The 57085-nt window shown below is 71.5% G+C and carries 51 protein-coding genes (1 of these 51 cut by a window edge); 21 read left to right on the top strand and 30 right to left on the bottom strand.

Annotation, left to right across the window (positions count from 1 at the left end; all coding sequences use genetic code 11):
* From glmU to BR70_RS0100415, 8 genes are all read right to left on the bottom strand, one after another.
* A protein-coding gene (glmU, locus tag BR70_RS0100450; protein ID WP_027464467.1) for a bifunctional UDP-N-acetylglucosamine diphosphorylase/glucosamine-1-phosphate N-acetyltransferase GlmU crosses the window boundary here: on the bottom strand, positions 1–951 show its 5' portion. Its footprint begins 477 nt before the window's first position; 951 of the gene's 1428 nt are visible here — the first part of the coding sequence; the start codon lies at positions 949–951; its stop codon lies off the left edge, out of view.
* 132 nt (positions 952–1083) lie between these two features.
* Positions 1084–2466, bottom strand: coding sequence for an MFS transporter (locus BR70_RS0100445; protein WP_027464466.1), 1383 nt, complete (start codon positions 2464–2466; stop codon positions 1084–1086).
* Positions 2467–2700: 234 nt separating this feature from the next.
* Positions 2701–3732, bottom strand: a complete 1032-nt coding sequence (locus BR70_RS0100440; protein ID WP_027464465.1) for an NAD(P)-dependent alcohol dehydrogenase — start codon at positions 3730–3732, stop codon at positions 2701–2703.
* The gene (locus BR70_RS0100435) at positions 3729–4997 is read right to left on the bottom strand and encodes an ROK family transcriptional regulator (RefSeq protein ID WP_027464464.1); all 1269 of its coding nucleotides are present in this window, start codon (positions 4995–4997) and stop codon (positions 3729–3731) included. The genes BR70_RS0100440 and BR70_RS0100435 overlap by 4 nt, the downstream gene beginning before the upstream one ends.
* A 141-nt stretch (positions 4998–5138) precedes the next feature.
* On the bottom strand, positions 5139–6188 hold the full coding sequence (locus tag BR70_RS0100430; protein WP_051596489.1) for a sugar phosphate isomerase/epimerase family protein: 1050 nt from the start codon (positions 6186–6188) through the stop codon (positions 5139–5141).
* 34 nt (positions 6189–6222) lie between these two features.
* Positions 6223–7359 (bottom strand): Gfo/Idh/MocA family protein, encoded by a 1137-nt coding sequence (locus BR70_RS0100425; protein WP_197019593.1) that lies wholly within the window; start codon positions 7357–7359, stop codon positions 6223–6225.
* On the bottom strand, positions 7344–8051 hold the full coding sequence (locus BR70_RS0100420; protein WP_027464461.1) for a ThuA domain-containing protein: 708 nt from the start codon (positions 8049–8051) through the stop codon (positions 7344–7346). The genes BR70_RS0100425 and BR70_RS0100420 overlap by 16 nt, the downstream gene beginning before the upstream one ends.
* Positions 8048–9244, bottom strand: coding sequence for a Gfo/Idh/MocA family protein (locus tag BR70_RS0100415; RefSeq protein WP_231495606.1), 1197 nt, complete (start codon positions 9242–9244; stop codon positions 8048–8050). The genes BR70_RS0100420 and BR70_RS0100415 overlap by 4 nt, the downstream gene beginning before the upstream one ends.
* Positions 9245–9341: 97 nt before the next feature.
* On the opposite strand from BR70_RS0100415, the gene xylA reads away from it, so the two are divergent.
* The 3 genes from xylA (at position 9342) to BR70_RS0100400 (ending at position 13145) form a co-directional block, all read left to right on the top strand.
* Positions 9342–10535, top strand: coding sequence for a xylose isomerase (gene xylA / locus BR70_RS0100410; protein ID WP_027464459.1), 1194 nt, complete (start codon positions 9342–9344; stop codon positions 10533–10535).
* A 53-nt stretch (positions 10536–10588) separates the two neighbouring features.
* Positions 10589–12073, top strand: a complete 1485-nt coding sequence (gene xylB, locus BR70_RS0100405) for a xylulokinase (protein WP_027464458.1) — start codon at positions 10589–10591, stop codon at positions 12071–12073.
* 82 nt (positions 12074–12155) lie between these two features.
* Complete coding sequence (locus tag BR70_RS0100400) at positions 12156–13145, top strand: acetylxylan esterase (RefSeq protein WP_027464457.1); 990 nt, start codon at positions 12156–12158, stop codon at positions 13143–13145.
* 20 nt (positions 13146–13165) lie between these two features.
* On the opposite strand, the gene BR70_RS21950 is transcribed toward BR70_RS0100400, so the two are convergent.
* Both BR70_RS21950 and BR70_RS23505 read right to left on the bottom strand, forming a co-directional pair.
* Positions 13166–14128, bottom strand: coding sequence for a helix-turn-helix transcriptional regulator (locus tag BR70_RS21950; protein ID WP_027464456.1), 963 nt, complete (start codon positions 14126–14128; stop codon positions 13166–13168).
* Positions 14125–14292 carry a hypothetical protein gene (locus BR70_RS23505; protein WP_196783359.1) on the bottom strand — a complete coding sequence of 56 codons (168 nt, stop codon included), beginning with the start codon at positions 14290–14292 and terminating at the stop codon, positions 14125–14127. The genes BR70_RS21950 and BR70_RS23505 overlap by 4 nt, the downstream gene beginning before the upstream one ends.
* A gap of 197 nt (positions 14293–14489) precedes the next feature.
* Between BR70_RS23505 and BR70_RS21945 the strand changes: the two genes are divergently transcribed.
* Both BR70_RS21945 and BR70_RS0100380 read left to right on the top strand, forming a co-directional pair.
* Positions 14490–15242, top strand: coding sequence for a helix-turn-helix domain-containing protein (locus BR70_RS21945; RefSeq protein ID WP_051596488.1), 753 nt, complete (start codon positions 14490–14492; stop codon positions 15240–15242).
* On the top strand, positions 15239–16279 hold the full coding sequence (locus tag BR70_RS0100380) for a glycosyl hydrolase family 18 protein (RefSeq protein WP_051596487.1): 1041 nt from the start codon (positions 15239–15241) through the stop codon (positions 16277–16279). The genes BR70_RS21945 and BR70_RS0100380 overlap by 4 nt, the downstream gene beginning before the upstream one ends.
* 80 nt (positions 16280–16359) lie before the next feature.
* On the opposite strand, the gene BR70_RS0100375 is transcribed toward BR70_RS0100380, so the two are convergent.
* On the bottom strand, positions 16360–16983 hold the full coding sequence (locus tag BR70_RS0100375; protein ID WP_051596486.1) for a CGNR zinc finger domain-containing protein: 624 nt from the start codon (positions 16981–16983) through the stop codon (positions 16360–16362).
* A gap of 64 nt (positions 16984–17047) precedes the next feature.
* Between BR70_RS0100375 and BR70_RS18785 the strand changes: the two genes are divergently transcribed.
* Positions 17048–18442 (top strand): MFS transporter, encoded by a 1395-nt coding sequence (locus tag BR70_RS18785; protein ID WP_081827162.1) that lies wholly within the window; start codon positions 17048–17050, stop codon positions 18440–18442.
* On the opposite strand, the gene BR70_RS0100365 is transcribed toward BR70_RS18785, so the two are convergent.
* The 4 genes from BR70_RS0100365 to BR70_RS0100350 form a co-directional block, all read right to left on the bottom strand.
* A complete protein-coding gene (locus BR70_RS0100365) occupies positions 18378–20747 on the bottom strand; it encodes a beta-xylosidase/alpha-l-arabinosidase (RefSeq protein WP_442854624.1) in 2370 nt (789 codons plus the stop codon). The two genes, BR70_RS18785 and BR70_RS0100365, sit on opposite strands and share 65 nt — an antisense overlap.
* 134 nt (positions 20748–20881) lie before the next feature.
* Entirely contained in the window at positions 20882–21763 is an 882-nt protein-coding gene (locus BR70_RS0100360) for a carbohydrate ABC transporter permease (protein ID WP_017886791.1), read from the bottom strand.
* Complete coding sequence (locus BR70_RS0100355; RefSeq protein WP_027464452.1) at positions 21763–22785, bottom strand: carbohydrate ABC transporter permease; 1023 nt, start codon at positions 22783–22785, stop codon at positions 21763–21765. The genes BR70_RS0100360 and BR70_RS0100355 overlap by 1 nt, the downstream gene beginning before the upstream one ends.
* Positions 22786–22787: 2 nt before the next feature.
* Entirely contained in the window at positions 22788–24083 is a 1296-nt protein-coding gene (locus BR70_RS0100350; RefSeq protein ID WP_027464451.1) for an ABC transporter substrate-binding protein, read from the bottom strand.
* 146 nt (positions 24084–24229) lie between these two features.
* Here BR70_RS0100350 and BR70_RS0100345 point away from each other — a divergent pair, with 146 nt between their 5' ends.
* Positions 24230–25273, top strand: coding sequence for a LacI family DNA-binding transcriptional regulator (locus BR70_RS0100345; RefSeq protein ID WP_027464450.1), 1044 nt, complete (start codon positions 24230–24232; stop codon positions 25271–25273).
* A gap of 13 nt (positions 25274–25286) precedes the next feature.
* Here BR70_RS0100345 and BR70_RS21940 read toward each other — a convergent pair whose 3' ends face one another.
* Complete coding sequence (locus BR70_RS21940) at positions 25287–26270, bottom strand: AraC family transcriptional regulator (protein ID WP_051596484.1); 984 nt, start codon at positions 26268–26270, stop codon at positions 25287–25289.
* Between the two features lie 121 nt (positions 26271–26391).
* Here BR70_RS21940 and BR70_RS0100335 point away from each other — a divergent pair, with 121 nt between their 5' ends.
* Positions 26392–26838 carry a MarR family winged helix-turn-helix transcriptional regulator gene (locus BR70_RS0100335; RefSeq protein WP_027464449.1) on the top strand — a complete coding sequence of 149 codons (447 nt, stop codon included), beginning with the start codon at positions 26392–26394 and terminating at the stop codon, positions 26836–26838.
* 95 nt (positions 26839–26933) lie between these two features.
* Here BR70_RS0100335 and BR70_RS0100330 read toward each other — a convergent pair whose 3' ends face one another.
* The 4 genes from BR70_RS0100330 to BR70_RS0100315 form a co-directional block, all read right to left on the bottom strand.
* A complete protein-coding gene (locus BR70_RS0100330; protein WP_027464448.1) occupies positions 26934–27782 on the bottom strand; it encodes a carbohydrate ABC transporter permease in 849 nt (282 codons plus the stop codon).
* Positions 27782–28750 (bottom strand): carbohydrate ABC transporter permease, encoded by a 969-nt coding sequence (locus BR70_RS0100325; protein ID WP_171907805.1) that lies wholly within the window; start codon positions 28748–28750, stop codon positions 27782–27784. Before BR70_RS0100325 ends, BR70_RS0100330 begins: the two co-directional genes overlap by 1 nt.
* Positions 28747–30066, bottom strand: coding sequence for an ABC transporter substrate-binding protein (locus BR70_RS0100320; protein ID WP_027464446.1), 1320 nt, complete (start codon positions 30064–30066; stop codon positions 28747–28749). The genes BR70_RS0100325 and BR70_RS0100320 overlap by 4 nt, the downstream gene beginning before the upstream one ends.
* Positions 30067–30306: 240 nt before the next feature.
* Positions 30307–31323, bottom strand: a complete 1017-nt coding sequence (locus tag BR70_RS0100315; RefSeq protein WP_027464445.1) for a LacI family DNA-binding transcriptional regulator — start codon at positions 31321–31323, stop codon at positions 30307–30309.
* 201 nt (positions 31324–31524) lie between these two features.
* Between BR70_RS0100315 and BR70_RS0100310 the strand changes: the two genes are divergently transcribed.
* The 5 genes from BR70_RS0100310 to BR70_RS0100290 are packed head-to-tail and all read left to right on the top strand — an operon-like array spanning position 31525 to position 36574.
* Positions 31525–32760: a sugar ABC transporter substrate-binding protein gene (locus tag BR70_RS0100310; protein WP_027464444.1), complete on the top strand. Its 1236-nt coding sequence runs from the start codon at positions 31525–31527 to the stop codon at positions 32758–32760.
* A gap of 2 nt (positions 32761–32762) precedes the next feature.
* Positions 32763–33728, top strand: coding sequence for a carbohydrate ABC transporter permease (locus BR70_RS0100305; RefSeq protein ID WP_027464443.1), 966 nt, complete (start codon positions 32763–32765; stop codon positions 33726–33728).
* Positions 33721–34608, top strand: coding sequence for a carbohydrate ABC transporter permease (locus BR70_RS0100300; RefSeq protein ID WP_027464442.1), 888 nt, complete (start codon positions 33721–33723; stop codon positions 34606–34608). The genes BR70_RS0100305 and BR70_RS0100300 overlap by 8 nt, the downstream gene beginning before the upstream one ends.
* A 32-nt stretch (positions 34609–34640) precedes the next feature.
* On the top strand, positions 34641–35474 hold the full coding sequence (locus BR70_RS0100295) for a ThuA domain-containing protein (RefSeq protein ID WP_027464441.1): 834 nt from the start codon (positions 34641–34643) through the stop codon (positions 35472–35474).
* Positions 35471–36574, top strand: coding sequence for a Gfo/Idh/MocA family protein (locus BR70_RS0100290; RefSeq protein WP_027464440.1), 1104 nt, complete (start codon positions 35471–35473; stop codon positions 36572–36574). Before BR70_RS0100295 ends, BR70_RS0100290 begins: the two co-directional genes overlap by 4 nt.
* A gap of 72 nt (positions 36575–36646) precedes the next feature.
* Here the strand turns inward: BR70_RS0100290 and opgC are convergent, their stop codons facing one another.
* The 4 genes from opgC to BR70_RS0100270 all read right to left on the bottom strand — a co-directional run bounded on the left by opgC (position 36647) and on the right by BR70_RS0100270 (position 42595).
* Positions 36647–39136, bottom strand: coding sequence for an OpgC domain-containing protein (opgC, locus tag BR70_RS0100285; protein WP_155896715.1), 2490 nt, complete (start codon positions 39134–39136; stop codon positions 36647–36649).
* Entirely contained in the window at positions 39133–39543 is a 411-nt protein-coding gene (locus BR70_RS18775; RefSeq protein ID WP_051596482.1) for an ATP-binding protein, read from the bottom strand. The genes opgC and BR70_RS18775 overlap by 4 nt, the downstream gene beginning before the upstream one ends.
* Complete coding sequence (locus tag BR70_RS0100275; protein ID WP_231495620.1) at positions 39540–41495, bottom strand: glycosyltransferase; 1956 nt, start codon at positions 41493–41495, stop codon at positions 39540–39542. The genes BR70_RS18775 and BR70_RS0100275 overlap by 4 nt, the downstream gene beginning before the upstream one ends.
* Positions 41496–41803: 308 nt before the next feature.
* A complete protein-coding gene (locus BR70_RS0100270) occupies positions 41804–42595 on the bottom strand; it encodes a TetR/AcrR family transcriptional regulator (RefSeq protein ID WP_027464437.1) in 792 nt (263 codons plus the stop codon).
* Positions 42596–42721: 126 nt separating this feature from the next.
* Here BR70_RS0100270 and BR70_RS0100265 point away from each other — a divergent pair, with 126 nt between their 5' ends.
* Positions 42722–43645 (top strand): NAD-dependent epimerase/dehydratase family protein, encoded by a 924-nt coding sequence (locus BR70_RS0100265; RefSeq protein ID WP_027464436.1) that lies wholly within the window; start codon positions 42722–42724, stop codon positions 43643–43645.
* Between the two features lie 159 nt (positions 43646–43804).
* Here BR70_RS0100265 and BR70_RS0100260 read toward each other — a convergent pair whose 3' ends face one another.
* From BR70_RS0100260 to BR70_RS23500, 3 genes are all read right to left on the bottom strand, one after another.
* A complete protein-coding gene (locus tag BR70_RS0100260; RefSeq protein WP_027464435.1) occupies positions 43805–45145 on the bottom strand; it encodes a fibronectin type III domain-containing protein in 1341 nt (446 codons plus the stop codon).
* A 319-nt stretch (positions 45146–45464) separates the two neighbouring features.
* Positions 45465–47282, bottom strand: coding sequence for a DEAD/DEAH box helicase (locus BR70_RS0100255; RefSeq protein WP_027464434.1), 1818 nt, complete (start codon positions 47280–47282; stop codon positions 45465–45467).
* Between the two features lie 91 nt (positions 47283–47373).
* Positions 47374–47838 (bottom strand): MarR family winged helix-turn-helix transcriptional regulator, encoded by a 465-nt coding sequence (locus BR70_RS23500; RefSeq protein WP_027464433.1) that lies wholly within the window; start codon positions 47836–47838, stop codon positions 47374–47376.
* A 96-nt stretch (positions 47839–47934) separates the two neighbouring features.
* Here BR70_RS23500 and BR70_RS18770 point away from each other — a divergent pair, with 96 nt between their 5' ends.
* Together BR70_RS18770 and BR70_RS21935 are read left to right on the top strand one after the other, a co-directional pair.
* A complete protein-coding gene (locus BR70_RS18770; RefSeq protein WP_051596481.1) occupies positions 47935–50139 on the top strand; it encodes an MDR family MFS transporter in 2205 nt (734 codons plus the stop codon).
* Between the two features lie 76 nt (positions 50140–50215).
* A complete protein-coding gene (locus BR70_RS21935; RefSeq protein WP_051596480.1) occupies positions 50216–50803 on the top strand; it encodes a TetR/AcrR family transcriptional regulator in 588 nt (195 codons plus the stop codon).
* A gap of 294 nt (positions 50804–51097) precedes the next feature.
* Here BR70_RS21935 and BR70_RS0100235 read toward each other — a convergent pair whose 3' ends face one another.
* Positions 51098–51856 carry an SDR family NAD(P)-dependent oxidoreductase gene (locus BR70_RS0100235; RefSeq protein ID WP_027464432.1) on the bottom strand — a complete coding sequence of 253 codons (759 nt, stop codon included), beginning with the start codon at positions 51854–51856 and terminating at the stop codon, positions 51098–51100.
* Between the two features lie 69 nt (positions 51857–51925).
* Here BR70_RS0100235 and BR70_RS0100230 point away from each other — a divergent pair, with 69 nt between their 5' ends.
* Positions 51926–52504, top strand: a complete 579-nt coding sequence (locus BR70_RS0100230) for a TetR family transcriptional regulator (protein ID WP_027464431.1) — start codon at positions 51926–51928, stop codon at positions 52502–52504.
* Positions 52505–52552: 48 nt separating this feature from the next.
* Positions 52553–52963 carry a VOC family protein gene (locus BR70_RS0100225; protein WP_027464430.1) on the top strand — a complete coding sequence of 137 codons (411 nt, stop codon included), beginning with the start codon at positions 52553–52555 and terminating at the stop codon, positions 52961–52963.
* Positions 52964–52996: 33 nt separating this feature from the next.
* Here the strand turns inward: BR70_RS0100225 and BR70_RS0100220 are convergent, their stop codons facing one another.
* Positions 52997–53266 carry a hypothetical protein gene (locus tag BR70_RS0100220; protein WP_027464429.1) on the bottom strand — a complete coding sequence of 90 codons (270 nt, stop codon included), beginning with the start codon at positions 53264–53266 and terminating at the stop codon, positions 52997–52999.
* 94 nt (positions 53267–53360) lie between these two features.
* Here BR70_RS0100220 and BR70_RS18760 point away from each other — a divergent pair, with 94 nt between their 5' ends.
* The 3 genes from BR70_RS18760 (at position 53361) to BR70_RS0100205 (ending at position 56173) form a co-directional block, all read left to right on the top strand.
* Positions 53361–54236, top strand: a complete 876-nt coding sequence (locus BR70_RS18760; protein WP_035807701.1) for a DUF808 domain-containing protein — start codon at positions 53361–53363, stop codon at positions 54234–54236.
* Between the two features lie 43 nt (positions 54237–54279).
* Entirely contained in the window at positions 54280–54714 is a 435-nt protein-coding gene (locus BR70_RS0100210; protein ID WP_027464428.1) for a VOC family protein, read from the top strand.
* Positions 54715–54775: 61 nt separating this feature from the next.
* Positions 54776–56173 carry an FAD-binding oxidoreductase gene (locus tag BR70_RS0100205; protein ID WP_051596479.1) on the top strand — a complete coding sequence of 466 codons (1398 nt, stop codon included), beginning with the start codon at positions 54776–54778 and terminating at the stop codon, positions 56171–56173.
* A 120-nt stretch (positions 56174–56293) separates the two neighbouring features.
* Here BR70_RS0100205 and BR70_RS21930 read toward each other — a convergent pair whose 3' ends face one another.
* Positions 56294–56689, bottom strand: coding sequence for a hypothetical protein (locus BR70_RS21930; protein WP_051596478.1), 396 nt, complete (start codon positions 56687–56689; stop codon positions 56294–56296).
* Positions 56690–57085 lie beyond the last annotated feature (396 nt).

Below are 57085 nucleotides of genomic sequence, written 5' to 3'. Positions count from 1 at the left end.
GTTCACGGTGGCGCGGGCCCCGACCTCGGTGTCGCGGAGTGTGGCGTCCGGCCCGACGACGGCGCCGGCGGCGATCGCGGTGGCGCCGATGAGCTGGGTGCCCGGCAGGACCTCGGTGTCGGGCTCGATGGTGACGTCGAGGTCGATCCAGGTGGTCGCCGGATCTTGCACGGTGACGCCGGCGAGCTGGTGGCGGCGGACGATGCGGGCGTTGAGTTCACGCGCGGCGTCGGAGAGCTGCGCACGGTCGTTGATGCCGGCGACGAGCCACGGATCGGTCAGGGTGACCACGTCGATGCGCCCGCCCCGCTCGCTGATCAGCGCGGGGGCGTCGGTGATGTACTTCTCGCCCTGGGCGTTCGCCGTGGTGAGCGACGGCAGGGCCGCGCGGAGGTGTGCCACGTCGAACGCGTAGATGCCCGCGTTCGCCTCGGTGATGGTCAGCTGTTCGGCCGTCGCGTCCTTGTGCTCGACGACGCTGACGAAGGCGCCGGAGGCATCCCGCACGATCCGTCCGAGGCCGGTCGGGTCCGGGGCGATCGCACTCACGAAGGTCGCCCCGTTGCCGCCGCCGACGTGGGCGTCGACGAGGAGCCGGAGCGATGCGGCGTCGAGCAGCGGGACGTCGCCGGACAGCACCACGACGGCGCCGTCGAAGTCGGCGGGCAGTGCTTCGACCGCCACCTCGACCGCGCGCCCGGTGCCGGGGACGTCGTCCTGGTCGACGACGATCGCGTCCGGGGCGCGCTCGACGACCTCGGCCGCGACGAGGTCCCGCTCGTGCCGCACGACGACGGCGACGTGCTCGGGGCTGAGCGACGACGCGGTGCGCAGGACGTGCCCGATGAGCGGCAGTCCGGCGAGCCGGTGCAGCACCTTGGGCGTGGACGACTTCATGCGCGTGCCCTGCCCGGCGGCGAGGACGACGACGGCGATGCGCTGGTCGGTCATGGACCCATCCTGGCGCACCGCAGCCCGGGCCGCCCGACGCGACCACGGCACTGTGCGGAACCGTGCGCAGAACCGCAGCCTGTGGACGGACCGGCACCGCGCCTCCAGGCCGCGCCGACGGCCCGCCGTGGATCAGGCCCGCGCGCCCTGCGGTTCCCGCTTGACGAACGCCATCAGCACCAGCCCGGCGATGAGCACGACGACCACGCCGAGGATCCCGAACCGGGTCGATCCACCGACGGTCACCGCCACGCCGAACAGCGCCGGCGCGAGGAACGACGCGGCCCGGCCGGTGGTGGCGTAGAGGCCGAAGAGCTCGCCCTCGCGGCCGGGGGTCGCCAGCCGCGCCAGGTAGGCGCGGGACGACGACTGCACCGGGCCGACGAACACGGCGAGGGTCAGCCCGAGCACCCAGAACCACTGCGTCTCGTTGCCGGCGGCGAAGACCCCGACCCCGCACACGGCGAGGCCGACGAGCGAGACCATGATGAGCGCACGCGACCCGAACCGGTCGTCGAGGCGCCCGGAGACGAACGTCGCGATGCCGGCCACGACGTTCGCGGCGATGGCGAACAGGATGACCTGCGACGGCGTGAACCCGAACACCTGCGCGGCGACGATCCCGCCGAACGTGAAGACGGCCCCGACGCCGTCGCGGAACACCGCGCTGGCGAGCAGGAAGGCGAGGACGTTGCGCCGCTCGCGCCAGAGCCGCGCGATGTCCCGGCCGAGGTCCGCGTAGGCACTGAACACGCCGCCGCCGCGGGTGCGGTCGGGCACGGCTTCGGGCACGGTGAGGAACAGCGGGATCGAGCTGACCGCCAGCCAGACGGCGGCGATGCCGATCGCGACGCGGACGTCCCACTGCCCCGTGGCGACGGTGGCCGGCAGCTGCAGGAGTCCGCCGACGACCCCGTCGCCCCGGAAGTCCTGGATGCAGAGCACGAGCAGCACCACGAGCAGCACGATCCCGCCGAAGTACCCGGCCGCCCACCCGATGGCGGAGACCCGGCCGGTGCGTTCCCCGGAGGCGACCTGCCCGATCATGGCGTTGTAGCCCACGCTCGCGATCTCGTAGGCGACGGTGCCGATGCCGAGCAGGGCTGCGCCGAGCAGCAGGTAGGGCTGGCTCGGCGCCACGAAGACCATGCCGCCGATCGACAGCGCGACGCCGATCGTGGCGATGAGGACCGACCGGCGGCGGTGTCCGGACGAGTCCGCGAGCCGCCCCATGGCCGGTGCCACCAGGGCCACGACGATGCCCGCGATGGTCAGTGCGGTGGACACGACGGCCGCGTTGTGCGCGAGCTCGCGCTCCACGATCGCCTTTCCTGCCGCGGACGTGTCGGCGACGAGCGCCGGGTCCACGAACGCCCGGCTGGCCAGGTACGTGCTGAACACGAAGGTGGTGACGACCGCGTTGAACGCGGCGGAACCCCAGTCCCAGAGCGCCCAGGAGACGAGCGCGCGCCGGTCGGTGCGCTGCGGCACGACGGCGGCCGGTGAAGCGGTCATGCGCGAACCGTAGCGCGTCCCGGTGACGCGGCGGTGGCCCCGTTCCGGGTCACGTGCCGGACGGGAGGCGCGGGGCGGCCTGGCCCCGAGCCTCCCGTCCGCCTTGTCCGCGCGCCCGCACCCCGCGTGCGCTTCCGCGGGTTCGCCCGCTCTGGTGCGAGGTCCCGCACTCCGTGCGAGGTCTGCGCGCCGTCACGGCGTACGGAACCTCGCACCGGACGACGCGCAGGTCGCTCAGGCCGGGACGCCGCCGGGGTAGACGACGGACTTGAGCGACTCCGGGTCGGTGTCGCTCTCGAGGGCCTCGCGGACGTCGTCGAGCCCGAAGCGACCGGTGACGAGCGAGTCGAGGTCGACCTGCCCGGACGCGACCAGCTCGATGGCGACCGGCCACGTGTTCGTGTACCGGAAGATCCCGGTGACCGTGACCTCGAGGTTCTGGATGTGCTCGACCGGCAGTGTCATCTCGGAGTTGCCGAGCCCGACCAGCACCGCGGCACCCGCCGGACCGACCGCCTTGATGCCGTCCGACACCGCTCGTGGTGCACCGCTGGCGTCGATGAACGCGTCGACGGGGACGATGTCGGACGCGACGGACACAGCGGTGGGGTCGACGACCTCGGTGGCGCCGAACTCCAGGGCCCGCGCACGGCGCTCCGGCACCAGGTCGCTGACGACGATGCGCGACGCACCGAAGGCCTTCGCGACCTGGGCGCAGATGATGCCGATCGGACCGGCGCCGGCGATGAGCACCGACGAACCGGGCACGATGCCCGCCTTGCGGACGGCGGCGATGCCGACGGACAGGGGCTCGAGGAGCGCGCCGGCCTCGAACGACACGGCGTCGGGCAGGACGTGCGCGAACTCGGCCTCGATGGTGACGAACTCGGTGAAGGCCCCGTCGACCGGCGGCGTCGCGTAGAAGCGCATGTGCGGGCAGAGGTTGTAGCGACCGGCCAGGCACTGCGCGCAGCGGTGGCAGGGGCGCTGCGGCTCGATGGCCACGCGCTCCCCCACGCGGGACGGGTCGACGCCCGCGCCGACGGCCTCGATCGTGCCGGACAGCTCGTGCCCGAGGACGAGGGGCTCCTCGACGACGAAGTCGCCGATGCGGCCGTGGCGGTAGTAGTGCACGTCGGAGCCGCAGACCCCCACGGCGGCGACGCGGACGAGCACGTCGCCGGGGTCGACGGCGGGGACGGGGCGGTCCTCGACGGTGAGGTCCTGGGTGCCGAGCAGGACGCTGGTGCGCTGGGTGGAGGTCATGCGGTTCTCGCTTCCTCGGCCGCGTCGTCGCGGCCGGACGTGTGGGTGGTGGAGGGGTCGGCGGCGGACGCTGCGGGCGTGGTCGCCGGCGCCAGCGCCGGCGCCGCTGGCATGGTGGCGTCGCGCAGCAGCTCCGCGAAGCCGATCTCGGCGGCGCCACGGACCAGGACGTCGCGGCCGAGTGCCGCCGGGACGATGCAGAGCCGGTCGGTCATGGCGGCCATCGTCTGCGCCCGGACGTCCTTTTCGATCCGGTCGCCGACGTGTCCGAGCAGCGCACCGAGGAACCCGCCGAGCACGACGACCTCGGGGTCGACGGTGTGGATGGCGTTCCGCAGTGCGGTCGCGAGCGCGGTGACCTGTCGGTCGACGACCCGCTCCAGCTCGGGGCGGCCCTCAGCGAGTGCCGCGGCGAGCGCGTCGAGGTCGTCCGGCGGGGTCCCGGTGACCGCGGTGAGTGCGGAGCGCGAGGCTTCGGTCTCCAGGCAGCCGACCGCACCGCAGTGGCAGCGGATCCCGTTCGCGGCGACGAAGGTGTGCCCGAGCTCGCCCGCGTACCCGTCGGCGCCGCTGAAGGGCCGGCCGGCGCTGACGATCCCGCCGCCGATGCCGCTCGCGCCGCCGTTCAGGTACACGAGGTCGTCGACGCCGCGGGCGCTGCCGTACAGCCGTTCCGCCCAGGCGCCGAGGTTGGCGTCGTTCGCGGCCCGGACCGGCAGCCCCAGGCGTTCCGCGAGCGGTGCGGCGAGGGGTTCGTCACGCCATCCGAGGTGCGGGGCGTCGCGCACCGTGCCGTCCTCGACCCGGACGATGCCGGGCACGGCGACGCCGACCCCGACGATCCGGACCGCCGGTCCGGTGCGGGCGAGGAGTGCTGCGAGGACCCGGGCGACGGCGTCGATCGCCTGCGCCGCGGTGGGCACGGTGGTCTGCGGCTCGACCAGCCGGTCGCGGACGGTGCCGTCGAGGCCGACGAGGGCTACTCCGACGGCGTCGATCTCGACCGTGACCGCGGCGGCGAGGACGTCGCCGGACGCCCGGACGACTCCGCTCGGCCGTCCGACACCGGTACCGGGGGTCCCCGCGGCGGGGGTCTCCTCGTGCACGAGACCGGCGTCGACGAGTTCCCCGACGAGCGCGAGGATGGTGGAGCGGTTCAGGCCGGTGCGCCGGGTGAGCTCGGCTCGCGTGACGGGGCCGTCCTCGTGGACGAGCCGGAGGACGCGCGCGGCGTTGCCCGGCGTCGCCGTGGGCTGCCGTGCCATGGGTCCTCCTCGTTGGTGGGTGCGGTCGTGGGTGGGGTTTCGGGCTGAGCGACGAGTTTCGCACCGGCGGGCCCGTGAACTGTCGCGCAGCGCGAAACCTCGGCGACCGCGACCGCGACCGCGACCGACGGCGACGGCCGGTCAGCGCGACTGCGAGAACGCGGCGTCGAACGCGGCGTCCGGCGGCGCGATGGTACCGAGCTGCCGGACGAACGCCAGCGCCTCGGGCCCGCCGACGAGCCGGTCCATGCCGGCGTCCTCCCACTCGACGCTGGTCGGGCCGGCGTACCCGATGTGGTTCAGCACGCGGAACACCCGCTCCCACGGCACGTCCCCGTGGCCGGCGGTGACGAAGTCCCACCCGCGCCGGGGGTCGCCCCACGGCAGGTGCGAGGACAGCCGCCCGTTGCGCCCGTCGAGCTGCTTCACCGACTCCTTGCAGTGCACGTGGTACACCCGGTCGGCGAAGTCGAGCAGGAACGCGGCGGGGTCGAGGTCCTGCCAGACGAAGTGCGACGGGTCGAAGTTGAACCCGAACGCCGGCCGGTCCTGGAACACCTCGAGTGTGCGCTTGGCGGTCCAGTAGTCGTAGGCGATCTCGGACGGGTGCACCTCGAGTGCGAACCGGACCCCGACCTCCTCGAAGACGTCGAGGATCGGTGACCAGCGGTCGTGGAAGTCCTGGTACCCGGCGTCGATCATCCCCGGGGGCACGGGCGGGAACCCGGCGACGGTCTTCCAGATCGACGAGCCGGAGAAGCCGGTGACGGTGTCGACCCCGAGCGCCGCGGCGGCACGGGCGGTCCACTGCAGTTCCTCGGCCGCACGCTGCCGCACGCCCTCGGGGTCGCCGTCGCCCCACACGTGCGGCGGGACGATGTCCTCGTGCCGCTGGTCGATCGGGTCGTCGCACACGGCCTGGCCGACCAGGTGGTTCGCGATCGTCCAGACCTGCAGCCCGTGGCGTTCCAGGATCGCCTTGCGCTCGGCGACGTACTCCGGGTCCGTCGCGGCGCGCCGGACGTCCAGGTGGTCACCCCAGCAGGCGATCTCCAGCCCGTCGTAGCCCCACTCGCCGGCGAGCCGGGCGACCTCTTCGAAGGGCAGGTCGGCCCACTGTCCGGTGAACAGGGTGACCGGCCTGGAGGCCCGGGTCGTCTCCGTCGTGTCGCTCGCGTCCGTCGTCGTCATCGTCGTCGTCCTTCTTCGCGGTGGTCGGGTTCCGTCACCAGGATCCGGGTGCGGACCCGGCGGGGACGGTGGCGGGTCGCTCGACGCGCGAGTGCACGTCGACGACCGAGTGGTCTCGGGCGGCGGCGGAGACCGCCTCCATGACCTCGAGCACGTGGAACGCGAGGTCGCCGGAGGCCCGGTGCGGCCGGTCCGTCGCGATCGCGTGCGCCATGTCGGCGAGGCCGTAACCGCGGCCGGCGTCGGCGTACCCGGCGGCGACGGGCAGATCGCGCCACGAGCGGTCGTCGGCGGTGGCGATCGAGACGGTGTCCGAGAACCGGTTCGGATCCGGGACGCCCAGGGTGCCGGCGGTGCCGTACACCTCGAACAGCGGGGCGCGGGTGGCCCACACCTCGAACGAGACGGTCACGGTGGAGACCACCCCGCCTTCGTGCTCGAGGATCGCGACGACGTGGGTGTCGATGTCGACCGGGATCGACGTGCCGGCGTTCGGCCCGGTGGCGATCGTCCGTTCGCGGGTGGAGCGGGTGGCGCTGCCGCTGACCCGGACGACCGGCCCGAAGAACGTGACGAGGCTGGTCAGGTAGTACGGCCCCATGTCGAGGAGCGGTCCGCCGCCCGGCTGGTAGTAGAACGCCGGCGCGGGGTGCCAGAGCTCGTGCCCGGGTGCGCTCCAGGCGACGGCGGCACCGACCGGGGTGCCGATCGCGCCGTCGTCGAGGGCGGCCCGTGCGGTCTGGATGCCCGTGCCGAGGACGGTGTCCGGGGCGCTGCCGACGCGCAGGCCGGCGTCGCGGGCGGCCTCGAGCACCGGTGCGGCCTCGGCGGTGGACATCGCGAGCGGCTTCTCGCCGTAGACGTGCTTGCCCGCGGCGAGCGCCCGGGTGGCGATGTCGGCGTGCGCGGCCGGGATCGTCAGGTTGAGCACCACGTCGACGTCGTCGGCGGCGAGCAGGTCGTCCACGGTGGTCCCGCGTACGCCCTGGGCGGCCCCGACCTGCTGGGCACGGGCGACGTCGAGATCGGCGACCGCGGCGAGCTCGAGGCCGGGCAGGGCCGGGAAGTGCTCGAAGTACTGCTGGCTGATGACCCCGACGCCGACGACTCCGACGCGGAGCGGCTTGGCAGCAGCGCCGCGGAGCACCCCTTCGTTCACCGTGCTGCCCACAGGAGTCCCCGTTCGATGATGGTGCGGACCGGCTGCGACTCGACGATCTCGATCCGGTGTCCGGGGGCCGAGACGAAGATCCGTCCCTTCCCCCACTGCCGGGTCCAGATCGCCGGTGCGGTGACCGGCCGGTTCCAGGGGTCCCACGAGCGGGCCTCCTGCGTGGTGGTGGCGAGGACGTCGTCGTACTCGTCGCTCAGCACCCAGTACTGCTCGGTGACGAGGTCGAAGTCGTCGATGCCCTGGGTGATGGGGTGCTCGTGCCCGAGGTCGGTGATGTGCACCGTGTAGGGGATGTAGTTGTCCGACTGCTCCCCGACCCGTTCGTCGGGGTGCTTGCCCGCGTGGTGGGCGAACTGCCCTCCGATCATGTGCAGGTAGTCGGCGTTGTCGCGGTACGAGTCCGCGATGCCGCCGTGCCAGCCGGCCAGGCCGGTGCCGTTCAGGACGGCGCGCTGCAGACCGGCGAACTCGTCGGCGGCGATGGTCGTCATGGTGTTCACCTGGACGATCAGGTCGACCGTGTCCATGTACTCCTGGTCGGCGTACACGGCGGGCGATTCCTCGACCCGGACCGCGAAGCCGTGGTCCTGCAGGAACGGGATGAACAGGTCGGTGGTCTCGACGGGCTGGTGGCCGTCCCATCCGCCGCGGACGACGAGCGCCTGGCGGGTCTGCTCGGCGGCGCTCACGAGGTCGCCGTCCAGGTGCTGCCGGCGGCCGCGCTGCGTTCGACCGCGTCGAGGACCCGCTGCACGTGCAGGCCGTCGGCGAACGACGGCGACGGGTCGGTGCCGGCGACGATCGCGTCGACGAAGTCCTTCACCTGGTGGCTGAAGGTGTGCTCGTACCCGATGAGGTGCCCGGTCGGCCACCACGCGGCCATGTAGGGGTGCTCGGGCTCGGTGACGAGGATGCGGCGGAACCCCTGCTCCCCCGCCGGGGCGTTCGACTCGTACAGCCGGAGCTCGTTCATCGACTCGAGGTCGAACTGGATCGCGCCCTCGGAACCGCTGATCTCGAGCGTCAGACCGTTCTTCCGCCCGGTCGCGTAGCGCGTCGCTTCGAACGTGCCGATCGCACCGTCGGCCGCGCCGCCGTCGAGCCGCGCGGTGAAGAACGCGGCGTCGTCGACGGTGACCTGCCCGCGCTCGCTCGACGCGGTGCCGGAGAGCCCGACTCCCTCGGCCATCAGCGGACGCTCGGTCACGAAGGTCTCGAGGGTGCCGGACACGGTGGCGAGCGACGCGCCCGTGACGTGCTCGACCAGGTCGATCGCGTGCGCGCCGATGTCACCGAGCGCCCCAGAGCCCGCGAGCGACTTGTCGAGGCGCCAGGTCATCGGGCCGTCGGCGTCGGCGAGCCAGTCCTGCAGGTAGAGCGCACGGACCTGGCGCACGGTGCCGATCCGGCCGTCCTGCACCAGCTGCCGGGCGAACGCGATGGCCGGCACCCGGCGGTAGCTGAACCCGACCATCGCCCGGACACCCTGTGCACGGGCGGCGTCGGCGGCGGCGGTCATCGCCTCGGCCTCGGCGACGGTGTTCGCGAGCGGCTTCTCACACAGGACGTGCTTGCCGGCCTGGAGCGCGGCGATCGCGATCTCGACGTGCGAAGACCCCGGGGACACGACGTCGACCACGTCGATGTCCGGATCGGCCACGACGGCACGCCAGTCGGTGGACGCCGCCTGCCAGCCGTACTGCTGCCGAGCGGCCTCGGTGCGTTCGGGATCACGCCCGACGATCACCGCCATCTCCGGCTCGGTGCCGAGGTCGAAGAACCTGGGGGCGGTCCGCCACGCCTGTGAGTGTGCGGCTCCCATGAAGCCGTGCCCCACCATTGCGACCCGCAGTCGTTGCTGCACCGTCGACTCACTTGCCATCCGCTCGCTCCTTTGCGATCACGTGCTTGCCACAGCCAACACTACCGCTTATGTTGGGCGCGGCAACATTTTGTTTCGACGACGAACGGTGACCACCATGGCAACGACGCCCACCCGTGCAGACAAGTTCTCCTTCGGTCTCTGGACCATCGGCTACAACGGCTCCGACCCCTTCGGCGGGCCGACCCGACCCGCCCTCGACGTGGTCGAGGCGGTCGAGAAGCTCGACGAGCTCGGGGCCTACGGCCTGACCTTCCACGACGACGACCTGTTCGCGTTCGGTTCGACCGACGCCGAACGCCAGACCCAGATCGACCGCCTCAAGGGTGCGCTGGAGTCGACCGGGCTCGTCGTGCCGATGGTCACGACGAACCTGTTCTCCGCCCCGGTCTTCAAGGACGGCGGCTTCACCTCGAACGACCGGCAGGTCCGCCGCTTCGCGCTCCGCAAGGTGCTCCGCAACATCGACCTCGCCGCCGAGCTCGGCGCGTCGACGTTCGTGATGTGGGGTGGCCGCGAAGGCTCCGAGTACGACAGCGCCAAAGACGTGCAGGCCGCGCTCGAGCGCTACCGCGAGGCCGTCAACCTGCTCGCCCAGTACGTCACCGACAAGGGCTACGGCATCCGGTTCGCCATCGAGCCGAAGCCGAACGAGCCCCGCGGCGACATCCTCCTGCCGACCCTCGGCCACGCGATCGCCTTCACCGAGACGCTCGAGCGTCCGGAGCTGTTCGGCATCAACCCCGAGGTCGGCCACGAGCAGATGGCGGGCCTGAACTTCACGGCCGGCATCGCCCAGGCGCTCTACCAGGGCAAGCTCTTCCACATCGACCTCAACGGTCAGCGCGGCATCAAGTACGACCAGGACCTGGTGTTCGGACACGGCGACCTGCAGAACGCGTTCTCGCTCGTCGACCTGCTCGAGCACGGCGCCCCGCAGGGCGGCCCGGCGTACGACGGCCCGCGCCACTTCGACTACAAGCCGAGCCGCACCGAGGACATCACCGGCGTCTGGGACTCCGCGTCGGCCAACATGCGCATGTACCTGCTCCTCAAGGAGCGTGCGCAGGCGTTCCGCGCCGACCCCGAGGTGCAGGCGGCGCTCGAGGCCTCCAAGGTCGGCGAGCTGTCGACGCCGACGCTCAACGACGGCGAGTCGTACGACACGTTCCTCGCCGACCGGTCCGCCTACGAGGACTTCGACGCCGACGCTTACTTCGGCGGCAAGGGCTTCGGCTTCGTCCGCCTGCAGCAGCTCGCCATCGAGCACCTGATGGGCGCGCGGAATTGAAGGCAGACGCGCCAGCGGCTGCATCCCGCGCGCTGAGGCGGCCTGTCGCCGAAGTGGCTGAGAACACGGACGCGCGCCAGCTCGTCGCCGGCGTCGACTCGTCGACCCAGTCCTGCAAGGTCACCATCCGTGACGCCGCGACCGGTGCGGTCGTCCGCGAGGGACGCGCGTCCCACCCGGACGGCACGTCCGTCGACCCCCGCCACTGGTGGGACGCCCTCGGTGCCGCCGTCGCGGACGCCGGCGGCCTCGACGACGTCGGTGCCGTCGCCATCGCCGGGCAGCAGCACGGCATGGTCGCGCTCGACGCCGACGGTCGCGTGGTCCGCGACGCCCTGCTCTGGAACGACGTGCGCAGTGCGGACGCGGCCGCGCAGATGGTCGACGAGCTCGGCCAGGAGGCGTGGGTCGCCCGGACGGGGCTGGTGCCGGTCGCGTCGTTCACGGGTACCAAGCTGCGGTGGCTCCGCGACGCGGAGCCCGAGAACGCGGCCCGCGTCGCGGCCGTGGCGCTCCCCCACGACTGGCTGTCGTGGCGGCTCCGCGGCCACGGCCCGGCGGACGAGAGCCCGCTCGGCCCCGACCTCGACGCCCTGGCGACGGACGCATCCGACGCCAGCGGTACGGGGTACTGGGACCCGGTGCGCCGCGAGTACGACCCGGAGCTGTTCGAGCTCGCGCTCGGGCGGCCGATGCGTCCGGCGTCGATGGGTGACGACGATGCGGTGGTCGTGCCCCGCGTGGTCGCTCCCGACGAGGCGATGGGCGCCCTGTCCACCGACGTCGAGCTGCCCGGCGGCGCGGTCGCCCGGTCCGGCCTCGTCGTCGGCGCCGGTCTCGGTGACAACGCCGGGGCAGCGCTCGGCCTGGGTCTCGGCCCGGGTGACGTCGCGGTGTCCCTCGGCACCAGCGGCACGGTCTTCGGGGTCAGTGACGCCGAGGTGCGTGACCCGAGCGGGACCGTGGCGGGCTTCGCCGACGGGACCGGGTCGCGCCTCCCGATCGTCACGACGCTCAACGCGGCCCGCGTGCTCGAGGTGATCGGCGGCCTGCTCGGCGTTGACCACGACGCACTCGGCGAGCTGGCGCTGCAGGCGCCGGCCGGGGCCGACGGCCTCGTCCTGGTGCCGTACTTCGTCGGCGAGCGCACGCCCAACCGGCCGGACGCGACCGCCTCGCTGCTCGGCATGACGCCGGCGACCACGGACCGGGCGCACCTGGCCCGGGCGGCCGTCGAGGGGATGCTCTGCGCCCTCGCCGACGGACTGGCCGCGGTGCAGGACACCGGGGTGACCGTCGAGCGGCTGCTGCTCATCGGCGGCGCCGCGCGGAACCCGGCGGTCCGCACCGTCGCCGCACAGGTGTTCGGCCGTGACGTCCTGGTGCCGGAGCCCGGCGAGTACGTCGCCGCGGGTGCTGCGAAGCAGGCCGCGTGGGCACTGACCGGCGCTCTGCCGACGTGGGACACCGCGACGACCACCGTGCCGTCCGACCCGCACCCCGAGGTGCTCGAGCAGTACCGCGCCGCGGCGCGCTGACCGACGCACCGGATCCGACACTCCCCGCCCCCGGCGCCCTCCACCAGGGCGCCGGGGGCATCATCGTCCCCGGAGGACCCCCATGCCACTGACCGACCTGCCCCTCGACGCGCTCCGTGCCCACCGCTCGGACGTCCGTCGTCCCGCCGACTTCGACGCCTTCTGGGCGGACACGATCGCCGCCGCCCGGACCGCCGGCGAGGGGTTCGAGACGACCCTCGTGCCCGCCGAGACCCCGGTGACCGGTCTCGTCGTCGAGGACCTGACGTTCCCCGGGTTCGCCGGCGACCCGGTGCGCGCCTGGGTCAACCGTCCGGTGGTCGACGACCGGGGCGCGCTGCCGGTCGTCGTCGAGTTCCTCGGCTACGGCGGTGGCCGTGGTCGCCCGGGCGAGCGCGTGCACTGGGCCCTCGCCGGGTACGTGCACGTCGTGATGGACACCCGCGGCCAGGGCTCCGGCTGGGCCGGCGGGGACACCCCAGACCCGCACGGCTCCGCACCGCACGCCAGCGGCTGGATGACGAGCGGCATCGGCTCACCGGCCGACCACTACTACCGCCGCGTCTACACCGACGCGGTCCGCCTGGTCGAGGCAGTCCGCACGCTGCCCGGGATCAACCCCGAGCGCATCGCCCTGACCGGCGGCAGCCAGGGCGGCGGCATCACGATCGCCGCGGCGGCCCTGGTCGAGGCACACGTCGGGCCGGTCGCCGCGGTGCTGCCCGATGTGGCGTTCCTGGCCGACTGGCGGAACGGCACCGACGTCGCGGTCGGCGGTCCCTACCTGGAGCTCGCGCAGTACCTCGCCGTCCACCGCGATGCGGCCGAGCGTGTGTGGGAGACCGCCGCGTACCTGGACGGGGTGAACCACGCCGCCGGCATCACCGCCCCGGCGCTGTTCTCGGTCGCGCTGATGGACGACGTCGTCCCGCCCCGCACGACCTTCGCCGCGTTCAACGCCCTCGGCTCCTCCGACCGCGAGATCGTCGTGTACCCGTACAACGGGCACGAGGGTGGCGGCTTCCGGCACTGGGAGCGTCAGGCGGCGTTCCTGGCGGACCGGCTGCGCTGACGGGTGTCGGGTGTCGGGTGTCAGGTGCTCGTCTGGAGCGTCTTCTTCGGGTACTCGTCGAAACGCTGGAAGTACGTGCTCGAGAACCGCCCCATGTGGCGGAAACCCCACCGGTGCGCGACCTCGGCAACCGTCGTCTCCGCGCGGTCGGCGAGCTGGAGTGCGATCCGGACCCGGTCGAGACGGACCTGCAGCAGGTACGTCATGGGGCTCACGCCGACGTGCTGCACGAAGTTCTCCTGGAGCGTGCGGGAGCTGACCCCGACGGCCCCGCAGACGTCCGCGAGCTGGAGCGGCCGGTCGCAGTGCTCCGCGAGCCAGGCCTGCGCGAGCTGCACGGTGTTCACCGTCCGGCGCACCGGCCGTGCGTCCGGTTCGGCGTCCGTCCCGCCGAAGGCCCGCAGGACGGCCTCGGCCAGCAGGACCTGTGCGGACAGGTGGCCGCCCGGGTTGCGGTCGGGGTGCAGCGCGTTGACCGCGACCGCGTCGATGCGGGCGAGCAGCTGGGACACCTCGGCCTCGGTCGGGCGGGATCGCAGTCGGCCGGCGAAGCGGTGGTCGAACACGACCCCGTTCACGGCGTCGAGGAAGCCACCGTCCACCCGCAGCACCTGGACGGTCCCCGCCGGCACGATCAGCGTGAACGGTCGGTCCGTCGGCAGGAGCACCGGCACGCCGGGCCGGGTGGGCGCGTCGTCGTCGACCCGCAGGCACCCCGCGGTCGACCACGCCAGCACCGGCGTGCCGTCCGGCGTGAACGAGGCGGCGGTGGTCGTCGACACCGCCGACGACAGCAGCGCGACGTTGTGGTGGCGCACCGTCCGGTGGCGGAACGCGAACCGGTCGGTGGGTGCGAACCGGACGTCGCGGCCGTCGTACACGGCGCGGACCGTCCGGACCGCGTCCGCGGGGGTCCGGCCGCAGCGCTCGGCCGTCCGGGGTGCGTGGCCGACGGCGGCCCGCGGGACGGTGTCGCTGCTCACCGGCCCGATCCTCGCCGGGCGCGGAGGTCCGCGAAGGTGAACCGCTCGCGGTCGACGTCGTCCTCGGACTGCACGATCCACCCGCGTCGGGCAGCGCGTGCCCGAGCCCGGTAGGAGGTGATGTGGACCGGGGCGACCCCCGGTGCACGCTCGTAACCACTCATCAGATCCTCCGATCTGCCCCCGTGCCTCCGACCCTGTTCGGAGGGGGACAGTTTGAGTACCTCTTGGACGATAAGCACCCTCACCGGGGGTCCACAATGGCCCCCGAACGGGTGCGATCCACATCCGCGCACCTCGGATAACGGCGGCGTCGTGGCGTCGGAGGCCGATCCACCCGACCGACTCGTACCCTCCACGTATGGACCAGGCACCGACCACGGCGAGTGGTCCCGAGCACGGCGGAGCACGGCTGTCCCGCACCGTGCACGAGGCGCTGCGGTTCGTGCACGCCCACGCCCGCGACGCGATCTCCGTACCGGACATCGCCGCCGCCGCACACCTGTCGACCCGCGGCCTGCAGAGCGCGTTCCGGCGGGAGCTGCAGACCTCGCCCGCGTCGTACCTGCGCGGGGTACGGCTCGAGGGCGTCCGCCGCGACCTGCTGTCGATGACACCGGCCGACCGTCGCACCATCGCGGACGTCGCGAAGCACTGGCAGTTCAGCAACGCCGGCCGGATGGCGGCCGAGTACCGTGCCGCCTTCGGCACCGCACCGTCCGCGGCGCTCCGGTCGTTCGACCCGGAGGACCCGGACCCCCGAGCCACGTCGGACCTCGCCGGGTCCCCGGGCGAGGGATCACGCTTCCGGATCGTGCTCGACTGCGAGGTGGAGGTCGACGACGCCGACGCGACGTTCGCCAGCGCCCTGCGCCGCGCCCAGGGCGACGACCGCCCCTGGCACGGCTACGACCCCGACGGCAGCACGGCCGACGTCGTCGCGTTCCTGCTGGCGAGCGCCGTCCGCGGGGCCGCCGGGGACACCTCCGGCATCCGGCTGCGCGCGGTCAACCCGATGCTGCGGGCGCCCGACGAGCACGGCGGGTACCCGTCGGCCGAGCTCCCGCCGTGGTCGGCACCCGGCCACCCCGAACAGGACGCCCCTTCGCCGTGACGACCACCCCGCATCGACGCCGCTCCGCGCTGCTCGCCGCCGTCCTCTCCGCAGGACTCGGACTCGCCGGCTGCACGACCCCGACGGCTGCCCGGGCCGACGGGTTCGACGTGACCGGCTTCCAGCCCGAGAACGCCGACACCACCCTGGTGGACGCGAACGCCGCCGCGATGGACGTGGTCGGCGTCGACGGGCTGCTGCTCGACCGCACTGGCTCGAAGGTCACCGCCCCGTCGCACGCTGCCGAGGCCCAGCGCAACCGGGCACACGCCGACGGGCTCACCGCGCAGCTGCTCGTCAGCAACTACTCCGAAGCCGACGGCGACTTCAGCGAGCCGATCGCGCGGAAGCTCCTGGCCTCGCCCGCGAACCGCGCCCGGGTCGTCCGATCACTCGCCGCCGACGTGGCCACGGGCGGCTGGGACTCGATCATGATCGACCTCGAGGCGCTGACCTCGGCAGAGAAGCCCGGTCTCACCGCCTTCGCCCGGGAGCTCCGAGCCGCCGTCGGCGACGACGTCCGGCTCGACATCGCCCTGTCCGCGTCGACCACCGCGGCCGGGTACGCCCGCCTCGGCTACGACGTGCGCGCCCTCCGCGCCCCGCTCGACCACCTGACGCTCATGGCCTACGACCAGCACGGCCCCTGGGAGCCGGACGCACCCGGCCCCGTCGGGTCGCTCGCGTGGTCGTCGAAGGCCGCCCGCGCCCTCGCGACCCTCGCCCCCCGCGACCAGATCGTGCTCGGCGTCGGCGGGTACGGCTACCACTGGCAGGGGAAGCGTCCGGCAGGTCAGCTCTCGGACGCCCAGGCACGACTGCGGGTCCGGAAGGCGGGTGTGACCGCGACGTGGGACACGACCGTCGGCGAGTGGACCGCGACCCTGCCGAGCGGTGAGGTGCTCTGGTGGTCCGACGCACGCTCGCTGCGCGAGCGGGTCGCGCTGGCGGAGCGGCTCGGCCTGACCGGCGTCGCCGTCTGGTCACTGGACCTGTCCGACCGGATCGAACCGCCTCGGGTGACCGCGACCCGCTGACGGACAGGAGGCCCGGTGCACGCTGGCACCGCGCCTCCTGTCCGTCACCCGGTCACATCCAGGGCACGTGGTGCGCGCTGTCAGTCCTGACGGCCGCCCTGTGGCGTCGTGGCTCCGCGACGCTTCGCCTGGTGCCGCGCGACCCGGTTGCGGTTGCCGCACCCCGCGGCCGTGCACCAGACGCGGTTGTGCCGGGGCGACGTGTCCAGGTAGACCCAGCCGCACGCGTCGTCGCCGCACTGCCGTGCCGCGCTGAGGTCGGACGTCAGCAGTTCCTGGGCGAGCAGGGCGATCGCGCCCCTCGGCCCGGAGAGGTCGGCCGGTATTCGCCACGACCACGACGCCCCGTCCGTGCCCCGCTCGATCGTCGCGCGCTCGAGAGCAGCGACGTACTCGGAAGCGATGTGGGCGGCAGCGCGTGGTGACGACTTGAACACCGCTTCGTAGACCGCCTCGCGGAGTGCCAGCACCGCGGCGTGCTCCCGCGCCGCGACGGCGGGCGCGGCCTCGGCGAGCCGGACGGTCTCCGTCGCGTTCCCGGGCAGGACCCCCATCTGCTCGCACCACGCCACGACGGCGTCGAAGCTGCTCAGGGTGTCGATCGAACGTCGGGGATCGAGTCGCCAGTGCACGGTGTCGACGAGGTCGAGCGCAGTGTGTCCGCCCACTTCCGGGAACGTCGAGTGCGCGTCGGGGGCCACCATGCTCCGAGACTAATGCGTGATCAGCCGTTGTGCCATGTGCATCGCCTGTGCCAGGGTCTAATGCATGACCAGCGTTCCACGCGTTAGCGTAGCACGGGCCGGCCTCGGCCCGGACTTCACGCGGTTCTGGGTGGCGCAAGGCGCCTCGGCCGTCGGCGGGCAGGTGAGCGAACTGGCGGTGCCGTTGCTCGCCGTCGTCGTCCTGCACGCGTCCGCCGGCGAGGTCGGGGTGCTGAACGCAGCGCGGTGGTTCCCGTTCCTCCTGCTCGCGCTGCCCCTCGGCGTCCTGGTCGACCGCCGTCGCCGACGCCCGGTCCTCGTCGTGTCCGACCTCGCCCGTGCCGCCATCACCGTGGTCGTCGTCGTGGTGGCGTTCAGCGGGACGCTGACCCTGCCGGTACTCGTCGTCCTGGTCGGGCTCCTCGGCGCTTTCACCGTCGCGTTCGAGGTGAGCTACCAGTCGTTCCTGCCGACGGTCGCCGGACGCCGGCAGCTCGAACGCGCGAACGGGCGGCTGGAGGCGACGGCGGCGGCGGCCGAGGTCGGCGGCCCAGGACTCGGGGGGCTGCTCGTCCAGGTGCTGTCGGCACCGTGGGCCCTCGCGCTCCACGCCGTGACGTACGTGGTGTCGGCGGTCGCGCTGCTCGGCATCCGGGCGCCCGAGGCCCGCCCGACCCCGACCGGACGGAGCGCACTGCGGGACCTCGGCGAGGGCCTGCGGTTCGTCGGTCGCGACCGGTACCTGGTCTCGCTGGTCGGCTTCGCCGGGATCTACAACCTCTTCGCGCAGTGGGTGATGGTGCTCTTCACCGTGCACGCAGTGCGGCAGCTCGGACTGAACGCGGGGCTGCTCGGCCTCGTCTTCAGCCTCGGCGCGATCGGCGCCGTGGTCGGCGCCTCCGCGGCACCGTCGAGTGTCCGCCGGTTCGGTGCCGGGCCCGTCCTGGTCGCCTGCGCCACCGCCGAGTGCGTCGCGCTCGCAGTGCTCCCCCTGATCGATCCGTCGTGGTCGACGCCGGTCACGGTCACCGTCCTGATCGGGGTCTTCGCCGTGAACGGCACGGGGACCTCGCTGTCGAGCGTCGTCGCACTCACGCTCCGTCAGCTGCGTTCGCCGGACCGGGTGCTCGGGCGCGTCAACGCCACGATGCGCTGGCTGTCCTACGGCGTCATCGCGATCGGGGCTGGGCTCGGCGGCCTGGTCGGAGAGCTGCTCGGCACGCGGACCGGCCTCGCCCTGGGGTGCGCGGGGATCTTGCTCACCGTCGTCTGGGTCGTCGCCTCACCGCTCCGCGGCGTCCGCGACCCGGCCGCACTGGCCACCGACCCCGGGGGCGGTCGACGAGCGACGCGAGGGGAGGCATCGGTGGTGCCGACGCCTCCCCGCACTGCCGTCAGACGAGCGACCACTCCACCAGGCGGGGGTCGCCCGGGGCGACCTCGTGGACCGCGCCGGTGACCGCGACGGTGGCGCGCTCCGTGGCGGTGCCGGGGACGGGGTGTCGGACCGGACCGTCGCCCGAGGCGACGATCCCACCCGCTGCCACCGGGCCTCCCGGCCGTGACGCCGCCGCGTGCGACGCGACCCAGACCTGCACGTCGCCGGGCTCGACCACCTTGCGCATCCGACGGTCGGTGAACGCGAAGCGCTGCACCGGGACGCGGAAGCGGACCCGCGCGGACTCCCCCGCGGCGAGCGCGACCCGCGCGTACCCGAGGAGCTGCACCTCGGGCCTGGTGACGCTGCCGTGCACGTCGTGCCCGTAGAGCTGCACGACGTCCTCGCCGTCACGGGACCCGGTGTTCCGGACCGTCACCGACGCGGTGAAGACGCCGTCGGAGCGGACGTCCTGGTCGACGACGAGCTCGTCGTAGGCGAAGTCGGTGTAGCCGAGGCCGAAGCCGAACGGTCGCACCGGCGTGGAGTCCGCGGCGGTGACGTCGGACGGACCGCCGAGCCGCGGGTGCAGGTACGTGAACGGCTGCGCACCGGCGGACCGGGGCAGGGACAGCGGCAGGCGGCCCGAGGGTGAGGCCTCGCCGGTGAGCAGGTCGGCGATCGCCAGCCCGCCGCCCTCGCCCGGGAAGAACGCCTGCACGACCGCGGCCGGACGCGGCCGGTCGCCGTCGAGCGCCCAGCCGATCGCGTACGGTCGGCCGGTGAGCAACACCATCACGGTGGCGGTCCCGGTCGCGACGACGGCCTCGACCAGCTCGCGCTGCACGCCGGGCAGGTCGAGCGACTCGGTGTCGTTGCCCTCGCCGACCGTGCCGCGGCCGAAGAGTCCGGCCTGGTCGCCGACGACGACCACCGCGACGTCCGAGGCGGAGGCCACGGCGACCGCGTCGGCGAAGCCGGCCCGGTCGTCGCCCGTGACGGCGCAGCCCGCTGCGAAGCGGACCGCCGACGGGCCGAGCGCCCGGGCGACGGCTTCGCGGACAGTCGGGATCGCGAAGCCGAGCGGCAGGTCGGGGTGCGAGGCGAGCACGTGGTTGGCGAACGAGTAGCAGCCCTGCAGGGCCTCGGCGCGGTCGGCGTTGGGGCCGATGACCGCGACCGAGGCCCCCGGCGCGAGCGGGAGGACGGAGGTGGTGCGAGCGCTGCCGCCGTCAGCGCTGCCGCTGTCGGCGGTGCCGCTGTCGTTCGACAGCAGCACGAGCGACTTCGCCGCCAGCTGCCGTGCGAGCGCCTGGTGCAGCGGTGTGTCGAGGTCGATCCCGGTGGGGGCGTCCTCGGCGAACGCGTCCGGTTCGAGCAGGCCGAGCCGCTCCTTCTGCCGGAGCACCCGGAGCACGGCGCGGTCGACGAGGGCCTCGTCCACCCGCCCGCTGCGGACCCGTTCGACCAGCGGCGCGAGGTACGCGTCACCGGTCGGGAGCTCGACGTCGATGCCGGCCTCGAGCGCCAGCGCCGCGGCCTCGCCACGGTCGGCGGCGATGCCGTGCATGACCTCGAGGAACGCCACCGAGAAGTAGTCCGCGACGACGGTGCCGTCGAAGCCGAGCCGGTCGCGGAGCAGGTCGGTGAGCAGTTCGCCGTTCGCCGCGACGGGCACGCCGTCGATCTCGGCGTACGAGTTCATGACGCTCCGGGCGCCGCCGTCGCGCAGCGCCATCTCGAACGGCGGCAGGTACAGGTCGGCCACCTCGCGGGCCCCGGCGTGCACGGGGGCGTGGTTCCGCCCCGCCTGCGACGCCGAGTACCCGAGGAAGTGCTTCAGGGTCGCGTCGACCCCGGCGGACTGCAACCCGCGCACGTACGCGGTGCCGACCGTACCGACCAGGTACGGGTCCTCGGCGATGCACTCGTCGACCCGGCCCCAGCGCGGGTCACGGATCACGTCGAGCACGGGTGCGAGCCCCTGGTGGACGCCGAGCTGGCGCATGGACGCACCGATCGCGGCCCCGACCTGCTCGACGAGTTCCGGGTCGAACGACGCGCCCCACGCCAGCGGGGTCGGGAACGTCGCGGCCTTCCACGCGGCGAGCCCGGTCAGGCACTCCTCGTGGACGAGTGCCGGGATCCCGAGCCGGGTCTCGCGCTGCAGGCGGCGCTGTTCGGCCCAGAGCCAGGCGGCACGCTCGTCGGGTTCGACGGGACGGGTGCCGTAGACGCGGGTGAACTGCCCGATGCCGTCGCGGGTGATGTCCGCCAGGGTGCTGCCCTGCTGCACGGCCGCCATCTCGCCCTGCATGGGGGCGACGACGCCGTTCTGGTCGAGCCAGTAGCCGACGAGCTGGGCGACCTTCTCGTCGAGGGTCATCACGGCGAGCAGCGCGTCGGCGCGGGGTCCGGCGGTGGTCGCGGTCGCGGTCGCGTCCGTCGCGGTCGCGTCCGTCGCGCTGTCAGCCTGGAGGCGCGGGTCGCGTCCGGCGGTCTGCGTCGCGTCCGTCGCGGTCACCCCTTCACCGCCCCGGTCAGGCCACCGACGATGCGGCGCTGGAAGATCGTGAAGAACACGAGCGCCGGGATCATCGACATCGAGGTGAACGCGAGCACCTTGGCGGTGTCGACGGAGTACTGCGACGAGAACGACTGGACCCCGAGCGGCAGGGTGTACGCGGCCTCGTTGTTCAGGATGAACAGCGGCAGGATGTAGCTGTTCCAGCTGGCGATGAACGCCAGGATGCCGACCGTGACGACGCCGGGCAGCGACAGCGGCACGACCATCCGGAAGAAGAACCCGAGACGGCTCGCCCCGTCGATCGACGCGGCCTCCTCGAGCTCGTCGGGGATCGCCCGCAGGAACGGCACCAGGATGATGACGGTGGTCGGCAGCGCGAACGCGATCTGCGGCAGGATCACGCCGGCCAGGCTGTTCGTCAGACCGAGGTCCTTGACGAGCAGGTACAGCGGGGTGATCGCGACGGTGATCGGGAACATCAGACCAGCGGCGAACAGGGCGTAGAGCGCCCCGCGGCCGGCGAACCGGTAGCGGGCGAGCACGAAGCTCACCATCAGCCCGAGCACGACGACCCCGAGGGTGGTCGTGACGGCGCTGATCGTGGAGTTGCCGAGCTGCTGCCAGAAGATGCCGCTGGACAGCACGGACCCGTAGTTGCCGAACTCGAACGGTGCCGGCAGTCCGGCGGGGCTCGTGGTGATCTGCGAGTTGGTCCGGAAGCCGCCCAGCACGATGTAGAGCACGGGTGCCAGGTTGGCGGCGACGAACAGGATCGCGACGACGTAGGTCAGCGGGTTCGCGCGTCCGATCGCGGCACTGGACCGGCGCTCCCGCACGGCCCGGCGCCCGGGGGCGACGATGCTCGTGGTGGCCATCAGTTCTTCCTCTCGGTGAGTGCACCCGCGGTGTCGCGGCGGAGCACGAAGCGCTGGTAGATCAGGGCGACCACGAGCGAGATCACGAACATCACGACCGCGACGGCGCTGCCGAAGCCGAAGTTGCCCGAGGTCCGGCCGTTGGCGACCATGTACGTCGCCATCGTCGAGGTGCCCGCGGTCGACGCGATGTACTGCCCCCAGATGATGTAGACGAGGTCGAACAGCTGCAGCGAGCCGATGATCGACAGGAACGCCCAGATGCGGATGGTCGGACCGAGCAGCGGCAGCGTGATGCGCCGCTGGATCTGCCAGTAGCCGGCGCCGTCGATGGCGGCGGCCTCGAACAGTTCCTCGGGGATGCTCTGCAGGCCGGCGAGGAACAGGATCACCGCGAAGCCGATGTACTTCCACGAGATGATCACGAGCAGCGTCCAGATGGCGATGTCGGGGTTCGACAGCCAGTCCGCACGGAGGCCGCCCAGGCCGATGCTCTGGAACAGGTCGTTCACGGCGCCGTTCGACTGGAGCATCAGGCTCCACCCGGTGCCGACGATCACCTCGGAGATGACGTACGGCACGAAGACGAGCACGCGGACGAGTCCTCGGCCGTGCATCTTCTGGTTGAGCAGCAGTGCGAGCACGATCGCGATCGGCCCCTGCAGCACCAGCGAGAGCACGACGATGAAGCCGTTGTGCATCAGGACCGCGTGGAACGCCTTGTCCTGGAAGATGATCAGGTAGTTCTGCAGCCCGACGAAGTCGGTGGGCGGGCCGTAGCCCTGCCACTTGAAGAACCCGTAGTAGGCGGCGAGCGCCACGGGCAGGATCACGAAGGTGACGAAGACGATGACCGCGGGTCCGGCGAGGACCGCGATCTCGACGCGCTTCCGCCAGTCCGCGATGCGGCGCTTGGTCCGCCGACCGGCGGGGAGCGGCGAACCGCTCCCCGCCGGGGACGTCCCCGCGGCCGTGTCCGACCCGGTGGTCGGAGTCGTACCGAGCGAGGTGTCGAGGGTCATGCTCAGCCCTTGGCCGCAGCCTGGTTGGTGGTCTCGACGATGTCCTTCGCGCTGCCCTTGTCGGCGAGCAGGTCGACGACGCTGGTGTTCAGCGCGTTGCCGACGTTCTGGCCGTACAGGGTGTCGAGGTACTGCGAGACGAACGGGGCCTCCTGGTAGGCGGCCAGGGCCGTCTTCAGGTAGTCCGAGTCGACGACCGACTGGGCTTCCTTGTTCACCGGGATGGCGTTGAAGGCCTTGTAGTAGCCCTCCTGGTTGTCCTTCTGCACGATGAAGTTCAGGAAGTCGGTGCACGCCTTCTTCGGGGCCTGCGCCGAGCAGGAGTTGCCGTCGACACCACCCATCATCGACTTCGGGTCACCCTTGCCACCGTCGATCGCGGGGAACGGGAACCAGCCGAGGTCGGGCAGCGGCTTGGCGTCCGGCGTCAGCGACGCGATCACGCCCGGGTCCCACGCGCCCATGAGCTCCATGGCGGCCTTGTGGTTGGCGAGGAGACCGGCGGAGCTGCCGGCGCCCTGCTGTGCGGCGGTGGTCAGGAAGCCGTTGTTGAAGGGCTTGGTGGCGTTGAAGTCCTCGAGCTGCTCGCCGGCCTTCGTCCAGCAGGCGTTGTCGAACTTCAGCGACTTCGCCGTGTCCTCGAGGGTCTTCTGGCTGCACTCGCGGAGCGCGAAGTTGTAGTACCAGTGGGCGGCCGGCCAGGCGTCCTTCGCGCCGACGGCGACCGGGTCGATGTCCTTGGCCTTGAGCTTCGTGATCGCGTCGTTCAGCTCGTCCATGGTCGTGGGCGTGCCCTCGATGCCGGCTTCCTTGAACAGGTCCTTCGAGTACCAGATGCCCTCGGGGAGCACCGCGCCCGGCATGGCGTAGGTCTTGCCGTCCTTCTCGTACCCGGCGAACGTGCCCGCGCTGATGGACTTCTTCGCGTCGGCGCTGATGGAGTCGGAGATGTCCATGAGCTGCCCGGCAGCGATCATCGCGTCCATCTTGCCGCCGCCGCGCTGCAGGAACACGTCGGGGGCGTCGCCGGAGTTGAGGGCGGTCTGGAGCTTGCCGTCCAGGTCCTCGTTCTGGATCGCCTGGGTCTTGATGGTGACGTTCGGGTACTTCTCCTCGAACGCCTTGACCGTCGAGGCCCAGTAGGCCTTGCCCGGTCCGGTGGTCGAGTTGTGCCAGAAGGTCATCGTGACCTTCCCGCCGTCCTCGGAGGCATCGCTGCCCGCCGAGCACCCACTGGCCACCAGTGCTGTGGCCCCGATCAGCGCGATGGCTGCCGCGGCACGGATCTTCCTCGTCATCGTGGAACTCCTGAAGTGTCGTCGTTGACATGCGCGACATCGACTGCCGCTGCGGAGAGCATGCCTGCTGCTCCAGGTCGATGTCAATCGATATCGATAACGTTTTCTTTACCGATCGCATGGTGCCGCAGCGGTACGGTGTGCACATGGACTCGGCACTCGGCGCGCGTCCCGGTGCCGGCCGGGTGACGATCGGCGACGTGGCGCGGGTGGCCGGGGTCTCGATCCCGACGGTGTCCAAGGTGATCAACCAGCGCGACGGGGTCGCACCCGCCACGATGCTCCGCGTGCAGCAGGTGGTCGACGACCTGGGGTACGAGACCTCGCTGGTCGCCCGGAGCCTGCGGAGTTCGCGGACCGGGGTCGTCGGCATCCTGGTACCCGAGTTCGAGCCGTTCTCGACCGAGCTGCTCCGCGGCATCTCGCGGGCGGCCACCGGCACCGGCTACGAGCTCCTCGCCTACGCCGGCCTGATGACCGGCGCCGACCGACCCGGGTGGGAGCGCCGGTCGCTGTCCCGCCTGTCCGGCACCCTGATCGACGGCGCGATCGTCGTCACCCCGACCACGGCACTGTCGAGCTCGTCGATCCCCGTCGTGGCGATCGACCCGCACACCGGGCCGGAGGGGCACGCCACCGTCGACGCCGACAACGAGGCCGGCGCGGTGCAGGCGGTCGCACACCTGCTGTCACTCGGACACACCCGCATCGCGCACCTGCAGGGACGCGCCGACCTGGCCTCCGCCCAGCTGCGCGCCGCCGGGTACCGCTCGGCCCTGACGGCCGCGGGCATCACGGTCGACGAGTGCCTGCTGCGTGACGGCGGCTACCAGGAGGACCAGTCCGCGGCCGTCGCCCGTGAGCTCCTGACCCTCGCCGACCGCCCCACCGCGGTGTTCGCCGCGAACGACTCGTCGGCGATCGGTGTGCTCCGCGCCGCGGCCGAGGTCGGGCTCCGCGTCCCCCAGGACCTGTCCGTCGTGGGCTTCGACGACGTGCCGCAGGCGTCCACCACGACCCCGCCGCTCACCACGGTGTCGCAGCCGCTCGCCGAGCTCGGGTCGCACGCCGTGCAGATGCTCCTGACGATGCTCCGTGGCGAACCGACCACGGACCACGTCCGGCTCCCCACGACCCTGCGGGTGCGGGCGAGCACGGGCCCCGCGCCGAGGCCGGCGTCCGGCCGCTGAGCACCCGCCGCCGTCAGCGCCGCAGGGTCTGCTTCGGGTACTCGCCGAACCGGGCCGCGTACGCCGCCGAGAACCGGCCGAGGTGGGCGAACCCCCACCGTCGGGCGACGTCGCCGACGACCCCGGCCTGCGGGTCGAGCTCGAGCAGTTCCCCGCGCACGCGGTCGAGCCGGACCTCGCGCAGGTAGGTCAGCGGCGACACGTCGAAGACCCGGCGGAACGACTCCTGCACCGACCGCACGCTCAGGCCGGCGACCTCGGACAGCTCCTGGACCGTGACGGGCTCGGCGGCGTGCGCGTGGATGTACTCCACCGCCGCCCGCAGCCGGGCGTTCCGGGGCAGGCCGAGCACCGCGGGCAGGTCGTCGGCCTGCGGCGGGAAGGTGTCCAGGAACGCGGTGGCGGCCGACCGCTTGGCCTCGTGCCACGCGTCGGAGTCGGGTCCCTCGGCGCGCAGGGCCCGGGACAGCGCCACGAGCGCCCCCTGCCAGCGCTCGGCGGTCTCCGGTTCGGGCATGCGGGTCGGGTCGAACCGCAGTGGTGCCGCTTCGACCTCCAGGTGTTCGAACGCGACGCGGTGCACGTACTCCCGCCCGAAGTGCACCAACCGCTGGTCGTGGTCCTCAGCCGTGAACACGAAGTCTTCCTCGGGCGGCAGGAGCACGGGGACGTCCCGGCGCAACTCCATCCGGACGCGCCCGGAGTCCAGGTGCGCGGTCCCGCTGGTGATCCACGTCACCACGTAGTCGGCACCGACGGGCACCGAGCCGCGCACGGCACCGCGGAGCTGCGAACGCCGGATGCTCACGTCGGAGTCCCCGACTGCCGTGTACCGGTACGAGAAGTCGTCGTCGAGGCGCCGGACGGACCACCGATCGGCGCCGTGGACGGCGGCGAGGTCGCGCTCGGCCGAGTCGGGGTCCCCGCCGGAGACCTCGAAACGGACCGGTTCCCCGGCGCGTGCAGCGGACTGGGGAGTCGGGACGGGGTCAGCCACAACGCCTCGCTCCCGATGCCGTCACCTGCACCGTTCCACGCTCCGCGTTATGTGGATACGCTGGGGCGGTGACTGCGGCGTATCGTGACCCGGACGAGACCCGTGCGAAGGGGGCATTGTCGTGAGCGATGTCGACCTGAACGCGGCGCTGACCCGGCTCGAGGCCGCGGTCTCCGAACTGCGGGGTCGGCTGCGCGACGAGCTCGGCGTCTCCGGCGGCGACCTGACGCTGCTGCAGTTCGTCTCGCGCGCCGAGGAAGCGGGCCGGACGGTGCGCGTGAAGGACCTGTCGAAGCACCTGGGGCTCACCGGCCCGGCGATCACCGGCATGGTGGACCGACTCGAGCACAGCGGACACATCAGCCGTGTCCCCAACCCCGACGACGGCCGCAGCCGGTACATCGAGCTGACCGATGCTGCCCGCCGCGACTACGCGCGCGCGATGGACGGCACGAACAAGCACCTGCACGACCTGATGGCCTCCTTCTCGGAACGGGAGCGGGCCAGGTTCGTGCGGATCATCGACCGCATCGTCGCAGCCGTCGATCTCGGCGCACCGAGCCCCTGACGGCAGGGTACGGGCGGTCAGGACGCCGCCCGGACGAATGTCCAGCATGCGCAGCTAGGTAAGTTCCCTACCTATCTCCGTATGCCGGACACCGGTCACCCCTTGACGGCTCCGGAGGTCAGGCCGGACACGATCGAGCGGCGGAACACGAGCACCAGGATGACGATCGGCACCGTCGCAGCGACGCTCGCGGCGAAGATCTGCGCGAACGGCACCGTGAACTGCGTCCCGAAGAGCGCGATGCCGACCGGGATCGTCCGGAACGAGTTCTCGCTGTTGAAGGTCAGCGCCATCAGGAACTCGCTCCACGACGCCGTGAAGGTGAAGACGCCGACCGTGAACAGGCCCGGCTTCGCCATCGGCAGGATCACCGACAGCACGGTCCGCCACGCCCCGGCGCCGTCGATCTCGGACGCCTCCTCGATCGTCGACGGGATCCCCTGCAGGTAGTTCCGCATGATCCAGATGGCGAACGGCAGGTTGAAGGCCACGTACGGCACGATCAGGCCCGGGTACGAGTTGAGCAGCCCGAGGTTGCGCTCGAGCAGGTACAGCGGCGTCAGCACCGCGATCGCGGGGAACACCGACAGCATGAGCAGCGAGGTCATGATCGCCGTGCGCCCCCGGATGAACCGGCCGGCCAGGGCGTACCCGGCGAGGAACGCCAGCGCGAGCACGATCACCGTGGTCGACACCGACACGATGACGCTGTTCACCATGTACTGGCCGAGCGCGTTGTCGCGGAACGCCACCACGAAGTTGTCGAAGGTGAACGACTGCGGCCAGACGGTGGGCGGCGACTGCCCGATCTCGGACGCCGGCTTGAGCGACGTCGTGACGAGCCAGTAGAGCGGCAGTGCGGTGAGCACCGCGATGACGACACCGCTGACGTTGACGGTGTTGACCCACTTCCGCCAGCCCTTGCGCACACGTTGACGGGGCATCAGTCGTCCCCTCCCTTCGCCTGGTTCCGGAACGCCCGGAGGAACAGCAGACACCCCGCCGCGACGATGACCGCGGTGGAGGTCGCGATCGCCGCGCCCGGTCCGATGTTGATGTCCTGGAAGAGCACCTTGTAGCCCATGATCGCGAGCGACTGGGTGGCGGTGCCCGGGCCGCCGTTCGTCAGCACGAACGGCAGGTCGAAGACGCCGAACGCCTGCAGGATGCGGAACAGCACCGCGATCGTCAGGGTCGGGGTGAGCTGCGGCAGCACCACGCGCCAGAACGTCTGCCAGGTGCTCGCGCCGTCGAGCTCGGCGGCCTCGTAGTGGTCCTCGGAGATCTGCACGAGTCCGGCGAGCAGGATGATCGCGACGAACGGCGTCGTCTTCCAGATGTCCGCGACCATCAGCCCGGTGATCGCGGGCACCGGTTCGCCGAGGATCACCGGGGCGTCCCCGAACAACCCGAAGAACCACGTCGCGACGCCGTAGGTGCTGTCGTAGATGTACTTCCACAGCTGCGCGTTCACGATGGTCACGAGCGACCACGGGATGAGCATGAGCGCGAGCATCCAGCCGCGGGTGGCCCCGAGGCGTTCGAGCACCAGCGCGACGAGCATGCCGAGCACGAGCTCGACCGACACCGTCACCACCGTGTAGAGCACCGTGAAGCCGAGCGCCCGGTACCAGTCGGCGCTCTGCAGCAGGGCCGCGTAGTTGTCGAACCCGAACGACTGGATCGTGAAGCCCTCGTACCCGACCTCGACGTCCGCGAAGCTCAGGACGACCGAGTACACGACCGGGAAGATCGTCACCGCCGCGACCACCAGCAGCGCCGGGGCCGCGAAGCCCCACGCGCCCCGCGAGCGGATGCGGTCGAGACGCGACCGCCCCGTCGGCCGGGGCGGCGGATCGACGCGACCCGTTCCTCCAGGCCGTGCCGGTCGTGTCGCCGTGCCGGCGCTCACAGCGCCGCCCCCTGCAGGGCGAGCGAGATGGCGGAGGCCATCGCGCTGGTGCCACCGTCGACGGACGCCTGTCCGCCGAGGATGCTGTTGCCGTTCTGGTAGACGCCCTGCGAGACCTTCGGGTAGTAGGCCGTCGAGGTCGGGCGGGGCACGAGCGTGATGCCGGCCGCCGTGTCGTACGTCGGGCGCTCCTGGCGCTTCGCGTCCGCGCTGACGAGGCTCGCCGACCGGGCCGGCAGGACCCCGCCCTCGCGGGTCAGGAACTGCTGCGCGGTCTCGCTCGACATCCAGCGCGCGAAGGTCAGTGCCGCCGCGGGTTCCTGGGTGTGCGGGTTGATGTAGTTCCCCCAACCGCCGATCGTCGAGTGGTGCTCGTCCATGCCGTCGAACGTCGGCCGGGCGGCGAGGCCCACCTTGCCGGCGACCCGGCTGTCCGGGCCGTTCGCGATCCCCCACGCGTACGACCAGTTGCGGAGGAACGCCGCGCGGCCGCCGGAGAAGGCGTCGTTGGTGTCCTGCTCCTGGTACGTCAGGGTGGCCCGTGGCGACGCTCCCGAGGTCACCAGCGACCGCATGAACTCGAACGCGCGCTTGGTCTCGGAGCTCGTCGTCTCGGGCTTCGTGAGGTCGTCGTTGAGCAGGGACCCGCCGGCGTCGGCGACGAACTCGGTGACGTTGCAGGTCAGTCCCTCGTACACGTCACCCTGGAACGCGAACCCGTACGACACGTCGCCGGTGTCGACGAGCTTCGCGGCGGTCTCGCGCACTTCCTCCCACGACCCCGGCACCTGCAGGGAGTGCTTCGCGAGCAGGTCCTTCCGGTACAGGAAGAACGACTCGTCGATGTACAGCGGGAACATGTAGTAGGTCCCGTCGACGCTCGCCGCCAGCCGCAGGCCCTCGGGGAACTGGTCGAAGAAGTCCTCGCCGACGAGCTGGTTCACGGGGGTCGCGAGCTTGTTCTTCGCGAACTGCCCGGGCCAGGCGACGTCACCGAGGTAGACGTCCGGCGTGCTGCTGCCGGCCGCGATCTGGGTCGTCAGGCTGGTGCGGTTCGTGTCGGTGTCGCTCGGGGCGCTGACGATCCGGACCCGGATGTTCGGGTGCTCCCTCTGGAACTCGGCGATGAGCCTCCGCCGCAGGTCACCGCCGTCCTTCGAGGCGACCTGACCGGCCCACCAGCTGATCGTCGCCTCGCCCTCGGGCGGCTCGGTGGGCCAGTCCTCGACCCGTGTGCGCTCGGGTCGGGTGGAGCAACCGGCGAGCAGCAGCACCCCCGCTCCCCCGAGCATGAACGTCCTCCGGTCGATTGCCATCCGTCCTCCTCGACGTGTGGTGCTGCGAACCTGTACGTCCACACAACCAGGCGGAGCCTGGCCTGTCCGCCTGGGGCGGTGGCGGGGCGGCCGCCTGCGCGGCCGCGCCGAGCACCTTTCGGGGTGGACGACACCTCACGCGCTCGCGGCCCCGCGAACTGTCGCGCAGCCCGAAAGGTGGCCGGCGGCGGCCTGGAGGCGCGTGGCGGGGCCGACCCGCGCCTCCAGGCCGGCAGGGGGTCAGGCGGGGGCGGGGGCCGTCGAATCGGCCAGGTGCAGGGCGCACGGGATGAGCGTGTGGGTGCGCTCGGTACTGCCGCCCTCGAGGCGGTCGACCAGCGACTCGACCGCCAGGCGGCCGAGCTCCGGACCGGGGGCGTTCAGCGTCGTGAGCACCGGTTCGGTCGCGGCGCCGGCGCCGTCGGAGGACACGATCGCGATGACCGAGACGTCCTCGGGGACCCGCCGACCGCCGGCCCGCAACCCGCTGACGAGCCCGAAGTTCGAGTCGTCCTTCATGATGATCGCGGCCGTGACGTCGGGGTCGTGCGCCAGCAGGTCCGCCGCCGCACGACGCCCGCCCTCGGCCGAGGCGCCGGCGGCGACCACGGTGCCGGTCAGGCCGCGGCGCTCGATGCCGGCGTGGAACGCTGCCTCGGAGCGGACCTTCGGCCCGTAGTCGGCCATCGTGGTGCCGTCGAGGTCCTCGACCACGAGCCCGATCCGGCGGTGCCCGAGCCCGGTGAGGTGATCGAGGGCGTCCTCGACGGTGCGCTCGAAGTCGATGTCGACGTACGAGATGCCCGAGGGGTCGGCGGTGCGGCCGATCGCGACGAACGGGACCTCGAGTTCGGTCAGACGGGCGATCCGGGGGTCGTGCATCGTGACCTCCATCACCACGACCCCGTCGGCGAGACCGCCCGAGATGAGGTCCTGCACGTCGTCCGCCGTCGTCACCGCCGGCCAGAGCACCAGGTGGTACCCGAGCTCCGAGGCACGGCTCGCGGCGCTCGTGAAGAACTGCAGCGCGGTCTGGCCGAGCCGGTGCTCGAGCACCGGGAACACGAGCGCGAGGATCCGGGTGCGGCGCGACGCCAGCGCACGGGCGACCACGTTGTTGCGGTAGCCCAGCTCGCGCATCGCCGCCGTGACCCGGGCACGGGTGTCGGCGGACACGCGCTTGTTCCCGTTCACGACGAAGGACACCGTCGCGATCGAGACGCCCGCCCGGTCGGCGACCTGCTGCATCGTCGCCATGCCGCTCCCTCACCCTGTTGCGCTCACTGTAGCGGGGGCCATGCCCGAAAAAGTTCGTCTAAGCGCTTTACCATCTAACCGCTTCGATGCTAGCTTCGACCCCACTCGGGACGCGACGGAGCGGTTCTGGTCCGGTCGTCCCCGATCCACGAGCGACACGTTCGACTCGTGTCCGGCAACCATCCAGAGAAGAGCGAAGCAATGAAGCCTCGACACCGCAGGACGCCTCAGGTCCTCAGCGCGGTCGCCATGCTGGCGGCCGTCCCCCTCGTCCTCGCCGGCTGCTCCGGCGGCTCGTCAGCGAGCTCCGGCGGCAAGGTGGACTCCATCACCGTGCTCGACTACTACAACCAGGGCAACGACAAGAAGGTCATCGGCGAGTACCTCGACAAGTGCGGGGCCGAGAACGACGTCACCATCAAGCGCAGCCTGGTGCCCGGCTCGTCGCTCATCCAGAAGGTCCTGCAGCAGGCGTCGTCGAAGACCCTGCCGGACGTCCTGATGCTCGACAACCCGGATCTGCAGCAGATCGCCGAGACCGGTGCACTGTCACCGCTGTCCGACTACGACATCTCGACCGACGGCTACGCCAAGGGCGTGCTGCAGGCCGGGACCTACGAGGACAAGGTCTACGGCCTCGCCCCCACCGTGAACACCATCGCGCTCTTCTACAACAAGAAGGTGCTGTCCGAGGCCGGTGTCACCCCGCCGAAGACGTGGGACGAACTGCAGTCCGCGGCGGCGAAGCTCACCAAGGGCGACCAGTACGGGTTCGCCGTCGACGCCAACGCCACGTACGAGGGCACCTGGCAGTTCCTGCCGTTCATGTGGTCGAACGGCGGCGACGAGAAGGACATCGCGACCCCGGAGACCGAGGAAGCACTGTCGCTCTGGAAGGGCCTGGTCGATGACGGCTCGATGTCGAAGAGCGTCGTGAACTGGACCCAGGCCGACGTGAACGACCAGTTCATGGCCGGCAAGGCCGCGATGATGATCAACGGCCCGTGGCAGATCCCCGGTCTGAAGGAGTCGAAGGTCGACTACGGGATCGCCCAGATCCCCGTGCAGGCCGCCAGCGACAAGGCCGTGGCCCCGCTCGGTGGCGAGGTCTGGACCGTCCCGAACACCGGTGACAAGGCGAAGCAGGCCGTCGCGGCGAAGATCGTCGACTGCATGAACAGCGACGCGAACCAGCTCGCGATGGCGAAGCTGCGGTACACGATCCCCTCGAAGACCGACGTCGCGCAGCAGTTCGGCAAGGACGTCCCCGAGGAGCAGGTGTTCGTCGACCTCGTCGCCGACGCCCGCGCCCGCACCGGCGAGCTCGGTGCCGACTGGCCCAAGGCCGCGACGAAGATCTACACGGCCGTGCAGTCGGCGCTGACCGGGCAGGACTCCCCGGCCGACGCCCTGCAGAACGCGCAGTCGAGCAACTGAGCATGACGAGCACCGCGACCCCCGTCGCCCCACGGCGGGCCGCCGGGAACGGAGCGCCCGCTCCGTCCCGGCGGCCCCGCCCGGGCCGCTCGCTGCGCTTCGAACGGATCGCGCAGCTGCTGTTCCTGCTGCCGGCCGTCCTGTTCCTGCTGCTGTTCTTCGGCTACCCGGTGGTCAAGAACATCGTCATGAGCTTCCAGGCGTACACGACGTCGACGTTCTACACGGGCGAGGCGCCGTGGGTCGGCCTGGCGAACTACGCCTCGGTCGTGTCGTCCCAGCTGTTCGGCACGGCGATGCTCAACACCGCGCTGTTCACGATCGGGTCGATCGTCGGCCAGTTCGTCCTCGGCTTGCTGCTCGCCCTGTTCTTCCGACGGAACTTCCCGCTGTCCGGCCTCCTGCGCTCGCTGCTCCTGCTGCCCTGGCTGCTGCCGCTCATCGTCTCGAGCGCGGTCTGGAAGTGGATGCTCGACCAGGACTCGGGCGTCGTCAACCAGTTCCTCGGCACCTTCGGCATCCCGTCGGTCCCGTGGCTGACGAGCCCCGCCGTGGCGCTCATCACCGTCATCGCGGTGAACATCTGGATCGGGATCCCCTTCAACACCACGATCCTGTACGGCGGTCTGCAGGACATCCCCACCGAGCTGTACGAGGCCGCGGCACTCGACGGCGCGACCGGGTGGAAGGCCTTCTGGGCGATCACCTGGCCGATGCTGCGCCCCGTCGTGAGCGTCACGCTCGTGCTCGGCGTCGTCTACACGATCAAGGTGCTCGACATCATCCTCGGGTTGACGAACGGCGGGCCGGCGAACGCCACCCAGACCATCGCGACCCAGTCCTACGACCTGTCGTTCAAGCAGTTCGACTTCGGGCAGGGCGCCGCGCTGAGCAACATCCTCATCGTGATCTCCGCCCTGTTCGCGATCGTCTACCTCCGCCTCAACAGGAAGGCCGTCGATGACTGACGCAGCGTCCACCAACGACGTCCTCCGGACCCGCGCGGTGGTCACCCGCGGCACCCGGCGACCCGTCCGTCCCACGAGCGCGAAGCAGTGGGTGCTGTCCGGCGTCGGGATCCTGATCCTCGCCGTGATGCTGTTCCCCGTCTACTGGATGATCAACATCTCGCTGCAGCCGGCCGGTTCCGCGATCGAGGCCGCCTGGTTCCCGATCAACGCGCAGCTCGGCGGTTACGCGCAGGCCATCGCCGACCAGGGCGGCGCCCTGGTCACGAGCCTGGTGATCGCCCTGGGCAGCGTCGTCGTCAGCCTGCTCATCGCGACGCCGGCGTCGTACGCGCTCGCCCAGTTCAAGGTCAAGGGCATCAACGCGGTGCTGTTCGGCATCCTCATCTCGCAGATGATCCCGGGCATCGTCGTCGCGAACGCCCTGTACGCGGCGTACAACGACCTCGGCCTGCTGAACACCGTGCCGGGGCTGATCCTGGCCGACAGCACCGCGGGCGTGCCCTTCGCGATCCTGATCATGCGGGCGTTCATGCAGAACATCCCGCCGTCGATCATCGAGGCCGCCAAGGTCGACGGTGCCGGCAACTTCCGGGCCTTCCGCTCGGTCGTCGTGCCGATCAGCGCCAACGCCCTGATCACCGCCGGACTGTTCACGTTCCTGTTCACCTGGAGCGACTTCCTGTTCGCCCTGACCCTCACCACCACCGAGGACGTCCGGCCGATCACGCTCGGCATCTACAACTACATCGGCACCTTCACCGCCGACTGGTCGACCGTCATGGCCGCCGCGGTGATGGCCTCGATCCCCGCCATCGTGCTGCTGCTCGTGGCGCAGAAGTTCATCGCCGCCGGGGCCACCGGCGGCGCAGTCAAGTGACCGGGTCCCACCACCCCCGAGAGGCACACACCATGACCACGACCCCGCTCCGCATCACCGTCTGGGGCGAGAACGTCCACGAACAGGTCGAGCAGCACGTCGCCGAGCGGTACCCCGACGGCATGCACGGCGCGATCGCGGACGGCATCCGCGAGCACCTGCCCGAGGCCGTCGTCCGGACCGCCACCATGCAGGAGCCCGAGCACGGCCTCACCGACGAGGTCCTCGCGAACACCGACGTCCTCACCTGGTGGGGGCACGCCGCACACCAGGACGTCGACGACGCCGTGGTCGACCGGGTGCACCGGCACGTGCTCTCCGGCATGGGGCTGCTCGTCCTGCACTCCGGCCACTGGTCGAAGATCTTCGGCAAGCTGATGGGCACCACGTGCACCCTCCGCTGGCGCAGCGAGCACGACCAGGAGCTCGTCTGGACCGTCAACCCGCAGCACCCGATCACCCGCGGGGTGCCGAACCCGATCGTCATCCCCGAGCAGGAGATGTACGGCGAGTACTTCGACGTCCCGACGCCCGACGAGCTCGTGTTCATCTCGGGCTTCACCGGCGGTGAGGTGTTCCGGAGCGGCATGACGTACCGTCGCGGCCTCGGGAAGATCTTCTACTTCTCCCCCGGTGACCAGGACTTCCCCGTCTACCACCACCCGGACGTCCGCCGCGTGATCGCGAACGGCGCCGAGTGGGCCCGGCCCGAGCGGGAGCGGGAGATCCCGACGCTCCGCCGCTACGACCTGGGCGAGTACTTCGACGGGCAGCACTACCGCGGCCCGTTCGACGACGCCGAGCCCGAGACCGCTGAGCCGGCGGCCAGCGAGCCGACGGCCGAGCGCGACGGGGCGCAGGCGTGAGCCCCCTCCGCGTCCTGCAGGTCGGCGCCGGCGGGATGGGGCGGGCCTGGCTCGCCACCGTCGCCGCCGACCCCGAGGTCGAGCTGGTCGGCATCGTCGACCTCGACCTCGACGCCGCCCGCGCCGGGGCCGAGCACGCCGGCGACCCGTCGATCCCGGTCGGGACGGACCTGACCGTACTGGCCGCCGAGACCGGTGCCGAGGCCGTCCTCGACATCACCGTGCCGGTCGCGCACCACCCGGTCACGCTGCAGGCACTCCGGGCCGGGCTCCCCGTGCTCGGCGAGAAACCGGCCGCACAGACCGTCGCCGAGGCACTGTCGCTCGCCGCCGCCGCCGAGGCCATGGGCAAGCTGTTCATGGTGTCGCAGTCCCGCCGCTACAACGACCAGCTCGTCGCGTTCCGGCAGCACGTCCGCGACCTCGGTGCCGTGGGCGGGCTGAGCACCCGGTTCGCGAAGGCGCCGCACTTCGGTGGTTTCCGCGAGGAGATGGACGACGTCCTGCTGCTCGACATGGCCATCCACGCCTTCGACTCCGCCCGGTACGTGCTCGAACGCGACCCGGTGTCGGTGTACTGCGAGTCGTGGAACCCGTCGTGGTCCTGGTACCGGGGCGACGCGGCCGCCGCAGCCGTCTTCACGTTCGAGGACGACGTCCGCTACGTCTACGACGGCTCGTGGTGCGCGCCGGGTGCCGAGACCTCGTGGAACGGCGACTGGCGTGCCTCCGGAGCGGCTGGTACGGCACTCTGGGACGGCGACCACGACCCCTCGAGCGACCTCGACGGCACCCCCGGTTCCCCTGCCGCTGCGCCGTCGGTCGGGCACGAGATCGCCGGGTCGCTGGCGTCCTTCGTCCGGGCGGTCCGCTCCGGCGAGGTGCCGGACGGCGAGGTGCACGGCAACGTGATGAGCCTCACGATGGTCGACGCGGCCATCACCTCGGCCCGCAGCGGGCGCCGGGTCGTCATCGACGAGGTGCTCGAACAGGCGCACCGCGACGCCCTGGCCGCCGAGCAGGACGACGCGATCCGCGACCGCCTGGCCGGGTGGGAGTCGGTCCGCGGCGCCCTGCGCGAGCGGCTGCCCGCGTCCTGAGACGCGACCGCATGACGGACAGGAGGCCCGTGGCGACGCCGCCACGGGCCTCCTGTCCGTCCGTGCGCGCGATCAGCGCGGGATGACGGAGAACAGGAACTTCTTGCGGACCATGTACCAGGCCAGCAGGATCAGCGCCGTGTGCACCACGAAACCGATCCAGAAGTCCCCCCACGGCACACCGGGGATCGACGCGATCGCCAGGGCGAAGAACACCTGCCAGACGAAGACGTACAGGCTCGCCTGCCCGAGCGGGATCCAGAGCCAGCCGATGGCTGCGGCGATGGGCTTCCAGAACACCGTGAGGATCGCGTAGGACACGACCGCGAAGAACGCGATGTCCACCAGTCGGCCCCACTGCAGGTCCACCCGCTGGTACGCCGTGTTGTACAGGGACTCGTACATCGTCGCCGGGAACGGCACCGGGGTGAACCCGAAGTGGTCGCCGGCCCACACGTAGACCAGGAACGCCGCGTACCCGCCGACGGCGACGCCGACCAGGACCTTGCCGAGCCGCCCGGTGAGCGCGCCGACGATCTGCCGCCGGTAGTACCCGAGCACGAGCCCGTGGGTGAACACCACCTGCCAGGTGAACAGGGGGAACACCGCCTCGAACTGGGAGTTCAGCGGACGGAAGTCGGGGTTGAGCGCCTGGAACACGTACAGCGCCCAGCTGGCGGCGAGGAGCGCCCACCAGAACCCGCGGCGGATCACCCAGATGAGCACCGGGATGAACAGGCTCAGCACCACGAACAGGCCCATGATGTTGAACGGCCACGGCCCCATCTCGAGCAGCAGGAACTGCCGGATCGCGTACCAGGGCGGCGGGTAGGCGAGCAGCTGCATCGCGTTCGGGTACAGGTCGTAGACCCGGCCCTCGGCATCGACACCGCCGGTGCCCGTGCCGCGGTCGGTGAACGTGGTGATGGCGTCGGTGTTCAGGAACGGGACGAAGCTCAGCGCGAAGACCACCAGGATCACCACGAGCGTGACGACGTACTGCTTGCGCGCGCGCTTCCACGCCCCGACGGCCGCCGCCCACTCGCCGAACTTCTTCACGGCGAACGGGTACGTCATGCCGAGGACCATGCCGGACAGGAACACGAACATCTCGGCGCCGGTGATCGCACCGACGGCGTGCAGCGTGAGGTACGAGTACGGCCCGCCGATCTCGATGTGGGTGATCACCACGGCGAGGATGATGAACCCGCGGAACAGGTCGAGCCGCAGGTCACGGCCGGGCTTGCCGTCGTCGGGGTAGCGCCAGCTCGGCAGGAGCCGGCCGAACACCCCGCTCAGCAGGAAGACGATCGCCAGGCCGGCGGCCAGCCAGACGATCCACGCCATCTGCTCGCCGCCGGTCTCGTACTCCTGGGAGATCGCGGCGTTGCCCTGCTGCACGGTCACGCGGTCGGTGACCGGACCGAAGGCGAAGTCCCCGGACCGCTCGAGGTCGGTGCGGAAGGACTCCGCGACGCCCGGGTCCGCGGTGAGTCGCCAGTCGGCCACGCGGTTGCCGGCCTCGGGTTCGCGTCGCTCGGCCTCGAGCACGGTCATGCCCCGGATCAGCGGACGCTCCTGCACCGCGGCGAGCACCTGCCGCCACCAGCTCTGCTTGACCTGGAGCTCGGCGTCGCCCTGCAGCTCGCGGTTGTACAGGGCGCCGGTGTCGAGGAGCATCGGGCGGTCGTCGGCGGCCGCGAACCGGTCGTAGAACGTGCCCGACTGGGGTTGGTCGTACCCCCAGTCCTCGTCGAACCGGGACTCGACCTCACCGCTGCGGGTGAGCGGCACGGCGCGACCGGCGGCCTCGGTCGGGTCGCCCTTGCCGTACGAGAACATCGACAGCCCGACCCAGTCGACCGCTTCCGCCCCCGGCCAGTACGGCCCGTACGGGTCGTCGGCGCCGGTGAGCTGTCCGTCGCCGTTCGTGTCCGCCTTGGCGACGTCGACCGGGGACAGGTTCCGCAGCCGCCCGGCGGACTCGCCGAACGGGTAGCCGGCACCGTACCCGGGCGACCACACCATGAGCGCGTCCGACGTGCCCGCGTGCACGGTCGTCCCGAGCGCCCGGAACGCCCGGACGAACTCCGTCGGCTGCTGGCCCCAGCGGACCCACGTGCCGTTCATCTGCGGTGCGAACCGGACGAGCACCTGGGTGTCGTACTGGTCGTGCAGGTCCTCGAACACGGTGTTGACGGCGCGGGTGTCCGCGGTGTCGAGCGACCGCAGTTCGCGGTCGGGTTCGAGGCTCACGACGAGCACCGCCCCCTGGGTCGCCGCCGCCCGCGCCGAGCGGAGGAGCTCCTGCTTCGCCGTGCGGTCGAGCGGGTAGTCGACGGAGACCCCGTACATCGACGGCGTCGCGCCGAGCCGCCCCTCGTACCCTTCGGGCGAGTCGCTGGCCCAGTCGAGGTCGGGGCCGAACCACGTCGACCCCTCGGCCGGCTGCACGGCGGCGGCCGGGTGCACGGACGCAGCCGACGCCGGCAGCGCACCACCGAGCAGGAGCGTGGCGATCGTGACGAGGAGGGCGACCGCGCGGGCCACCGGCTTCTTCACCGGTCGCACGCTAGCGTCCAGACGTTGTGGCCGGGCTCGTGCCGGTGCTCCAACCGGTCGAGCGCCGCGATGGCGAGTGCGAGACCCCGCCCGCTCTCTTGTTCGACGTCGGCCATGGTGACGGCACTCAGGTCGATGTCGACGGGCATCCCGTTGTCGGTCAGCACCGCGGTCAGGGCCCGGTCGGTGGCCTCGAGGTGCACGGAGTACCGGCGCCCGGTCCCCCGGTCGGCGCGGACGGTGTGCTCGACGATGTTCGCGGCGACCTCGGCCAGGGCGGTCTCGAGCGCGAAGCGGAGCCGCACGTCGTCGATGCCCAGGCCGTCCCACCACGCGGCGAAGCGGTCCTGCACCTCGTCGAGGGAGTCCGGCGTCGCGGCGACCTCGAACGTGGTCTCGGTGCTCACAGGGGTCCTCCTGCGGTGCTCGACTCGTGTTCGGACTGGGCTGGGGTGGCCGGGCCGCGGTACCGGACGGCCCGGATCACGATGCTGAAGATGAACAGGTCGAAGACGACCCACGCGGTGTTCACGAGCGGCGCGATCCCCTCGGCCTGGCCGGTCAGGTAGCGGATGCCGATCATGACCAGCGCGGCCACCAGGGCACCCATCGCGTACAGCTGCGGCTTGACCAGGTCCCAACGCGGCTTCTGCTCGGTCTCGTCGCGCACCTTCGGGGTGACGCGGAACCCGAGCGGCTTGCCCCGGTAGACGTTCTGGAAGGCGCTGGTCACCGACTCGATCCAGATCGGGAAGAGTGCGAGCGAGTACTGCTGCCCGCGCCAGGTCGGTCTGCCGGCGGCCACCACCCAGAACAGCAGCTGGTTGAACACCAGGAACGGGATGAGCCGTGCGAAGAAGTCGACGCTGTAGGCCTGCACCGGGATGACCCCGAACGACAGGCAGAGCACCGGGGCGGCGATGTAGACGATCGCGGCGAACCCGGACAGGTAGCTCCACATCGTCGAGAAGTACATGAGCCGCTGCCCCCACGACAGCCCCTTCTGCACGAGGGGGTTCTCGCGGAAGAACACCTGCATGGTGCCCTGCGCCCAGCGAAGTCGCTGCACGAGCATCGTCGGCAGGTCCTCGGGGGCCAGGCCCTTCGCCAGGATCTCGTCGTGGTACGCCGACTTCCAGCCGAGGCCGTGCAGGCGCATCGCGGTGGCCATGTCCTCGGTCACCGAGATCGTCGCCAGCGGCATGATCGGCTGCGCCTCGTCGTCACGGTTCACGTCGAGGGCACGGGCGAGCACCGCGATGGACTCGATGGCGGCGACCGGTGAGGCCTCACGCCGGCCGAGCACGTCGAGGGCGGCGTCGTCGAGACCGGCGAAGGTGTTGGCGTCGGTGGACATCGCCGCGAGCTCCTGCAGGTCGTTCCGCACGGACTCGAGGTCGGCGGCGGCGAACCGGAACGCGATGGCGTCGATCCCCCGCTGGAACGCGTACGTCACGTCGCCGAGCGGCTCACCGGCGCGCACCTGCTCGCGCGCCTGGTCCACCACGGCCTCGGCGTCGTCGAGGGCGGCGAGCACGCGCGGGTCGGTCTCGGTCTCGCGGGAGCGGGCGAGGAGCTTGCGCGAGGTGGCGAGGGTGCGCTGCACGGACGCCTCGACCTCGGCCACGTAGCGCGAGATGCCGAGCTGCATGAGCGCTTCGCGCCGCAGGATGGCGTTCGACCCGCAGAAGAACGCGGCGTTCCAGCCGTCCTTCGACTGCTGGATCGGACCGTAGAACAGCGGCGCCTGGCTGCCGAGGGGGTCGTCGTCCGGCACGTTCTCGAACCACTGCGGCGTCTGCACGAGCGCCATCCGCGGGTCTTTGAAGTACCCGAGGGTGCGGTCGAGGATCGCCGGGTCGGGCACCTGGTCGGCGTCGAGGATGAGCAGGAACTCGCCCTGCGTCGCGAGCAGGGCGTTGTTGAGGTTGCCGGCCTTGGCGTGCCGGGGCCGGTCCACCCAGTCGGCGCCGCGCGTGATGACGCCGATGCCGAGCGCCTCGGCCGCCGCACGCATCTCGGGGCGGTTGCCGTCGTCGAGGATCCAGGTGGTGTGCGGGTGCGTGATCGCCTTCGCCGCCCGGGCAGTGCGCTCGACCAGGTCGATCGGCTCGTTGTAGGTCGTGATGAAGACGTCGACGGTGACGTCGGTGGACGGCTTCGCCGGTGGTTCGCCGCGCTCCCGGAGCCGCCAGGCCCCGAGGGCGAAGAGCAGGGAGTCGATGACGCTGTAGGTCTCGGCGAGGATCAGCGGCACCGCGATCCACCACGAGTGCCAGTTCACCGAGGCCGCCCAGCGCCACACGATGTAGTTGACACCGGCGAGGGAGGCCAGGAGCGCCACCGTCCGCACGGCCACCAGGCGTCGGCGGGCGGTGCCGGTGGTCAGGCGGCGGCGGTCCTGTCGGCTGACGTCGAGCGCGGTCACCGGGTCTCCCCGTCCGCGGCGTCGCCGGACGTGCTGCGTCGCAAGCGTTCCTCCTGATCCCCGCGCGGGCCCCGGCCGCGTCGCACGCCCGAGTGTGGTTCCGTCCGGCAGCTGACCCGGAGGGCACCGTGCCGGTCGTCCGCTCCGGTCATCGGGCACGACCTCGGCGTGACGACCTGTCTACCGCACGGGCGGGTGCTCTGTCAGGCAGCGCACCCGATCTGGGGACAGCACGCGCGTCAGAACGTGGCGGTGAACCCCAGGTCATCCGCTAGACGCACGATGACCTGGTCGAAGTAGGCGGCCGGGTCGGACACGGAACCGACGAAGTGTCCGAAGAGCTCGAACGAGATCGTCCCGAACACCGTCGTCCAGGCCATCAGGGTGCGGACGAGGACCTCGTCGGGCAGGGTGATGCCGAACGAGCGCAGGGTGGCGACCCCGTCCGCGACGGCGGGACCGGCCACCCCGGGAGCCGCCGGAGGAGCGGTGGGTGATCCGGGCCTCCCGGCCGCCGGCGTCGACGTGACGGACGAGCCCGACGCGCCAGGCGCACCCGACACACCAGGCGCGCCAGGCGCGCCAGGCGCACCGGACCCGACGGCGTCCGCGACCACGCGCACCAGCGCCAGCGTCGTCCGCGTCGCGGGCACGACGGTCTCCCGCGGCGCCGCGTAGCCGGGCACGGGCGAACCGAACAGCAGCGCGAAGTCCCCCGGGTGCGCGATCGACCAGTCCCGGATCGCCCGGCACATCGCCACCCAGCGCGCACCGGGAGTCGGTCCGGCCGCGACACCGGCGGCCTCGACCGCGGCGCCGAGCTCGTCGTAGTCGGTGATGAGCAGGGCCGTCAGCAGGTCGTCGCGGCTCGGGAAGTACCGGTACACGGCCGACGAGACCATCCCGACGTCACGGGCGACGGCACGCAGGCTGAGTGCGGCAGGACCCTCGCCGGTCAGGCGGGTGCGCGCCGCAGCCAGGATCTCCGCGGTGACCGTCTGCCGTGCGAGTGCTCGGGCGGTGGGTGCCATCCGGTGATCCTGGCACGGGAGAGCAGCGCACACAAAGGAGAGCACTGCTCTTGCTTTCGCGTCCACGAACCGTCATGCTCGGTTCCGAGAGCAGTGCTCTCGGAATCGATCAGGAAGCAGGAGACCATGACCCACCACCTCGTCGTCGGTGCCGGCCCCGTCGGCCGGCACGTCGCGGAACTGTTGACCGTCCGGGGCGACCGCGTCACCGTCGTCTCCCGCTCCGGTCGCAGCACGGGCATCGCCGGGGTCGAGCACCTCGCGCTCGACGCCTCCGATGCCGATGCCCTCTCCCGCGCCGCCGAGGGAGCAGCCGTCCTCCACAACTGCGCGAACCCCGGCGACTACACGCAGTGGGAGCGCACCTGGCCCCCGCTCGCCGCAGCACTGCTCACCGCGGCCGAACGCACCGGGGCGATCTACGCCATCACCGGGAACCTGTACCCGTACGGCCCGGTCGACGGGCCGATGCACGAGGGACTGCCGGACGCTGCCACCGACCACAAGGGGGTGCTCCGCGCGACCCTGTGGGCCGATGCCTTCGCCGCGCACGACGCCGGCCGTGTCCGGGTCGTCGAGGTCCGCGCCTCGGACTACCTCGGCCCCGGGATCGGCGCGAACGGGCACGTCACACGCGTGCTGCCGGCGGCGCTGCGGGGACGGGCGGTGTCGATGGTCGGTCGCACGGACCTGCCGCACACCTTCACCGACGTGTTCGACGTCGCCCGGACCCTCGTCGCCGCTGCCGAGGACCAGGGCGCACACGGTCGCACGTGGATGGTGCCGAGCAACGCCCCGCGGACGCAGCGCCAGGCCCTCACCGACGTCCTCACGGCGGCGGGGAAGCCCGCGGTGCCGGTACGCCGGATGCCCGCGGCCCTGTTCCGCGTCGGCGGGCTCGTGTCGCCGATGATGCGTGAGCTGGCCGACCTGACCTACCAGTGGACCGCGCCGTACGTGGTCGACGACCGCGAGAGCCGGGCACGCTTCGGCATCGAACCGACCCCGTGGGACGAGGTCTGCCGCCGCACGGCCGCCGGCGCGGCCTGAACCACCGCCGCCGACATCGCCGCCGGCCGCCGGCACCGCCCGAACAAGCGCAGCCGCCGCCCGACGCAGCGCGAACAACCGCCGCCGCCCGCCGCCACACACGGAAGGGGGACAGGACGCGCCGTTGCGCCCTGTCCCCCTTCCGCCTCGCACCGCCGGTCAGATCACCAGCAGCCTCGAGTACTGCGCCGCGTCGAGCTGCTGGGCAGCTCCACCCGCGGCGGGGACCTTCCACAGCCCGACCGAGGGGCCGCTGTCGATGGACACGAACACGTCCCCGTCGGCGGAGGCGGCACCCAGGTGCTCGCCACGCGACCCGGCGGTCAGCCCGGTCACCGGCACGGTGGACGTGCCACCGCTGCCGACCACGAGCTTGTCCGGGATGCCGCGGTCGATCTTGCAACCGGTCGGGCTGGTCGGGTACTCCGCCGGGGCGGGGCAGAACTCCGCCGACTGCAGGAGCGAGAAGCCGTCCGCGTTCGCGGCAGCGTACTCGAACGCGTTCCGCGGTTCGATCTTCGTCAGTTCGGTCGCCCCGGGCTTCAGCTGGTACCAGGTCCACGCCCCGGCGGCACCGGGCGAGCGGATGTCGACGTAGACGTTGCCCTGCGAGTCCGCGAGCACGCCGGCGGGGTAGCCGACGGTCGAGCCGCCCGGCCCGGTGAACGTGCGGGCGGCGATGCCGGTGCCCTTGACGTACGGCCGGCTGACCGTTCCGCCGAGCACGACGACCTTGCCGTCCGGGGTGACCGTCCAGAAACGCTCATCGCTCCCGACGGCCTTGCCACCCAGGTCCAGCACGACCTTCGGGGTCGAGGTGCCGACGGACAGCTTCTGCACCGCGCCGGTCACCGAGTCCACCCAGTACAGGTTGCCCTCGGCGTCGGAGCGCAGGTCCGGGGTCAGGTGCAGGCCGGACGCGATGATCGAGATCCCGCTGCCGTCGGCCGGGTCCCGCAGGATCTCGGTGCCGTCCGCCGACGGGGTGAACACGTCATCGTCGGCGTTCGCGGCGAACCCTTCGCCGTGCGTCGCGACGACGGTCTTCGCCCCTCTGCCGGAGTCCGCGAACCGCACGACGGCACCGTTGCCGTCGAGGGCGAACAGCGACTGCGCCGTCTCCGGCTCGGGCACCGACGGTGACGTCCAGCGCAGCGTGACCGTGCGACCGGTCCCCCGGTGGCCGAGGGCACGCACCGAGAAGCGGTAGGTGGTCGCGGGCGAGAGCTCGTCGAAGCGGTCGGAGCGGGCGCGCGGGAGGAGTCGGTGGACCTGGTGGTCGTGCCGGTTCGCGACGGCGTCGACGTCGACCTTCCAGCCGGTCACCTTGGCGCCGCGGTCCGGGCCGCGCCATGTCAGCGTGGCACTGTCCGCGTCGCCGGTGACCCGGACCGCGGTCGGTGCTCCGGGCACCGACGGAGAGGTGTGCGCCGTCGCCGGCACCGCACCTCCGAAGACGAGCGCCGCGGCGGCGACCGCGGTGATGAGTGCTCGGTACACGATGGTTCCCCTGCCTTCTCCGCGGCTCCCTGCGTCACGGCTCCGGTCATCACAGCACCGTGCGGACTCCAGGGGAACGCCTGCGGGCGGGATCTGCGGTTCCCCGCACCGCAAGATGCGCAGGGCCCGTACCGGCAGACGCCGTCGTGTTCCCGAGACACCGCCGAATCCGACGGCGCCTCGCCGACTCGGCGGCGCGGAACCGACACGACGGCGTCTCGCGGGCCCGGGACCCGCACCGACGACGGACGGGAGGCCCGGTGCCAGCTGGCACCGGGCCTCCCGTCCGAAGGGGGTCGCGTCTCGGACGCGGCGCGTCTCAGTAGCGCGGCTTGCGCTCCGGACGGTCGTCGCGGTCGTCGCGGCGGCCACCGCCACGGCGGTCCGCACGGATCTCGATGAGCTTGCCGCTGATCCGGGTGTCGGTCAGGCGGTCGAGCACACCGGGGTCCATGTCGGCCGGCAGTTCGACGATCGAGAAGTCCGGACGGATCTGGATCGCACCGAAGTCGTCGCGACGCAGGCCACCCTCGTTGGCCAGGGCACCGACGATCTGGCGCGGCTCGACGCGGTGACGACGGCCGACCTCGATGCGGTACGGCGACATCGGCTGCGAACGGCGCGGGCCGCGGTCGCCGCGGTCACCACGGTCACCACGGTCGCGGTCGCCACCACGGTCGCCGCGGTCGTTGCGGCCGCCACGGTCGTCGCGGGCACCACGCTCGTCGCGCTCGCTGCGGCGGGCGTCGCGCTCCATCTGGCTGCGGAGGGCGTCGTCGGCTGCGGTGAGGAGCAGCGGCGAGTCGCCCTGCGCCACGACGGCCAGGGCGGCGGCGACGTCGTCCGAGGGGACGTCGTGGTGCTCGACGTAGTGCGCGATGACGTCGCGGAAGGCGGCGATCCGGCCCTGGTCCTCGAGCGCCGCGGTGATGGCGTCGTCGAAGCGGGTCAGGCGCGTCTCGTTGACGTCGTCGATGGTCGGCAGCTGCATCTGCGTGAGCGGCTGCTTGGTGTGGCGCTCGATCGCGGACAGCAGGCGACGCTCACGCGGGGTGACGAAGCTGATCGAGTCGCCCGAGCGGCCGGCGCGACCGGTCCGGCCGATGCGGTGCACGTAGGACTCGATGTCGACCGGGATGTCGAAGTTCACGACGTGCGTGATGCGGTCGACGTCGAGGCCACGGGCGGCGACGTCGGTGGCGACCAGGATGTCGAGCTTGCCCGACTTCAGCTGGTTGACCGTGCGCTCGCGCTGGGCCTGGGCGACGTCACCGCTGATCGCGGCGGCGGCGTACCCGCGGGCGCGGAGCTTCTCGGCCAGGGTCTCGGTCTCGCTCTTGGTGCGGACGAAGATGATCATGCCCTCGAAGTCCTCGACCTCGAGGATGCGGGTGAGCGCGTCGACCTTCTGCGGGTACGAGACCATCAGGTAGCGCTGCGTGATGTTCGCGGCGGTCTTCGTCTTGGTCTTGACGGTGATCTCGGCCGGGTCGGTCAGGTACTGCTGCGAGATGCGGCGGATCTGCGCGGGCATGGTCGCCGAGAAGAGCGCGACCTGCTTGTCGTCGGGGGTGTCGGCGAGGATCGTCTCGACGTCCTCGGCGAAGCCCATCTTGAGCATCTCGTCGGCCTCGTCGAGCACCAGGTACTTCAGCTCGGACAGGTCGAGCGTGCCCTTCGCCAGGTGGTCCATGATGCGACCGGGGGTGCCGACGATCACGTCGACGCCGCGGCGCAGGGCGGAGAGCTGCACGCCGTAGGCCTGGCCGCCGTAGACCGGCAGGACGTGGACGTTCTTCATGTGGGACGCGAACTGCTCGAACGCCTCGCACACCTGCAGGGCGAGCTCGCGCGTCGGGGACAGCACGAGCGCCTGCGGCTTCTTGCTGCCGGACTCCATGCGGGACAGGATCGGCAGCGCGAAGGCCGCGGTCTTGCCGGTACCGGTCTGCGCCAGACCGACGACGTCGCGCCCGGCGAGGAGCGTGGGGATGGTGGCTTCCTGGATGGCGGAAGGGGTCTCGTAACCGATGTCCTTGACGGCCTTGAGCACAGCGTCGCTCAGGCCGAGATCGGCGAACGTCACCACGGGCCCGTCGTCGAGGGTCTCAGTGGTGGGGGTGGTGTCCGTGCTCATACCACCAACGGTATCTCGAATGCGCGCTCCGCAGGGACGGGAGGCCCGTGGCGACGCCGCCACGGGCCTCCCGTCCGTCCCGTTGGTCGCGTCAGGAGCGCGCGGTGCCGATCCCCAGGACCGCGTCCGCCCGGTCGTTCAGTCGCGTCAGCATCTCGGCGAGCGAGCGCAGCTCGTCGGAGGCGAACTCCTCCGTCAGGTCGTCGAACACCTCGGCGCCGGCGGCGTCCAGCTCGTCGAGCAGTCGTCGGCCGGCGGGGGCGAGCGTGACGAGCGTGGCACGGCCGTCCGCGGGGTCCGGCGACCCGATCAGGTGCTCGGCCTCGATCAGCGAGGCGACCCGGCGGCTGATCACCGGGCGCGACAACCCCGTCGCGTCGGCGATCGCGGTCGCCCGGACCGGCCCGTGCCCGGCGACGGCTCGCAGGATCACGCGGGCCGTCGGGTCGAGGCCACCCCGGGACTCGATGAGCGAGGAGCGCAGGGTCTGCCGGACCCACAGCCGGTCGAGCTGGGATCGCAGGAGTCGCTCGGCGGCACGCCGGTCGTCGGTCACGGGCTCAGCGTAGCGGGCACATTTAGTTGCTTGCCGGAAGCAACAGATGTATCGTTGCGCGGTCTGCAAAGTTTCACAGCCAGAAAAAGGAGTTCGATGACCGCCACCGCACCCGTCCCGGTGCAGCACGGTCGGCACACCGCCGAGGCCCCCGCGGCCTCCGGAGGCGCCGGCCAGCAGCCGCTGATGACCCACCGTCAGATCCTCCTGGTGATCTACGGCCTGATGGCGGGCATGTTCCTGTCCTCGCTCGGCCAGACGGTGTTCGGCACGGCGATCCGCACGATCGGCGACGACCTGCACGGGCTCGACCAGCAGGCCTGGGTGACGACCGCGTACCTCATCACCTCGACGATCGCGACGCCGATCTACGGCAAGCTCTCCGACATCTTCGGCCGCCGTCCGCTGTACATCTTCGGCATCGTCGTCTTCATCCTCGGCGCCGTCCTGTCGTCGATGTCGACCTCGATGCTCATGCTCGCCGCCTTCCGCGCGGTGCAGGGCATCGGTGCCGGCGCGCTGATGTCGCTGCCGCTCGCGATCATGGGCGACATCCTCGCCCCGCGTGAGCGTGCCAAGTACCAGGGGTACTTCCTCGCCGTGTTCGGCATCTCGTCCGTCATCGGCCCGCTCATCGGCGGTCTGCTCGCCGGTTCCTCCGAGATCCTGTGGATCACGGGCTGGCGCTGGGTGCTCCTGATCAACGTGCCGATCGGTGTCGCGGCGCTCCTCATGGTCATCGTGTTCCTGCACCTGCCGAAGGTGCACGGCGCCGGCGACGCGAAGCCGAAGGTCGACTGGTGGGGCGCGACCGCCGTCATCGTCACCCTCGTGCCACTCCTGCTCGTCGCCGAACAGGGCCGCATCTGGGGCTGGGGCTCCCCCGCCGCCATCGCCTGCTACGTCGTCGGTGTCGTCGGCCTGATCGGCCTGCTGCTCATCGAGTCGAAGATGGGCGACGCGGCGATCATCCCGCTCAAGCTGTTCCGCTCGGGCACGTTCTCGATGGCGACCGTCATCGGGTTCCTGGTCGGCTTCGCGATGTTCGGCGCGATGCTCACCATCCCGCTCTACCTGCAGATCGTCGTCGGACTGACCCCGACCGAGTCCGGCTTCGCGACGCTGCCGCTCGTCGGTGGTCTGATGATCGCCTCGATCACCTCGGGGCAGATCGTCGCCCGCGTCGGCCGGTACCGGATCTTCCCGGTCATCGGCACCGCGCTCGTCTCCGCCGGCTACGTCGTCCTGACGTTCATGTCGATCGACAAGCCGCTCTGGTTCCTGATGATCGGCATGTTCCTCATCGGTCTCGGTCTCGGCTCGGTCATGCAGTCGCTGACCCTGGCGTCGCAGGGCTCCGTCGAGGCCCGTGACATGGGCGTCGCCACGTCGTCCGCCACGTTCTTCCGCCAGATCGGTGGCACGCTCGGCACCGCCGTGCTGCTGTCCATCCTGTTCTCGGTGATGCCGGCGAACATCCTGACCGCGACCGCGAACCAGAAGGACCTCGGTCCGGCGCTCGACGCCGCGCTCAACCCGACCGTCGCCAGCGCGAAGGCGAACCAGGGCGCCATGGAGAAGATCTGGACGCCCGTCGTCACCCCGCTGACGAAGACCGTGCAGTCCCAGCTCGACGCCGCCTCGGCGAAGGCGAAGCAGGCCGCCGACGCCGCGGTCACCGAGCAGGTCACCGCGGCCGTGCAGCAGCAGGTCACCGCCGGTGCCGTGCCCGCAGCAGCAGCGCAGACCGTGATCGACCAGCAGGTCGCCGCGGCCACGCCGGCCGCCGAACAGTCGGCACTCGAGCAGGTCGCCGAACAGGCGCACGCCAGCGTGCAGGACGGCACCGTGTCCGTCGACTGGGCGGACGCCGACCAGCGCTCCTACTGGGTCGACGAGCTCACCCCGGAGCTGGCGAAGAAGATCGACGACGGCAACACCACGAGCGACAGCGCCACCAGCACGAACGACACCTCGTTCCTGACCGGTGCGGACAGCCGCCTGACCCGGCCGTTCATGGCGGGCTTCAACGCCTCGTCCGTGACGATCTACTGGGTCGGTCTCGGCGTCATCCTGCTCGCGTTCGTGCTGACCTGGTTCTTCCGGGTGCCGCCGCTGCGGCAGCGGTCCGCCCTGCAGGAGCAGGCCGACATGTCCGCAGAAGCACAGCTCGAGGCCGAGGCGGGCGCCGCCGCAGCCGAGGCCGGCTCGTTCACCGGCCCGATGACCGGGTCCGTGCCGACCGGTTCGGGTTCCACCGGCTCGGGTTCGACCGGATCCACGCCGACGCACCGTCGGTGACCGACCGGGGCGTCCGTCCGTGCCCCCTTTCCGGGCGGGCGCCCCTCCCACACACACCAACCCAGCAGGAGTCCACGTGATCACCACCCCGGCAGCGGCTGCGGCAACGGAGCCGTGCACGCTGCGTGAACGGAAGAAGCAGCAGACTCGGCAGGCACTGCACGACGCAGCGCTCACGCTCGTGTCCGCGCACGGACTCGACGGCGTCACGGTCGAGCAGATCTGCGCCGACGCCGACGTCTCCCCCCGCACCTTCTTCAACTACTTCTCGTCGAAGGCGCACGCGGCGCTCGGGCTCGACTCCGTCGAGGTCCCGGAGCGCTCAGCGGCATGGTTCGCCGAGGCCGACGGCGCCCTGGTCGACGACCTGTGCGCCCTGGTCGCGGCCACCGTCCCGCTCTCGCAGGACCGCCGCCGGATGAAGGAGCTGCTCGTGCTGCGGCCAGAGATGTCCTCGATGGTGATGCAGTGGATGGCCGAATCGCGCCAGTCCCTGCTCAGCGTCGTCGGCACCCGCACGGACGCGCAGACCGCCCGAACCGCGGTGACCCTGGTGATGTCGGCGCTCAGCGAGGTGGCGCACCGCGAGACCGTGCGGAGCAACGACGAGCTCGCGGATCGGCTCCGCGCCGTCGTGCGGGAGATGGCGGCGCTCGTCTCCTGAGCCGCCGGCCGTCGGCTCGCCGTGTCGAATCGGGCGTACCGGGCAGGAACTTCCTGCCCGGTACGCCCGATTCCGCTTTCCAGCGCACGTGCTCTGGGAAGGAACCGCGCGTCGTCGACCTGGCCGGAAGACGGACGGGAGGCCCGTGGCGGTGTCGCCACGGGCCTCCCGTCCGTCAGGTGGCCGGGTGGCGAACACGCCGTCGTGTCTGCCCGACGCCGCGAAGTCGTCGAGACGCCCCCGTTTCCGGAGGCGTCTCGACGTGACGACGGCGTCTCGTGCCGCAGCAACGGGTCAGACGACGGACCAGCCACCGTCGCTCGGCAGCACCGCACCGTTGACGTTCGCCGAGTCGTCGCTCAGCAGCCAGGTGATGGCGGCGGCGAGCTGCTCGGGCTGGGCGACCGGCGGGATGGTGGTCTGCATGATCGGACCGACCCGGCGGGCCGCGTACTCGCTGCGCATCGGCGCCTCGATGTTCGTGGCGACCGCACCCGGTGCCACCGCGTTCGCCCGGATGCCCTGCGGCCCGTGGAAGAACGCGACGCTCTTGGTGTACCCGGCGATGGCGTGCTTCGACGAGGTGTAGGCAGCCCCGGCGGCCGAGGCCTTCAACGCGGCCTCGGACGCGACGTTCACGACCGACCCCTTGCCGGCGGCGATCATCAGCGGCAGCACGGCGCGGGTCAGGCGCATCGGGCCCGTGACGTTGACGCTGAAGACACGCTCCCAGGTGGCGTCGTCGACCTCGTCCGGCGGCAGGAACGCGTCCATGATGCCGGCGACGTTGGCGAGCCCGTCCACTCGGTCGCCAGCGGCGGCGATGAGTGCGTCGATGGTCTCGCTCGCGGCGACGTCACCGACGACGGTCTCCACGGCGAAGCCCTCGAGCTCCGTGCGGAGTGCGTCGAGCCGCTCGGCCACGACGTCGGTCGCGATGACGCGGCCACCCTCGTTCGCGATGCGCGTCGCCGTGGCGCGTCCGATACCGGAACCCGCTCCGGTGACGATGATGGTCCTGCCGGTGAACCGTCCGGCGGTGGTGTCGGTCATGTGGTCTCCTCGATGCGGGGCGCTCGCTGCGCCACACCCGGTTATAGCACTCAGTGCCGAAAGGTCTCCATGAGCTCGACGAACGACCGTCCGACGGGGCGCCCGCGCACCATCGACCCCGACGCCGTGTCCCTCGTCGCACTCCGGCTGTTCGACGACCAGGGCTTCGACGCGGTGTCGATGGACGACGTCGCCGCGGCGGCCGGGGTCAGTCGCCGGTCGCTCTTCCGACTGTTCCCGAACAAGGCGGCGCTGGTGTGGGGCGGTCTCGACGAGTTCGCCGCACGCTTCCGCGAAGCCCTGCGGTCACGACCGGCCGACGAGCCCTCGGCGGTGGCGCTCCGGGCGGCCTACCGGATCGGTGCGACGTTCCCGGACGACGCGGTCGAGGTCACCCGACACCGACTCCGGGTCATCCGCGCGAACCCGTCGCTCGAGCACGTCGGCGCCGCCACGGTCACGGCCCTGACCGACGAGATCCTGCGGTACGTGGCCGAGCGGGACGGGGTCACCGCCGACGACCTCGCCGTCGCCGTGCGCGCCCACACGCTGGCCGCCGCCGCGAGCGCCGCACTCACCTGGTGGGCACTGCACGGCGACGGACGACCGGAGGACGTCCTGGAGCGCGCACTCGCCCTGCTCGACTGACGAACCCCGGGGTTCCCCCACGCCGCACGCCGGAGTACCTTGCCGGGCATGCACACGACCGGACCCGCCCCGTACTTCCAGTTCGCCGGCACCGCCAGGCAGGCCCTCGAGCACTGGCAGCGGGTGTTCGGTGGCGACGTGCAGATCGCGACCTACGCGGACTTCTCCCGCACGGACGGTCCGGCCGACGCCGTCGCGCACGGCCAGCTCACCGGCGAGCTGCAGCTGTTCGCCGCGGACACGAGCGAGGGCGACACCCCGTTCTCGGCGACCGGGCTGCTCTTCTCACTGCTCGGTGCCGCGGAACCGGACGTCCTGCGCCGGTGGTTCGACCAGCTCGCCGAGGGCGGCACGGTCGTCGATCCGCTGCAGCAGCGCCCGTGGGGCGACTGGGACGGCACCGTCCGTGACGCGTACGGGGTCACCTGGCTGATCGGGTTCGAGGACTCCGCGCGCTGAGTCCCGCGCGCTGAGTCCCGCGCGCTGCAGCGCCTACTGCGGGTCGGACGGCAGCAGCGGTGCCCAGAAGGCGTCAGGACCGTCGGCCTGCACGGCGTCGCGCTCGAACCGGAACCCGTAGTCGCGGACGAAGTCGAGGGCCGCGGCCTGCTCGTCCTCGGCGTCGTCGTGGTCCGCGTCGAACAGGTACACCCCGTGCCCCATCGCGACACCGGCGTCGCTGATGACGGAGAGGTCCCAGCGCCCTTGCTCGGAACGCTCGATGCGGACGACGGCGGCCTGGGATGCGGTGAAGTCAGCCATGCCGCGAGCCTACGGACGCCCTCTGTCTGGCGTTCAGGATGCTCCGCGGCCACTACGCTGTGCACGGTCACAGGTCAGACGAGTGGAGAACGAATTGTCAGTCGGATTGCTCGCCGTGGTGGACGACATCCTCTCCGCAGCCCTCAAGGCCAGCGCGAAGACCGCCGGGGTCGTGATCGACGACGCCGCCGTCACGCCCCAGTACGTGCAGGGCCTCGAGCCCGCTCGTGAACTCCCGGTCGTCGGGCGCATCGCCCTCGGCAGCCTGTTCAACAAGTTCATCATCATCATCCCGCTGGCGTTGCTGCTCACGGCCTTCGCACCCGGGGTGCTGCCGTGGCTGCTGCTGCTCGGCGGCACGTACCTGTGCTTCGAGGGCGCCGAGAAGGTCACCGAGTGGTTCGGTGTCCACCACGAGGGCGGGTCCGACGAGGCCGTCACCGAACCGAAGCTCGTCTTCGGCGCCATCCGCACCGACCTCATCCTGAGCACCGAGATCATGCTCATCGCACTGGCGGGCCTCGACCCCGACCTGGGGCTCTGGCCGACGCTCGGCGCCCTGATCGTGATCGGTCTGGTCATGACGGCCGTCGTCTACGGCGCCGTGGCACTGCTCGTGAAGGTCGACGACATCGGCCTGCAGATGATGAAGAACTCCGTCCGCCGCACCCGCCGGATCGGTGCCCGCATCGTGCGTGCGATGCCGATGGTCTTCCGGGTCATCAGCGTCATCGGCACGGTCGCGATGCTGTGGGTCGGTGGACACCTGGTCATCGCGAACCTCGCCGAGACCTTCTGGCACGGGCCGTACGACCTGCTGCACGTGATCGAGCACGCGCTCGAGGCCGCAGGCCCCGTCGTCGTCTGGATCGCCGACACGGCCGTGTCGGCGGTGGTCGGCCTCGCGCTGGGCATGGTCGTCGTCGGCATCGTGCTGGGCATCGGCCGCCTGCGCGGCAAGCAGCACTGACGCGGCTGCGGCGAGGCTCGGCACCCGCGCGTACCGTGACCGCATGGCAACGGTGCGACAGGTCCAGGTGACGTTCGACTGCGCCGAGCCGGAGCGGGTCGCCCGGTTCTGGTGCGAGGTCCTCGGGTACGTGGTCCCACCGCCCCCACCGGGGTTCGCCGACTGGGACGCGTTCGACCGGTCGCTGCCACCGGAGCACCAGGGCTCGGCCTTCGCGTGCGTCGACCCGACCGGTGCCGGTCCCCGCCTGTTCTTCCAGCGCGTCCCCGAGGGCAAGACGGTGAAGAACCGCGTGCACCTGGACGTCCGGGTCGGCACGGGGATGACCGGCGCGGAACGACTCGCGGCCCTCGACGCCGAGAGCGCCCGACTGGTCGGGCTCGGCGCCACCCAGGTCCGTCGGATGACGGCAGACCAGGTGAACGAGTCGTGCATCGTCATGCAGGACGTCGAGGGCAACGAGTTCTGCCTGGACTGACCGGCGTATCGTCGATGCACCCGAACCGCACCGCCGCGCCCCGGAAGGACCCCCACCCCGCATGACCGTCACCGCCGCATCCGCCACCGCAGCCGACGCCACCGCCCTCGAACACCTGCTGGGGTCCGACCAGGTGCTCCGCGACCCGGAGTCGCTCGAGCGCTACCGCCACGACGACGCCGAGTGGGCCGACTCCACGGCACCGCTCGCCGTGGTCCTGGCACGCAGCACCGACGACGTCGTCACCGCCGTCCGCTGGGCCGCCGCCGCCGGTCTCCGGGTCGTCCCCCGCGGTGCCGGCACCGGCCTGTCCGGCGGCGCCAACGCGATGGCCGACTCGATCGTCGTGTCGCTCGAGCGGATGAACCGGGTGCTCGAGGTGAACACCGACGAGCGCTACGCGGTCACCGAACCCGGCGTCATCAACGACGCACTCCGCGCCGCGGTCGCCGAGCACGGCCTCTGGTACCCGCCGGACCCCGCGAGCTCGGCGATCTCGACGATCGGCGGCAACGTCGCGACGAACGCCGGCGGCATCTGCTGCGTCAAGTACGGGGTCACCCGCGACTACGTGCTCGGCATGACCGTCGTGCTGGCCGACGGGTCGGTCGTGGAGCTCGGCCGCCGGACGGCGAAGGGCGTCGCCGGGTACGACCTCACCGGGCTGCTGGTCGGTTCCGAGGGCACGCTCGGCATCGTCGTGTCGGTCACCGTGAAGCTGCTCCCCCTGGCCGGCCGTGACGAACGGGCGGTGATCGGGTACTTCCCCTCGCTGACCGCAGCGGGCGACGCCGTGGCCGCGATCTCGCGTGCGGGGATCGTCCCCGCGGCACTCGAGATCGTCGACCGCACCTGCCTGCGGGCCGTCGACGACTGGATGCACCTCGGGCTGCCTGCGGTCGTCGACACCCTGTTGCTCGCCCGGGTCGACGAGCGCGGTGCGGCCGGTGACGAGATCGCCGACCACGTCGCGGACGTGTTCGCCGAGGCCGGTGGGACGGACGTCGAGCGGGCCACCGACCCCGGGGACATCGACCGGCTGTTCCAGGCCCGCCGACTCGCCTACCCGGCACTCGAACGGCTCGGCCCGGTGCTGACCGAGGACGTCTGCGTGCCGCGGAGCGCGGTGCCCGAGATGCTCCGGCGGATCCAGGTGACCGCGGACGCGCAGGACGTCACGATCGCCAACATCGCGCACGCCGGCGACGGCAACCTGCACCCGCTGATCATCGCGCCCGAGGGCGACGACGCCGCGAAGGCCCGCGCGAAGACCGCGTTCGACCAGATCGTGGCGGACTGCCTGGCGCTCGGTGGGACCGTGACCGGTGAGCACGGCGTCGGGCTGCTGAAGCTGCCGGGCCTGCGGGTCGAGCTCGGCGACCGCGTGCTCGCGATGCACCGCTCCGTCAAGGACGCGCTCGACCCGGCGGGGACCCTGAACCCGGGCAAGGCGTTCTGACCCGGCCAGACGACGGACGGGAGGCCCGGTGCCAGCTGGCACCGGGCCTCCCGTCCGTCAGGTGGTCGCGTTCAGCGACCGGTGTGCGTCACGCAGGAGCGCATCCGCACGCACGCGTGCTCAGTGGCGACGGAAGTACCCGTTCGCGCCACCGACGTACATCAGGATCGTCGCGATGAGCACCGCGACGCCACCGATCCAGCCGAAGGCGTTGCCACCCGAGGCCGCGCCGACACCGACACCGATGAGCTGCAGGACCGCGAGGACCGTCAGCACGATGCGGGCCCAGTTGCGGCCGTCGCGCATCTTGAAGACGATGATGAGCTCGATCACGGCCAGGATGAACGCGAAGATCGCGCCGCCGACGAGCGGGGCGGTGCCGACGTCCTGTGCGGCGGAGGAGCTGCCACCCGAGACCAGACCGATGATGCCCTGCAGGATGTTCGCCAGGACCACCACCAGCCAGATGACGAACGACACGGTGACGGAGGTGGGACGACTGGACGTCGATGCCATGGGGAATGCCTTTCTCGATGGACCACGTTCAGCGGCCTCTCAGAGAACGTACTTGCGGGCGTGACCGCTGTCCGGATGAGCCCGAAGGTCACAGAGCGGTAACGACGGCAGATCCGTCCAAACCCTTCGCCGCAGGGTGCCGAATCACCTGCAACGACCGGGAAACACCCGGAGCGCTCACCAGCCGCACATCGCTGGTTCTCCACCCCACCAAGGGTGTGTTCGGCGCGCACACAGCAGCCGCGCCGAGCGCGACAACAGCAAAGGACTGATCACGATGCGTAAGAGCCTCAAGACCTCCATCACCCTCGCCACGACCGGCGCCCTCGTCCTCGGCGGTGCCGCGTTCGGGATCTCCTCCGCCCAGGCCGCGACCCCGAACGTGCACACGGTGTC

Origin of the sequence: Curtobacterium sp. UNCCL17, from assembly GCF_000686685.1 — a bacterium.
Classification (GTDB): Bacteria; Actinomycetota; Actinomycetes; order Actinomycetales; family Microbacteriaceae; genus Curtobacterium; species Curtobacterium flaccumfaciens.
The sequence above is the reverse complement of the archived record's forward strand: the minus strand, read 5'-3'. Positions and strand labels throughout refer to the sequence as shown.

Bases quoted from the DNA above. Each gene is read 5' to 3' on its own strand.
- BR70_RS0100445 (WP_027464466.1), bottom strand. From the start codon at position 2,466: ATGACCGCTTCACCGGCCGCCGTCGTGCCGCAGCGCACCGACCGGCGC.
- BR70_RS0100440 (WP_027464465.1), bottom strand. From the start codon at position 3,732: ATGACCTCCACCCAGCGCACCAGCGTCCTGCTCGGCACCCAGGACCTC.
- BR70_RS0100435 (WP_027464464.1), bottom strand. From the start codon at position 4,997: ATGGCACGGCAGCCCACGGCGACGCCGGGCAACGCCGCGCGCGTCCTC.
- BR70_RS0100430 (WP_051596489.1), bottom strand. From the start codon at position 6,188: ATGACGACGACGGACGCGAGCGACACGACGGAGACGACCCGGGCCTCC.
- BR70_RS0100415 (WP_231495606.1), bottom strand. From the start codon at position 9,244: ATGGCAAGTGAGTCGACGGTGCAGCAACGACTGCGGGTCGCAATGGTG.
- xylA (WP_027464459.1), top strand. From the start codon at position 9,342: ATGGCAACGACGCCCACCCGTGCAGACAAGTTCTCCTTCGGTCTCTGG.
- BR70_RS0100400 (WP_027464457.1), top strand. From the start codon at position 12,156: ATGCCACTGACCGACCTGCCCCTCGACGCGCTCCGTGCCCACCGCTCG.
- BR70_RS23505 (WP_196783359.1), bottom strand. From the start codon at position 14,292: ATGAGTGGTTACGAGCGTGCACCGGGGGTCGCCCCGGTCCACATCACC.
- BR70_RS21945 (WP_051596488.1), top strand. From the start codon at position 14,490: ATGGACCAGGCACCGACCACGGCGAGTGGTCCCGAGCACGGCGGAGCA.
- BR70_RS0100375 (WP_051596486.1), bottom strand. From the start codon at position 16,983: ATGGTGGCCCCCGACGCGCACTCGACGTTCCCGGAAGTGGGCGGACAC.
- BR70_RS18785 (WP_081827162.1), top strand. From the start codon at position 17,048: ATGACCAGCGTTCCACGCGTTAGCGTAGCACGGGCCGGCCTCGGCCCG.
- BR70_RS0100365 (WP_442854624.1), bottom strand. From the start codon at position 20,747: ATGACCCTCGACGAGAAGGTCGCCCAGCTCGTCGGCTACTGGCTCGAC.
- BR70_RS0100360 (WP_017886791.1), bottom strand. From the start codon at position 21,763: ATGGCCACCACGAGCATCGTCGCCCCCGGGCGCCGGGCCGTGCGGGAG.
- BR70_RS0100355 (WP_027464452.1), bottom strand. From the start codon at position 22,785: ATGACCCTCGACACCTCGCTCGGTACGACTCCGACCACCGGGTCGGAC.
- BR70_RS0100350 (WP_027464451.1), bottom strand. From the start codon at position 24,083: ATGACGAGGAAGATCCGTGCCGCGGCAGCCATCGCGCTGATCGGGGCC.
- BR70_RS0100345 (WP_027464450.1), top strand. From the start codon at position 24,230: ATGGACTCGGCACTCGGCGCGCGTCCCGGTGCCGGCCGGGTGACGATC.
- BR70_RS0100330 (WP_027464448.1), bottom strand. From the start codon at position 27,782: ATGCCCCGTCAACGTGTGCGCAAGGGCTGGCGGAAGTGGGTCAACACC.
- BR70_RS0100320 (WP_027464446.1), bottom strand. From the start codon at position 30,066: ATGGCAATCGACCGGAGGACGTTCATGCTCGGGGGAGCGGGGGTGCTG.
- BR70_RS0100315 (WP_027464445.1), bottom strand. From the start codon at position 31,323: ATGGCGACGATGCAGCAGGTCGCCGACCGGGCGGGCGTCTCGATCGCG.
- BR70_RS0100310 (WP_027464444.1), top strand. From the start codon at position 31,525: ATGAAGCCTCGACACCGCAGGACGCCTCAGGTCCTCAGCGCGGTCGCC.
- BR70_RS0100305 (WP_027464443.1), top strand. From the start codon at position 32,763: ATGACGAGCACCGCGACCCCCGTCGCCCCACGGCGGGCCGCCGGGAAC.
- BR70_RS0100300 (WP_027464442.1), top strand. From the start codon at position 33,721: ATGACTGACGCAGCGTCCACCAACGACGTCCTCCGGACCCGCGCGGTG.
- BR70_RS0100295 (WP_027464441.1), top strand. From the start codon at position 34,641: ATGACCACGACCCCGCTCCGCATCACCGTCTGGGGCGAGAACGTCCAC.
- BR70_RS0100270 (WP_027464437.1), bottom strand. From the start codon at position 42,595: ATGGCACCCACCGCCCGAGCACTCGCACGGCAGACGGTCACCGCGGAG.
- BR70_RS0100265 (WP_027464436.1), top strand. From the start codon at position 42,722: ATGACCCACCACCTCGTCGTCGGTGCCGGCCCCGTCGGCCGGCACGTC.
- BR70_RS0100255 (WP_027464434.1), bottom strand. From the start codon at position 47,282: ATGAGCACGGACACCACCCCCACCACTGAGACCCTCGACGACGGGCCC.
- BR70_RS18770 (WP_051596481.1), top strand. From the start codon at position 47,935: ATGACCGCCACCGCACCCGTCCCGGTGCAGCACGGTCGGCACACCGCC.
- BR70_RS0100235 (WP_027464432.1), bottom strand. From the start codon at position 51,856: ATGACCGACACCACCGCCGGACGGTTCACCGGCAGGACCATCATCGTC.
- BR70_RS0100230 (WP_027464431.1), top strand. From the start codon at position 51,926: ATGAGCTCGACGAACGACCGTCCGACGGGGCGCCCGCGCACCATCGAC.
- BR70_RS0100225 (WP_027464430.1), top strand. From the start codon at position 52,553: ATGCACACGACCGGACCCGCCCCGTACTTCCAGTTCGCCGGCACCGCC.
- BR70_RS0100220 (WP_027464429.1), bottom strand. From the start codon at position 53,266: ATGGCTGACTTCACCGCATCCCAGGCCGCCGTCGTCCGCATCGAGCGT.
- BR70_RS0100210 (WP_027464428.1), top strand. From the start codon at position 54,280: ATGGCAACGGTGCGACAGGTCCAGGTGACGTTCGACTGCGCCGAGCCG.
- BR70_RS0100205 (WP_051596479.1), top strand. From the start codon at position 54,776: ATGACCGTCACCGCCGCATCCGCCACCGCAGCCGACGCCACCGCCCTC.
- BR70_RS21930 (WP_051596478.1), bottom strand. From the start codon at position 56,689: ATGGCATCGACGTCCAGTCGTCCCACCTCCGTCACCGTGTCGTTCGTC.